The sequence below is a fragment of the uncultured Microscilla sp. genome (assembly GCF_947493425.1).
GTDB lineage: Bacteria > Bacteroidota > Bacteroidia > Cytophagales > Microscillaceae > Microscilla.
Genome location: NZ_CANLRP010000067.1, coordinates 1 through 41,463 on the forward strand (window position 1 = coordinate 1; position 41,463 = coordinate 41,463).

The following is a 41,463-nucleotide window of genomic DNA, read 5'->3' on the forward strand; positions in this document are numbered from 1 at the left end:
TTGTTGCTACGCTCATTGTTCCATTTTAAATGGTTTTATGGCTCTATGGTTTTATGGTTGGGCGAAGCCATTCTACTGCGCTTTGCGAACAATTCAACAACCTCAACAATTCAACAATTTTTTAAAAAACTTAAACAATGACACAAATCAAACAATACAACAAAGAAGAGCTTCGGGCAATGTTGCCCGAAGCCTTTCAACGCTACCGTGATCAGCCTACCTTGCTGGTACTCTCGGACACCAACATTTTTGCCGATGACCCTGGCGGGCGAAGCCTGGCCGTCAAACATTCGCATAAGTTCCACGCCCGCATTTTTCGGTTTCAAAACCCCGAATATGCCGAAGGCCGCCAGGAACAAGCCTTTGGAGTGATAGAAGATGTAGAGGAAGAAGATACTCCCCCCAAGGTAGGCAAACCTTCGGCGAAAGCCACTGCTAAAAAAGTAGTGGAGGGGGATTGGGAAGATAAGGATGATATTTCGGCAAATCTCACAGAGCAGGTAAAAGCAGAGGAAAAGGCAGCGGAGGCTAAAAAAGCGACAACGACGGTACGCAAAAGTGGCACAGCTGGAGTGAAAGCGAAGAAGTAGAATTAGTCCAGAGTTGGGAGCTCTTATGAGGTGCTAGGGATTGGGTGCTGGGCACTGGGTTTTTACACCTTGCTTTACAAGCAACTAACTGAGCGAATAAGGCGTTGATTTTTAAGGTTTTATAAGGTCAATAGATGAAAAGCGGGAGTTTGGTTTTAATAATACTACTTACTAACTATGGTCTCCCGACTCCCGACTCCCGACTACCAACTATTGACTAACCAACTAAAAACTATGAGTAATTTACCAGACGTTTCGATCAATTATCTGGACGGGCAACTCGGTGGGGCGGGCTTTAGCAACGATGGGGTGGCGGCTATGCTGCTTTCGGGCGTTGCCGTGCCCCTTTCCGGGGATGCAGGTTTTGACTTGGGGGCAGTCATTGGTCCCTTTTTCGGAATCAAAGATGTGCAACAAAAAGGCATTACTGCCGAGTATGACACCAGCCATTCGCTGAAAGTATACGCCCACTGTGTAGACTTTTACCGTCAGGCGGGCGAAGGGGCAGAACTCTATTTGATGCTTGCCCCAAAAACGGTGACCATGGCAGAAATGCTGGACACGGCAGGCAATTATGCCCCCAATTTGCTTAACCAAAAGCAGGGCAACATTAAACTGTTGGGGGTGGGCAGGGTGCCCGATGTGGCTTATACGGCAAGTCCCAGCGAAGAGTTAGACCCCGACGTGCTCGCAGCTTTGGCAAACGCCCAAATACTTATCAACGCTCAACAGACATTGCACCAACCTGTGCAGGTCATCATAGAAGGGCGCGACTTTCAGGGCAACGCTTCGGCGGTGAGTAATTTACGCACTCAAACCGCCAATCGGGTCTCAGTGTGTTTGGGTTGGCACGACGACAGCTACGAAGGCAGTTGGCTGGGTTTGGTATTGGGTAAGATAGCCGGGGTACCCGTCCAACGTAACATTGGGCGGGTAAAAGACGGTGATTTGGGCATTCAGCAGGCGTATATTGTCACGGCTGCCACGCCAAAAAAAACGGTAGAAGAATACGGGCAGGGCAACCTCAACTTGTTGCACCAACGTGGTTATATTGTGCCCCGCAGTTTTGCCAACCGAGCGGGTTATTACCTCAACGGTGACCCGGTAGCCATTGCGCTCACCACCGATTACAACAGCATTGGCAGAGGCAGGGTGGCCGATAAGGTGGCACGTATTGCTTATAATGTGTATGTGCAGGAGTTATTGGACGATTTTCAGCTGGAACAAGGCAAGCTACCTGTGGCCAAGGTGAAAGCATTTGAGCAAGACATTAAAAAAGCCCTCGATTTGCAGATGACCAACAACGGGGAGGTGTCTTCGGTCACCCCTTTGATTGACCCCGACCAGGACGTGATTGCCACTGCTGAACTCAAAGTGAAAATTGACATTGAACCTGTGGGTATGGCGCAAAAAATCACCATTGACCTGGGGTTTGTAAATCCTGGGTAAAATATGGTTGGATGGTTTCGCTACGCTCTATGGTTCAATGGTTGGGCAAAGCCGTGTAATGCCAACCTTCCAAAAACGAACAATTTAAAGATTTAAAAAATGGCGAATAACTCCTCACAACTCCCCTTTGAGATAGGTTGGGAAGATGTAACCATCACCCTGTTTGGACGAATTGTAGACGGCTTTAGGGGCTTTAAGTACAAGGTGTCAAAAAGCAAGGCAAACATCCACGGGCGGGGCAAAGACCCTATTGCCCGTGCCAAGGGAAAAAAAGAATACGAGGGCAGCATCAAGTTGTTGTTTCGGGAAGTGATTGCCCTGGAAAAGGCAGCGATCCAGAACGGTGGAGCTGATCTGACCGACCTCGATCCTTTTGATATTACCCTGGTATATGCCGAGAACGGGCTGGTAGTCACCCACATCCTGAATAATGTAGAAGTAACTGAGTATGAACTTACAATGGAACAAGGCGATGACTTTATGGAGGTAGAACTGCCCATTAGTATTGGGAAAATTAGCAGGCAATAACAGGGTTAGATTGTTGCGCTGCTCTGATTGTTAAATTGTTTTATGGTTGGGCGAAGCCATTCTGAGTCGCTTCGCGAACAATTTTAACAATTGAACAATCAGCCGAAAGGCGAAACAATTGTAATAACCCCAGCATTTTTTTTAACAATCTTTTTTTAAAACATGACAAAAATACAAGAAAACGCCACCCCTGAGTTTTTCACCCACGGAGAGCAAAAATACCGTACCACCCCACCCACTGTAGAAGAAGAAGCACAGTGGAAGACCACTTTTGGTGAAGTACTGGTGGCTGATGATGGTGCTGGACATAAGCTTTGGCTGCGCCGCCCCGATTTGCCCATTATGCGGGTGGCCATTGCCCAGTTTCGCAAAGGCAAAACCACCATCGACTTTGAAGACTTGCTCTTTAAGAGCTGTTGGTTGGCGGGCAATGAAGCCTGGCTTGTGAGCGAAGATTTGTATGAGGCTGCCCTGAACGAGTTTGAGCCTTGGGTAGAAATACCCGATGTGGAAACCCGTTTTTTGGCAGACGAAAACCTCTACGAACTTAAGGTGAAAGGCTTTGTGGGTAAGGTGGCAAAACCTAGCCGCAAGCAGCGCAAACAAGCCGAAAAACGCAATACCGCCAACAAACCTTTTGGCACCGAAATGCATTTGCTGGAAATGATTTGGAGGGAAGGTGACTTAAACGAGCTCCGCCAGGACGACTTTGCTTATATGGGTATGCTGGCCGCCATTCAGGAACTCAAAACCCAAAAAATAGTTGAGCTGGTAAAAAAGTAGCCGAGTACCGCATCAAAGGCGACAAAGTGGATATGGAACAATGGGAAGCCATCCACGAAGGCTTTTTGCGGTACTATTTTTCACTGAGCAGCGCCGAGATAGATTCGCTTTCAGACGACGAGTTTGCCCGGCAAATTGCCTTGCTGGAATACATCCGCGACGAAGAACGCAAACAAACGGCGGTGAGTGGGTTAGTCGGGAGTCTATAGTCGGTAGCTTCTAAAGCGTCAAGTCCTTAGATGCCGATGAATATCGGTGCCATTAGCTTTTAGCCATTAGCTTGAGGCTGTGTTATAGGCAACTAACCAATTTTATAGCACCTTGATTTTTAACCATTTATAAAATTGGTGAATAGTAGGCAAGTGTTTCAAGTTTAAGATTACTTGTGACTCGCTGCTTGTTTCTTGAAACTGTAGAGGCTCCCGACTACGGACTCCTAACTCCTGACTAAATGACCTACGACTTAAACCAATTGTACCAAAGAGCCTTCGGGCGTTTTATCGTGTATCCAGGGCTCACCAAACCCGGCAAGTTGTTGGATAGTTATACTCCTTCGACGCTTTTGGGCAAGGGCAAAAAACAAAGCTTGTTGAGCACCCCTATTATGATGCCCCTCAAGCTGGATGACTACGCCTTTCCTCTGGAACCACTCATTGAGGTAAGTATTGCCAAATCTATTGTGATCAACCAAATGGTGAACGCCGAAACCAATGTGCTGGAAGATATGGGGCTAGACAATTTTAAACTGACCATTCGGGGCTTTTTGGTAAGTGAGCAGCCAGGCAGTGCTCCCCTGGACGAGCTGCGTAAATTGATGAAGCTGATAAAAAAACGGAGCAGTCTCAAGGTAAACAATGAACTCCTGAGCGCCTTTGGCATCCGGGAACTTGCCATCCTATCGGCACGCTTTGGCGACCCCGAAGGAGGCATTGAGTTTAAGCCCTACACCTTGGAATGCATTTCAGACGAAGCGGTGGAGTTGAGGCTTAATCAGGACAAAGCGGCTCCTTTTACTGATACCAGTCAGCTTCCCGAAGATTCAAGGTAAACCATACAAACAACTTTTATTTATGAGACACGCCAGTATCTTTAGTGGCATTGGTGGCTTCGATTTGGCCGCCCAAAGAATGGGCTGGACAAATGTTTTCACCGTCGAAAACAACCCCTTTTGTCAAACCATTCTTCGACACTACTGGCCAGACACTATTCACTATGAAGACATCAGACAAACCGACTTTACCCCCCATTATGGACAAATCGACCTCCTTACCGGAGGGTTTCCCTGCCAACCGTTTAGCCAAGCCGGAAAACGCAGAGGAGCTGCTGACGACCGTTACCTCTGGCCGGAAATGCTTCGCGCTATACGAGAAATCAGACCCACTTGGGTGTTGGGTGAAAATGTTAATGGAATCACCTCGATGGTACTCCAGCCACGTGCTGTTAACGTGGAAAATGCAATCCATGCTGAGGGCGAAACAATACACCGAACAATGGAAGCCGAAGCCGTTATCCACCGAATATGTGAAGACTTCGAAGCCATCGGCTATAGCGTCCAACCGATGGTTATTCCGGCTTGTGCCGTCGAAGCGCCCCACCGAAGAGACCGGGTCTGGTTTTTGGCCTACACCCACCGTAGTGCAGTACGATCATCCCGAAAGAGTAGCCCGCCTGAAGGCAATGGGAGCCAAAACCATGACAAGCCGAATGGCAGGCAAGCTACGCCCCAACAGTATACTCGACTATGCCATGTTTCATTCGCTTCTGCCTACCCCCACTACTCAGGAACCAGGCAGCCCTTGCCAGCTCACCCCCAACGGACGGCGCCAAAGCAAAGACGGCAAAAACAACTACAGCCTGAACCTGGGCAGAATGGCGACTATGAAGCTACTGCCCACCCCCACAGTGAGAGACTGGAAGGGCATGCACGGAAGGGAGTACAAAAAACTAAGGGGCGAAAAGGTGAAAACAAACTACGAATCGCTGCCAGGCATTGCCCACAAATTTGCGATGAATCACTCAACCCAAAATGGAGATACACCTACCCCGCCCCAAGGCAAGACTACAGGTTCCGCCCCAATTGGCAAACTCAATCCCCGGTTTGTGGCGGAGATGATGGGTTTTCCGCCAATGTGGACGGAATTACCATTCCTCGCCTCCGAAACGAATCGATCAAAGGCTACGGAAACGCGGTAGTGGTGCCACTGGTAATGGAGATTTTTCGGGGGATTGAGGGGGTGGTATTTAGCTTTGATATGCCTTATATGTGAGTGAAAAACATAGGCATTAAAGCTTGGAGTAAACCAAATTAACTTGTTGTTTATCAGTTGTTTATATATTTAAACTTTCCCCAATGTCTCTACTTTTGTCACTCTAAAGTCCCCCTTGTATATTTGTTTGTCCCCATTATTTCTTTCTATTTTTACCTATGAGTATATCGTGATAGTTTATTGGATAAATATCAAATGAAAGAAATAAGCTGCCCTGTTTTGTCTTTACTAACAAGCACCTTCGACGAAGGTAGTAGAAAAATACAACTACCAATATGGGCAAGATGGCTAAGGCGCTGTTGAAAAAAGCAGAAAAACTGACTTTGCCTACCATTATACAGCAAAAAAGGGTTGAGTAGTTGAAGCCTCGCAAAACAGGTAAATATGACTCGGAGGCTGTGTGCTCTCCTTAACCTCAAAACCTTAAAAATTTATTTGTAGGACACCAATATACACTATATGGGTAGCTTGATTTAGCTTCGATGCACCCTATGATCGGTTGTGAAAACACAAATCAAAGTGAAAAATAATACGAGACTCATTAAAGATAATTTTTTAATATAAACATCATCTAATATTAAGTAAAATGGTTTTATTCAAGAACAAATATCGATGGCTGATTTTAGGAGCCCTTTTGTATTGTTGTAGCTCGTTGTCAGGATTTGCTCAGCATAAGACAATTACTGGAACGGTAGAAAATAGACATAAAAATGCAATAGCCATTGTAAAATATGCGGTAAGTGGCCCAGGAATTACTCCAGAAAATGTAGGAGAGCATACTCTTAAGCTAAAGTGGGGTGCAAAAAGCCAAACTTTCACAGGTGGCACATATAAAGCCGCAGGTGGCTATGGAAACTACCCTTGGGTTGAGTTTAATGACATATACATTCCAATACCTACAACTGTAGGAGGAGAGGTTGTAACTCGAACCTGGGTGAAGCCCCAAGCAACTTCCAGTGCTTACGCTAATTTTGGCATAAAACTGAAGTTTGTAGGTCAATGCCCCAAGCCAATACAGGTAAAATTAACGCCTGAGGGAGCAAATAAACGGGAAACCCGGCATTATTGCTTAAGTTTATACGAGGAGATTTCTCTTAAGCAGGAAAATATCAATGGCAAATGGAGATTTGTGATCGGAAAACGCAATGTGCTAGATGATACATTTGAAGAACTATGTAGTTGTAAAACCACCGATTTGCCTGAAATAAATACCTTAGATCAAGGTAACAACGATTGGTCTTCATTAGAGAACTTTGAGGGAGAAGATTATTTCGGCAATCCACTTTTCTGTTGGTCTAATCAGTCACTTGCTCCCAAAACCAATGTACCCACATTTTATTCTTGCTCTCCTTGTAGAGCCTGGAGACGATTAACGGGAGAACTTGTAGCCCCTGCCTTAATCGTTGGAGCTAACACCTTTGCAACTGGTCTTGAGTGGGGATCGTGGATTAGTGGAGGCTATGCATCATTACTGGCAGGTAGTGGCATAGATATGAAAAGAGAATCAGGCGGTCTTGTAAAACTCGCCAGATTAGCCTCAGCCGCAGGACCAGCAGTTGCCGCTGGGCTAGGGGCTATGAGTGCTCATTTATTCAATGCTGGAGCAGAAAAATTGAAGGAATTCTACTTTGAAGCTTGTGAAGGGATTGATTTTGGTGGGGGGCGTGTCACTCGCCAACCAGTAAAAGGCGCTACCCAAGCTTTGGTGTTAGGTCCCAAAGCTTTGATCTACCCCAACCCCACTACCGGCGCGAGTACTTTGGCCTTACGCCTCACTCAAGCCAACGAACTCAGTGTAGAGGTGTACAATTTACAGGGGCAGGTAGTAAATACCCAGTTGTTGGGCAGTATTGGGGCTGGCGTGCATCGCATTCCGTTGGCTACCGCAGGCCTCAAAGCGGGTAACTACATTGTAAAGATTACTGGAGTCAATGGGCTCAACATTACCCAACGCCTGGTGAGGCAATAGTGCTTTGATGCACCCTCATTTGCTTTGACCCTGGTAGAAATTTATCAGGGTTTTTCTATCACTTGATAAAATATTCTTCTCTACTATGAAATTACTTATCTACACCATCATTGTTTGGTTAACAATAGACATTGTATCTGCCCAAACCATTAAATTTGCCCAAAACAGCCACTCATTTGGCAATATTTCTGAAGAAGGCGGGATGGTACGCGTCGAGTTTAGTTTTACCAACATATCCGACACCACCATTACCGTACAAAGTACCTATGTAAGTTGTGGCTGCACTACACCAGAGGTAACCCTTGCCCCCATTAAACCAGGGGGACAAGGTAGGCTTAAGGTTGCCTACAACCCTCAGGGACGCCCTGGCAAGTTTCATAAAAAAATACAGTTGATAGGCAAAGGCATTGACACCAGTGCCTATGTATACATTAGTGGGCAAGTTGAGCCACACCCTTACCCTGTTCGTCGAGGCAACATTCGCTTACAAACAACTTTGGCCGATTTTGGTAAATTGTGGCACCATCAAACCGATACTGTATGGTTGTCCCTCGCCAATATGGGTAAGTCAGCCATCAACATTATGCAAACACAAGCAAAGCTACCCAAAGGTACTCAATTACTGATACCTTTTGATTCGTTGCTACCCCAAACCAAAGATAGTATAGGCCTTGTGTATAATGCTACTGCCAGTCAAGACTGGGGATTTGTGTATAAGCCCTGGCACCTAATTGTTAGGCAATCCTCAGGCAAAGCAAGCCGTGTCGCAATGCAACTTACTGCCCACATTAGAGAAGATTTTGAGTTTGTGGATGCACCTCCATTTGCCAGGTTTATGACCGATAGTGTAGCGTTAGGGCAAGTAGTGTTGGGTGGAAATATTACGAGAAGTGTGGATTTGACTAACCAAGGGAAAGCGCCCTTATATATTCGTCAGGTAAAAGCCTCCTGCCAATGTCTACGGGTAGTGCCTGAAATTACGGTTTTAACTGCTGACAAAAAAACTTCACTAAAAATGACTTATACCCCTAAAAAAGGACAACAGGGTAAACAACGCTTTTTGGTATTGGTAACTACCAACGACCCCAGGCAGCCTGTAAAGCGACTGCAAATAACTGCTAACGTGACAAAAACTAAATAGCAAAGATTATATCAATTAATACTCCATAGCCTGAACAGGATTTTAGGGGCCAGGTTCTGGTACTTGGTACACCCTCTTCGTAGAGTTCATTACAGCAGGCTGCCCCAATGAGATGAATCGGGATTTAGAAATAGATTCGGTTCATAGATAGTTAATAAATTTATAAACTGTACTTATTTTCAATTAGTTAAAAGACGTATAAGAGTAAGTTTCAAGCGACAAGCTTACTCTGTTCTGAAGGCAACTAATAAACTCATTGCCAAGACATTAGAAGCTACATCATACGCTTAGAAGTCAGTCTTTTGCCTGTGCCATAAAATACCGGTTCTTCATTACTTATAAATTGGTTATTTAGGGACATCCAGTCGATAGGCAACTCACCTAAATACTCTTCTCATTTATTGTTGAACATCCATAGTGCTTACCCAGAGAGTCTTAAGAGCTTGTTTAAAATTAGCCGATGGCAGAGCTCCGAATCAAGTTCGGTTTACAACTTCGGGCTTGTTCTCGGAGGGCTGTGAGCTTTTACGCGACTTTTATGATTATATATTGTCAAATCCGAAAATTCATCCTAAAGCCTCCTGTAAACAAGCTCTAAAAAAGGTAAGGGACTCCAAACATTATTTTTGCAGTTTAAACAGAAATGAATGTCCAGTATTGCTGTAAACGTTAACACAACTATGGTTAATGCCTATTATTTTTACCCTGTACCCAATAGCCTCATAATAAGAGGGGCAAACACGTGAAAATATTTATTTGAAGCCTGTTTCTAAACAACCACCACTCTACTGGTAGAGAAGCTTTTCTGAAGGGATTCGGGAAACAGAGAGAAAAGCAGTGTATTGATAAAACAAAACCTTGAGAGATTGCATAATAATCTCCCAAGGTTTGTATTATTGGATGAAGCTTGAGTAGTTGGTTTATTTGATCAGTTTATATATATCATTTTCTATCTTTAAGAAATAAATTCCTTTGCTAAAAGGAGCAAAGTTGATGGGACCTTGATAACGCAACGTTTTTAGCAGCTGACCTTTTGAACTCAAAATTTGAATTTGTGTTCCTTTCTCTACTCCTTTTAGGTTTAATTGATCATTTACTGGATTAGGATAAATAATTACCTGACTTGACCTGGATGTTTTCGCCTCTACCAATGTTTGTTGGTTTTTACTTGCCTTGGTCGTAGATCGGTAAGAGGCTCCACCCGCAGAACAACCAACGCATTGTGCCCTGATCCAGAAAATATCAAAGGAAATATTTAGCCCACCAACTGGGTCAAGGCGCAAACGGGTGATTTTACCATTCCAGGCAGCATTATTACCCACCGGAAAAGTCAAGGTCTGGTAAGCTCCATTGCCTGTATAGTTTACCGAGACTACCTTGCTTCCCCCATAGCTACCGTCGGTATTGGTAGTAAAAAATAACTGTACCAATGTATTGGTAGAAGCCCTCATGTGTATTTGAATAGTTTTGACTCTATCAGCATTAAAGTTATAAGGGTTGTTTCTGATTTGGGCATCCCCGTTGCCCGAAGACACGCCCTTCATAAAACCTCCTTCTACTCTAAAGTTGCTAATGTTGGAACTACTTGTCCAGCCTTCAAAATTGCCTGGGGTATTGAAGTAAGCTCCCAAATCGCTGGCATCAAAAGGGTGTCGACCTGCATTTAGTTCATCCAAATCAGACATTTCGTCGCCATCAGTATCAATCTTGGACAAAGCAGGGTTTGTAGTCCAGCGAATAGTTACCTGTTCATCAGCCTCTGTACCAATCAACCTGGCTTTTGCTACTACCTTAAGGTATAAGTCAGTGCCATTTTTATAATAACCAGTGCTGGTGGCACTTTGTAGAGCTGCGTAGGTGTTGTACTTCGGTACATTGCCCCCGTTCAATTGAGTAGTAGTAAGACCCAAACCTCCGGCTTTTCCAAAGTCTTTGAAGCGTACCATATAATGATCGTTCTCAAAAGCATCTGCCATTTTCAATATAATCTGTTTCTTGATTGGCGCTGATTCATAACGGTAAGTGTATAAAAAGCCTTCATTGACAATCAAGGGCAACTGGTGGTGCTCTTTGTAAGACCCTGGGGGAATATAATGCACTGAGGCATCTGGTGTGCCACTTTTGGTGCGCGTCACTGTTACATTAGGGTTGCTGTTGGAATGATTGTTATAAGAAAGCGCACAAAAAGCAAAATGATGATTACTTCTATAGGCTTTGCTCCAATTAGAAGGTTGCACTTCGTCGCCCACCAGCATAAAAGGGTGGTTGCTTACTATAGAGGTATTGGCTACCCCACTAATAGTACCGCTGAGATCACGTATTACCATTGACCAGCGTCGAGGCTGACGGTCATCAGAGGCGCTGGGAGCAGGCCTTGGTTTAAGGTCATAATTGGGTAATACAAGGCGAGGTGTCCCTCCGTGGTTCAGGGTATTACCAGCAAAATAATGATTTGGGTGCTTGTTGCCACCTCCTATATTATCAAGCAAATTTGCCAATGCTGAATTCCACCCTACCAGGTGGCAATTATGCAACTGTCCGGCTCCATCGTACACCCGGTAGGCAAAACGTTCGGTATTGGCAGGTAAAAGATTTAGACCTGCCTGAGCAACAATCAATGAGTTGCTGGCAATGCTGTAGCTGGCAAACATGGTAGCTGTTTTGTTTGCCACAAACATATTATTCTCAAAGATGAGATTATTGCTTTTTTTATAGGTTGATCTTTGACGACCGGTACCAGTGTATATCCCCAGGTCGTTGGCATACCACAAACAATTAGTCAGCCAATGTCTGGGAGTATGATCCCAACCCCCATTACCCTGGATAGAATGATCGCTATTGAGTTGGTCAAATATATCAAGCCCATTCATACAACTATGTGCTGTGTTTCGGTCAAACTTAATGAGGGGGGCTTTGTAAGGCTCAAGGGCGCTAAAACGAGGATCAGTGGCTGATTCACCCATAGGTTTTTGAGGGAAAGCAAACCAATACCCGGTGCCTTCGGTACCTGCGGCTATATTTTGCTCAAAAGTATTTTGAGGGTTGGTGATCCAGAAGCTGGCTGGAGTACGGTTTTGAATCACATTAAATTGATTATCTGAAGGAGTCAGTTGCTGCTCGGGAGCAGGGCGTTTGGTCAGTAAAACCACATTCTTACGGATGACATTGAAACGTTCGCTGCCGTTTTCTAAAAAGACGCCGTGTCCAATGTGGTCATAACAAAAATTGTTTTCTACCAAAGTACTTTCTGTCCCATGAATGGTAATGGCTCTGTTGTACGATTGATGCACGCTCGAACTCTTCAAATACTGCCCAGCCCCTACATTGCCTAGCATGTGCCAGTGGTAAGGGTAACGTCCCAGAATAGCTTTTTGCCCCATATTGTAGAGTTCTATGTTTTCTACATAGGCTTTGCTATTGCTCATAATCATGACATGTCCTCCGTAGCCTTGGGCATTGCCTTGAGGGTGCCCTTGAATCTTGATACTGTGGCTAAGCAAACCTACCTCTGGGCGTAAGTCGGCAGACCAGTTTCTTACAGCATGCGACGACCTGCTATAGTTTCTAATGGCTCCCTGGTGGTTATAAGTAAGGTTTTGAGTAAAACGCAATAGTTTTCCTCCGTCTCCTACTGCTGCTATAGTGCGTTTTTCGGCTTGGTTCCAATTATTGGTTTTCGAAGTTATCACTACTTCATCGCCTGCTTGCCAGTTGACGGCTTCAGCAAGTCTGATATGGGCATTTCCCAGGTCGTCTTGTACTTTAGTCCAGCTTTTTTTGCTTATTCCATGTAAATGTAATATGCCTCCCCCCATTACTCCTATAAAATTGTTGCCCATGTGGGGGTGAGCATTACGGGCACTATAGGGGGCATTCAGGGTAATGGTTGTTTTGTGGGGATGGGGTACCCGCTCTTGTCCAAACTCCATGCGGGCATTGCCCCCCATTACCATTATGCTGTTGGTTGTAATGTTGGCATGAGAGCTAACACTTGCTTGCAAGTGTCCGTTTACGGTAATGCTTTTTACTTGAAAATCGCCCACTGGCACCACTGCTGTGCCCGCACTAATGGTCACTGCGTCGTTGGCATTAGGTACTCTGCGAGGCGACCAGGCATTCGCATCACGCCAATCGTACACACGCTGTAGTTTAATGTCATCAACAAAAGCGGTATGATCGCCAGAAATAATATTTACTCCTGTAAATTTGAAGTAGTGCCAGCCTGGGTTTAAATATACAGGCAGGCTATGCATCTGAGTATAGTTACTGCTGGGGATAGTAGCCTCGGAAATTTTTTTTCCACTAATTTCTACCCTTATGGCTTTGGTATTACCTGCGCGAACGGCTGACTTGTAGATAAGGCGGTAGTAGCCCCGGGCAGTAACATTCATGGCACCTTGAACGCTTCCACTGTTTTGTAAAAACAATACCTGGCTACCCTGGGGTGCATTGGGGTTGTTTTTGGTAAACCCGGTATTATTGCCTGATACTCCGGCTCCGTTGGCAAAGGTCATACCTGAGTGTGCTCCATTGATGTACATAAACCCCCGTGAATCGGTGATGTTGATTTGTTCAAACCCTCCTGCAATCAAAGGAGCGGCAGGGTTGGCTACCGAGCTTATTTGTCCATTTACAAAGTGGGAGCAGAGCATTAATAAGCCAAAAACCAAGCTCATGGGTTTAAAAACACTTTTTTGTGAAAGCATTTTTTTTCCAAAAAATGTTTGTTTAAATTTCATAATCAGTTTGTTAGATACATCTCAGATAATTTTTTGAGGTAAGCTTTGGGTATACTAAGTCAAATAGCCTTTGGTGTATGTACACTGGTAAAATATTTACTGCAATACACCTAACTAATTTTCTCTCTGACATATCCCAAGACAACGTTCACTCAAAATAAGTCTATGTCTACCTGTGCTTGTATGTGACAAACAAGCACCACCAAAACACAGCCACTAGAAGTGAGAAGTGTTTTTTGAATAACATTACAAGACATTGTTGCATTTACTGAAATGTGTGTTAAAAAATCATAATTAACCAGTCATTTATTTGGCTACAAAGTAGTAAAGGTGAAACTGACAAGGCAAAAAGCAAGCAGGTGTTTTTGCGGGACGTTAGAAGAGACATTGGACGCCAGCTATTTCTTTATAGCTTGTGCCACAGGCTTTTATCAAACTTTAAAAGGTTTGGTTATTTAGCTTGCCGAAGCTGGGATGGGAGCAGAGAACGGCTTAAAAGGTAACCAGATTGAGAGGTCAGGTAACAAACAGGCTTGGTCAAATGAGTTTGTTTTAGCCTAAGTCCATACCACTATAGCCTTTCTTCTTAGCCACAGGAATGCACCTATCATCTGAAACATAAGAAAAATCAGCCCACACAGGGTATGTTGAAGAGTACACAAATATGTAACCCTCAATTTTGGAAAGAGTTTGCGAGGGGCAAAGCACCTGTTTTGAGGTGGGCAACTTGTTTTAAAGCATTCATAAAACGCTTTTTTTATATGAATAACACCTTTTTTTATATCGGTCTTTGATCGATAAAATATAATATTTGTATATTCAATTTTATGCTTAACAGTGCTTCTCCGCAAACACTACCATTATTAGTTAAAATGTTTTATATGCCAGCACAGAAACCAATTTGCTTTTTATTACACAGGTCAATCTTAAAAAAAATCAATTGGCCGTTTGCAGCTTTTATTAACTACAGCAAGGCATTGCTATATGGCAGAAACGCCACAGAACAGTATTTGGAAAAAGACCAGGCTGAACAGCAGAAAACATGTAGGGTAAAGATAAACAGTGGTTGTATATTGTACAAAAGCATCAAATGTTGGAAAATATGTTGGGCGAACTGAAAGACGTAGCTAAAACCTTGGGCGGAACCTCTTTATATCGCTTGAATGGTTTGATAAGAAAAGTAAAAAAAGAATTATCTAAAAATCAACCTTGATAAAGTTTCGTCTATGCTTTTGAGGTGGCTCGCCTCAACTTTTACAAAAGACTTAAGAAAAAATTTACTGGTCTTAATGGACACGATTTAAAACTATGTGCTTTGCTGTACCTTGGAATCGATTCATGTGAACTTGCCATTATAGTAAGTATTACTCAAAGCAATGTACTTTCATCTACGAAAAACCTAAATCTATCAAACCATCCTCTGATAGATTTTATTCGTAACATTTTACGCATTTGTCCCTGAAATCCGTAAAAAAAAGTGTTATAAAATCCTGATTTTCAAAAGATTTCAATACATATCAATCGCAAAACGTCTACCAGTCTGTCCACTTTAAATCCAGTAATTCTCAAGGGGCTCTATGTTTAGTGTCGTTTAATTTGTGCCAAACCCTCAACCTAACTGCAAAATAAAAGTTATGCTAAAGAAAGTTTTCATTACTTCTGTTATAGTCATTGTCTGTACAAGTTTTTGGGCACATGCCCAAACTCGCTCGCTTGTTATAGACTCTTTAATCATTCAGTTAAAAAAAACAAACAATATCAATACACAAATAGATACCTATAACAAACTTGCAAAGGCTTATGCAAAGCAGAAAGATTCCAGTAATACTGTTCTTTATACTCAAAAAGCCTTACACCTTGCCCACAAACATAAATACGGACAAGGAATCATAGATGCAAACTATTGGCTTGCAAAATTGTATTGGGAGTTATCCCAGGATTCGTTGGCAAAACTGACTTTGTATAAGGCTTTGTTTGTTGCCGAACAAAGTAAAGATATCAATCAACAATCTAACATCTACAATATTTTAGGAAGCACCTATAAAGTACAGGGCAGGTATTCAAATGCCATAAACAGTTACCAGAAAGCTCTTCGCCTTAAGCAACAGCTCGGCGATAGTGTAGGCATGGCAGGCAGCTATAACAACCTGGCTAATATATATAAACGTCAGGGAAGTACAGCTAAAGCACTTGAAAACTATCAAAAAGCATTAAAGATATACAAAGCTAATCAAGAGGAAAAAGATGTAGCCTTGGTATGCAATAATATTGGTTTATTACATACAGAAGAAGAAAATTATACTCAGGCGCTTGCCTATTTTATGAAGGCATTGGAAATAAGAAAGAGACTGAAGCTCAAAAAAGGCCAAGCAAGCATTTATAACCATTTGGGGATGGTTTATAAATACAGTAAGGACTATCCAATTGCCTTAAAGTATTATCAACAATCACTAAAAATATACCAGACGCTTGATAATCAATACGGTATTGCCCGACTACTACACAATCTGGGTTGCTATTATTATGAGCTAAAAGAATACAAAACTGCTCAAGTAAAACTGACAAAAGCCCTCAAAATAAGGCGTACACTAAAAGCCATTAAAAGCATTGCCTCTACTGAAATGATGATAGGCAGGGTATACTATGGGCTGGGAGACTACTCGGCAGCAGTTAGCTACCTTAACAAATCAATGCAGGTTTTTCGGCGAATAGGGCATTTAGATAAATTGCTTGCGAGTACAAGTACCCTCAAAGAAACATACAAAGCCAAAGGTGATTATCAAAAAGCTTATGAAGTATTTGAGATTTATCATCAAGCCTATGACTCGTTGGTGAATAAAGATAAAATACGCAAAATAGCCGCAATAGAAGCCGATTATCGGCTTCAACAACAGGAGGACTCTTTGAAACAGGTACAAAAAAAAGTACTTACTGTTATGGAGACAAAACAAAGAATGACCTATTTGTGGCTATACCTGCTTTTGTTTGGGCTGGGTTTACTATTGTTGGGCATTTGGGTGTCTGTGAACCGTCAAAAAAACAAACGTTTACAAAACACCCATGCCCTGGAATTAAAAGCAGTGCAACAACAGTTGCTGAATGAACAGCTACAACGTAAAGAAATAGAAGAACAGATACTGAAAGAACAGCTCAGGGCAGACCAGGATGAACAACACAGAGTAAGGCAAAATATGGAAGATAAAGACCTGGAGCTGACCAAACAGGCATTGTACCAAATAAAGCAACGACAACGACTTGAACTAAATATGCAGGAGGCAAAAAGGTTGTTGAAAATGACCAATGAAACTGATGTGAGCAGTGGCTTGAAGGAAATGATCAAACATATTAAAAAAGAGTTATCGGAAAGGCAACCCTGGGAAAACTTTACCCATACTTTTGAAATGGCTCACCCTAATTTTTACAAAAGATTGAAAGAGCAGTTTACTGAACTAACAGAGTATGACCTAAAACTATGTGCATTGTTACGACTAGGTTTTGAGTCGAGAGAACTTGCCACTATTCTTAATATTACCCAGGACAGTGTGAAAAAAGCACGTTTTCGCTTGCGTAAAAAACTACATTTATCCGATCAGGATTTGTTAGATTTTATGAGGAATATATAATAAAATTTGTGAATATTTTAAAAAATTTACCTACAACCCAAAAGCCATGACAAAACTTCGCCAGATTTGCGTCATCATTATTATTGTCATTGTCTATCAACAGGTGTTGGCTCAAACTCCTCAAGCAAAGGTAGACTCACTGATTACTCAATTAAAAAAAGTAACCACTGTCAAAGACCAGATAGACCTGTATAATGCAATCGTAAAGGTATACGCCAAACAAAAAGACTCGAGTAATACCACTATTTATGCCCAAATAGCATTAAAACTTGCCAAAAAACATGGTTATAAAAAAGGTTTGGCGAATACTAATTATTGGCTTGCGAGGTTGTACAACGAACTATCGCAAGATTCATTGGCAAAAGTAATTTTGTACAGAGGATTATTTGCTGCCGAACAAAGTAAAGATATCAATCAACAATCCAACATCTACAATATTTTAGGAAGCATCTACAAGGTGCAAGGCATGTATTCAAATGCCATAAACAGTTACCAAAAAGCCCTTCGCCTTAAGCAACAGCTCAGCGATAGTGTAGGCATGGCAGGCAACTATAATAACCTGGCTAATATATATAAACGTCAGGGAAGTACAGCTAAAGCACTTGAAAACTATCAAAAGGCATTAAAGATATATAAAAATGCTGACAATGAGAGATATGTAGCTTTGGTATGCAACAATATTGGTTTATTACATTCCATAGAAGAAAACTATACACAAGCGATTGCCTATTTTATGGAAGCGCTCGAGATAAGAAAGAAGCTTCAGTACAAAAAAGGCATCGCAGGCATATACAATAATTTGGGGATGGTATATAAGGATAATAAAAACTACCTAACTGCCTTAAAATATTATCAGGAATCCCTAAAACTACACCAGATGCTTGATAATCAATATGGTATTGCCCAACTACTACACAACCTGGGCTGCTACTACTATGAGTTGAAACAGTACAAAAATGCCCAGGCAAAGCTAAACAAATCCCTCAGCATTAGGCGTAAGCTAAAAAGTGTTAAAGACATTGCTTCTACCGAAATGATGATAGGCAAAGTACACTATGGTTTGGGCAACTACCCATTGGCAATTGATTACCTCAACAAAGCCCTGCAGGTTTTTCAGAAAATAGGACACCTCGATAAGGTACTTGCCAGTGCCAAAACACTGAAAGAAGTATACAAAGCAAAAGGAAATTACCTACAAGCATACAGAGTATTTGAGGTATACCATCATGTGTATGACTCGTTGGTGAATAAAGATAAAATACGCAAAATAGCCACAATAGAAGCCGATAGTCGGCTTCAACAACAGGAGGACTCTTTGAAACAGGTACAAAAAAAAGTACTTACTGTTATGGAGGCAAAACAAAGAATGACCTATTTGTGGCTATACCTGCTTTTGTTTGGGCTGGGTTTACTATTGTTGGGCATTTGGGTGTCTGTGAACCGTCAAAAAAACAAACGTTTACAAAACACCCATGCCCTGGAATTAAAAGCAGTGCAACAACAGTTGCTGAATGAACAGCTACAACGTAAAGAAATAGAAGAACAGATACTGAAAGAACAGCTCAGGGCAGACCAGGATGAACAACACAGGGTAAGGCAAAATATGGAAGATAAAGACCTGGAGCTGACCAAACAGGCATTGTACCAAATAAAGCAACGACAACAACTTGAACTAAATATGCAGGAGGCAAAAAGGTTGTTGAAAATGACCAATGAAACTGATGTGAGCAACGGCTTAAAGGAAATGATCAAACATATTAAAAAAGAGTTATCGGAAAGGCAACCCTGGGAAAACTTTACCCATACTTTTGAAATGGCTCACCCTAATTTTTACAAAAGATTGAAAGAACAGTTTACCGAACTAACAGAGTATGACCTAAAACTATGTGCATTGTTACGACTAGGTTTTGAGTCGAGAGAACTTGCCACTATTCTTAATATTACCCAGGACAGTGTGAAAAAAGCACGTTTTCGCTTGCGTAAAAAATTACATTTATCCGATCAGGATTTGTTAGATTTTATGAGGAGTATTTAGTTCGCTTCATTTTCAGGTTAATTTCTAAATCTTACACAAATACTATGTAATATACTCACTATCAGTACTTTGTAATTTAATTTATGCTCTTAGTCCCCTTGATTGTCTACCCCTAATCGGGATTGTTTTATTGTATAATTCAATGATGGTTTGTAAGTTTATATCCAAGTGAGGTGAACTGCTACACCATTGCTATATGTCTGACACACCTCATCAGGTACTTAATTAAAATCACATACTCATTCTTAAATTTATCCTTATTATGCTATTTAAATCGTTGCTCGTTCTGGCAAGCCTTATGGTATTTTCATACGCCACATTCTCTCAAAATCAACATGAAGTTGACTCACTAAATAAATTATTGAAAACTCAGCTTGACCCTCAGACCAAGGTGAACACCTACAACTCGCTGGCAAATCAATATCGTTTTAACGATTCAGTAAAAGTGGCTCATTACACCACACAATCTATCAGATTAGCAAAAAGCAAACACTATACTGAAGGCATAGCTGATGCCTACTATAACCTTGGTTGGATTAATTACATCAAAAATCATTATGAGAAAGCACTTGAGCTTTTCAAAAAAGTATTGGCCTTATCAAAAAGTAGTCATTATTTGGAAGGCATTGCCAACGCTTTTAATGGCATAGGTGTAGTACACAAAAATCAAGGAAATTATAACCAGGCGATGGTATATTACGATAAATCGCTAAAAGTAAAAAAGAAATTAAACAAGCCCGAAATACTGTCGCATAGTTATAACAATATAGGCAATGTATATCAGTTGTTGGGTGAGTATGATAAAGCCCTCGAAAACCACCATAAGGCTTTATCTATCAGAAAACAACTCAACAGTTATTTGTTTATGGCAATGAGTCATAACAATATTGGAATTGTGCACGAAAACCAGGGAAACTATTTCAGCGCTTTGAAGCACCACCAAAAATCGCTTGATATAGAGCTTAAGTTGGGTAATAAGAGTGGAATAGCGCGCAGCTATGGTGCACTGGGTAATGTGCATAAGTCGTTGGGTAACTACCACAAAGCCTTGGGTTTGTATGAAAAAGCGCTCAAAATTAACTCTCAGCTTAGCAATTTATACGGTGTAGCTATGGGGTATACTGAAATGGGAGCCTGCTATCAACACCTGAACGACTTGTTTATGGCAAAAAAATCTTACCAAAAAGCGCTTAAGTTAGCGGTTAGTTCTAACGAGAAAAGTAACCAGGCATCTGCCTATCAAGGTTTGGGCGAAGCATATACAAAACAGGGTGAGTATAAAATGGCAGAGTCTTATTTGAATAAGGCGCGTGAAATACGTACCCAAATAAAAGAGCAAGGTTTGTTGTCTGAAACCTTGATGAGCCTGGGCAAGGCAAGTTATGCTCAAAAAAAATATAAGCTGGCATTGAGTTTTACCAATGAAGGAATAACAATGGCTAAAAAACTAGGGCGTATAAAAGATGTAAAAAAAGGGGTGGCAATGAAGGCTGGAATATACGAAGCCCTGAAAGATTATAAAAAAGCCTATTACTATCACCAATCGTTTAAGCAAATAGAAGATAGCCTAATCAATGCCAAAACAATTAGGCAGGCAGTGCGCCTTGAGACAGATTATAAATTTCAAAAATACCAGGACTCGCTTGACCTTGCACAAGTGCAACAAAGCATTCAGGTAGCAGCAAAAATTAAACAGCAAAAATTGGCAAACCAACTACAAACATATATCACGCTTACCTGTATTACATTTGCTGTATTGTTGGTATTAGGTTTTTGGTTGATCCAAAGGCAAAAGCGGAGACATATTTTGCAGGACCTGGTGCTTAAGCAAAGTCAAAAACAACTGTTGGAAGAGCAAATGATACGTAAAGAAATGGAAGAGATAGCATTAAGGGAACAGTTGCATATAGATGAAAAAATCAAAGAAATTTTTCAGATAAACCTCGAAAATAAAGACCATGAACTTACCAAACAAGCATTGTATTTAGTACAAAAACAGCAGTTGATAGAAACCTGGCTACAAGAACTAACGCCGCTCTTAAAACAGACCAAAGGTACAGTAAGAGACAAAATTCAAACACTGAACAAGCAAATGAAAAAAGAGTTGAAGACTACTGAAGCCTGGAACAACTTTACTCAAACCTTTGAGCTGGCACACCCTAGTTTCTACAAAAAGTTAAAAATATCTTTCCCTGAACTCACCACCTATGAGTTGAAACTAAGCGCATTGATTAAGCTTAATTTAGATACTTATGAAGTGGCTGAGTTTATGAATATTTCACCTGAAAGTGCCCGTAAAGCAAAATTACGTTTACGTAAGAAAATGGACTTGCCTTCTACTGATGCATTGAGAGAATACTTTAGGAATATGTAATGTAGTTGATCAGAGAAGCTAATGCTTATCGCAAATAAAGTAACCACAACCATTCTTATAATATCAGACTGGTTGTGGTTTAATTTACTTATCTAGTACACATTGATAGGCAATATTTGCTGACCGTTTACATAAAAACGCTCAATGTATCCATAAGTCATTACCTTTTGCCCATTTACATAGATTTGTTTCCAGTTATTGATCACCGCAACATCAGTTTGACTAATGTTACCAGTAATATAAATGGCATCGTTTCCAGAGCCACCATCCATTCTGCCATCTACTCCATCTACTCCAGCACGGTAATAAATATTATCATCACCATCTTGTCCATATATATTGTCTCTGCCGGCATCTCCATATAGTCGGTCATTGCCTTTTCCTCCGTATAATACATCATTTCCTCCTCCTCCATACATTACATCGTTCCCGGCATATCCATACATGGTGTCTCCACCACTAGTACCATACAAGGTATTGTTACCACTAGTACCTGGGATGACCGCATTTTTAATGTCCGCAGTTACCCCAGCTTGTTTGCTTGGCTCCACTTTCTCTTGGTTTGAACAGCTATAGCCAGTCATTGCTACAATTAACAGTAAAATTAAACTAACCTTTTTCATAATTAAAATTTGTTTAAATGATTAAATAAAACTTACAGCAAACATAAGGGCTTATTTGGTCAATCAACAACTTTTGACCGAGACAGCATGAGGACAGTTTTGGGCTGGCTTGAAGACATCAGCATTGATTGGTTTGATTTAAGTTTTCAGCAGAAAGCTGTGTTAAAAAAAACAGGAAGATACAATTACGTTTTTTGGGTCTAATCACTTGACTAACTGCCTTTGTAAATAATTTAAAATGAAAATTAAGATTCTGTAAATGAAAGAGTTAAGTGTGAAAAAATTCTTGTAAATCTCGATGTCTGTCCTCAACTAGTCACCCCCATAAATTTGCATTTAGTCTTGCCTGTGCCATAAATTTGCTTCTGTAACTAATCGCGATGTTTACACTTGATTTACACTTAATCTTCTAAATATTATCTAACATGAATATACGAAAATACTTCTTTCAGGCATTTGCTATAGTTGCCTTGTTTGTGATGGGCACTGCCACCACCCAGGCTCAGACAACTACTAATTTTATAGAATTAGGAAGCACTAACAGTTCGGGACGAATTGACTTTAAGCGGGATAACTCTGACTACAATGCTCGATTGTGGATCATAAATACCAATCAGTTGAGACTGGATGGTGCAGACTTTATGGCACAGCAACACATTTGGGCAGGACGTGACATATTAATGTATGATGGAACGGTAGCCGGAAGTGTAGATATGTGGCAGTTTCACCACTCTGGTAATAATCAGGGGATTTACATTGGGAGAGACCCAGTAGGGAGTGCTGCTAACCGTTGGGAGTTTTTGATGCAACGAGGAGGGACTTTTCACGCGAAAAACTTAGTGGTTGATGGAGCTGTACCAGGAGTGTTGCCCAGTGGCTACCGCGTAGCTGTAGACGGCAAAGGTTTGTTTGAAGAAATACACCTGCAAAACAGCACCGACTGGCCTGACTATGTGTTTGCCAACGACTACAAACTACGTAGTTTGAAAGACACTGAGGCTTTTATCAAGCAAAACCAACACCTACCTGAGGTACCTTCGGCTAAAGTGGTAGCAAAAGATGGTTATGATGTAGGCGAAATGACTAAAATCTTGTTGAAAAAAGTAGAGGAACTGACCTTGCACACCATTGCCCAGCAAAAAGAGATTGAAGCTTTGAAAGCACAATTGAAAAAATAATTTATCTGTGTAAACGTGGGTGGAGGCGGCAGCATTTGAAAAAATACTGGTTGGCTTCACCCTTTTTTTGTTTTTTAGCAATTTTTTTAAAATCTAAAAATAATGAAACTAAAATATATATATATACTAGGGTTGTTGTGTCTGGTGGGGCTAGGCGATGCTTTGGCGAAAAGTAATTCTTCAGCAGTTTCTTGCCGTTGCCCTAATGGACTTGAACTCTTTGGTGGAACTACAGCTGCAAGTAAGTCTTATGGATGTGTTTATAGCAAAAATAATAGAGAACCAAATTTGTGGACATCTGTTCGTAATGTAGTAGGGAATAATGGGCAAATGACACGTGTCTATAGAGTACATTATTTTGATCAAACAGGTAATGTAGTAACATACACTCGAACTTTCAATAATTTACCACCAGTTCTTGCTCTTAGTGCTGATTGTGGGGCCACTAAAACTCTTGTTGATCTAGGAGAAACAATGACAAATTATGCAAAAATCGCAAGTGGTGATGAATTTGTTTGCGGTCAAAAGGTAACAGGTCAGAATGTTAACGCAAGCACGGCTTCTTGTGTTGGTTGCACGAACAATACCAGAAGAGTATTAAGAGCCACACAATTTGTTGGCAGTGGATTAGAAAATGTAATCAAAACTGTAGGAGCTGTTCTGGTAGTAACAGCAGGAGTGGTAAAATTAGTTAAAACAGGAGGGTTAGCAGCCCCAGCTGTAGCGATTATGTGGAAAAAAGGAACAATTGTTACTACTGCAGTTAGTGCAACTGCAGGTGTTGCCCTTGGTAATCTTGTTAGTACAATGGCTGGTTGGGGACTTGAGGCATGTAATACAGATATCCAACGCAAAACCTCCTTTTACACAAGTACTGACAAGCCAATAGTAGCAGGCATACAGCCTAACCCTGCCAGTACATTGAGCATGCTTAACCTGCGTTTGCCTGAGGTCAATGATCTTACCATTGAGATTTTTGACCAGCAAGGGCGTCACCAAAAAACGGTGGTAATGGGACAGCGCTTTGCCAAAGGAATGAATCAAATTCCTTTGGATGTACAGGGCTTGACTGCCGGAACTTACATTGTAAAAATAACCGGAAATCAAGGCTTAAGCCTTACCCACCGTTTGGTAAAAAAATAACTTGTTCATTTTTAAGAAAAGTGACAAGTGTCACTTTTCTATACCTACTCCTCCCTTATTTTAATCCCTGTTCTATAATGAAAACTTTTCTATATACATTGATTTTTGGCTGTATGCTGGGCAATGGTCATGCCCAAGTCCTCCGTTTCGACCGTACGACCCACCAGTTTGGCAAAATCCAGGAAACGGGCGGGCTGGTAAGTACCCGCTTCACTTTTACAAATATTTCCGATACCATCATCAAGGTAGAAGCTACCTATGTTACTTGTGGCTGTACTGCCCCCAAAATAACTCAAAAACCTTTGCAACCCGGCGAACAAGGTACCTTAGAAGTACAATACGATCCCAATGGACGACCGGGTAAATTCAACAAAAAAATTCGACTGTTGGGCAAAAAACTGACCAACAAAGCCGTAGTCTACATTCAAGGCGAAGTACTTCCCCACCCTTACCCGGTCATTACGGGTAGCCTGCGCTGGAAAACCACCCTCTTCAATTTTGGACAACTGTGGCACAATCAAACCGATACTTTATGGTTGCCTGTAACCAACACCGGAACAACACCCATTACAATTTTGGCAGATCAACTACAGTTGCCTCAAGGACTGCGCTTGCTCACCTATTCTGCTACTTTACAACCTCAGGCAAACGACAGCGTGGGGCTGGTTTGGAATGTACCCGCCAGCGATCAATGGGGATTTTCTTTTGAAACACTCAGCTTGCCTATTCAACTTATATCGGGCAAAAAAGATAGTATTCGGTTACAAGCGACCGCCAATATTAAAGAAGATTTCTCTAAAAACCTGTTTTTGGGTAAAAAGGCGCAGGCAAGCATCACAAAAGACAGTTTGTTACTGCCTGCCATAGTAGCAGGAGAAAGCAATACAGGGAGTTTCCAACTGACCAACACGGGCAACGAGGTGCTATGCATCAGGCAAGTAAAAACCTCAAGCACGTGCTTAAAGGTAATGGCTGAAAGTCGCACCCTGGTGCCAGGGAGTAGCACCCATTTGCGGGTAGACTACACACCTGGCAAGCAGCAGTTTGGCAAGCAACAGTTTGTAGTGATGCTGACGGTCAATGACCCAGCGAAGCCTCAAATTCGCCTCCTGGTACATGCCGAGGTGAAGAAAAAGACCAAGTAGCAACACACCTGCCAGTTATAGGCAGATGTAAATATTAAACTGATGCATAATGAAGCAAAAAATGACAGGCTTCAATCTAATTAAAGTAACCCTAAAAAGTACCTGAGCCATGTTATACAAACAAATAAGCTTGTGGATTTTGCTCCTGCTCTGGAGTGCCTTTGCCCAAGGGCAAGACAGTGTTTATAAGCAACTTCAGACCCAATTGATTAAGGTAACTGATGGGGGCATTATAGAACTACCCACGGGTACTTATTATTTAAAAAAAAGCCTCTCGATGGAAGGTAAAAATAACGTGACTATTCGAGGCAAAGGCATTGGAAAAACCATCTTAAACTTTAAACAACAACAAGCAGGTGCCGAAGGCATCAGGGTAACCAATGGCAACAACATTGTGCTGGAGGACTTTACTGTGCAAGATGCTTTGGGCGATGCCATTAAGATAAGTGAAACAGAAGGAGTCATATTTCGCCGCATCAGAACCGAATGGACAGGAGCACCCAAAGCCACCAACGGAGCCTATGGTTTGTATCCTGTAGTTTGCCATAAGGTACTGGTAGAACATTGCCAGGCACGAGGGGCTACCGAAGCAGGCATATATGTGGGGCAGTCGCAAGATGTGATTGTGCGTTATTGCGAAGTAGACCAAAACGTAGCCGGCATACAGATAGAAAACTCGTTACGGGTAGATGTACATCATAATTTGGTGAATAATAATGCCATGGGTGTGCTGGTGTTTAACCTGCCTGCCATTAGTTTAACCGGGCGAAAAATCAGGGTGTACCAAAACCAACTCTATCGCAATAACTTTCAAAACTTTGCCTCTCAGGGCAATTATGTAGCCAGCATCCCCTCGGGTACAGGCATATTGATCATGGCAGCTCAAGAGGTAGAAATATTTGAAAACACCTTTACCAACAATCAGACAGTAGGTACAGGCATCACGAGCAACCATACTGTACACAAGCGCTACAAAAAATATTACAATGCTTATGCCAGTGGCATTAGTATTCATGACAATACCTACCAACGAGGCTTAAAACCCACGGTGTTTTCCCGCCGTTTTTCCGGGTTAAAACTCAAGCCACAAGCTGTTCCTCACATTATCTTTGATGGGGTAACCAACCCGGCAAAACCCACACAACAAGTGCTGTGTATCAGAGATAATCGGGTGCAAGACAAAGCTCCTTTGTTTGCCGATATAAACATAAGCCAAGGCTTTAAAAACATTCGCTACAATGTTCGAGCATATCGTTGTAGCCTGCCTAAGTTGAAACAGGTATGGGTAAAATAAAGAAACTAATAACGGTGAGCCTCCTTCTGTGAAAAATATTCTTCTACCAGCATTGCATTTTTTTTACACAATTTAACCTTTTATAAAACAATGAAAAAACAAAGAAAAAACGTATGGTTGTTTGCCTTTTTGTTGGTGCTATGGGGGCTTAGTCCTTCAAACGCCCAGCAAACTGGCTTTGAAGGAATGCTGGCTTATGAGGCAAGTGTTGAACCAAGCACCAAAGATACTTCTAAGATTACAAAAAAGGAAGACAATACTTTTGGTGTTTGCACGAATGGGTTTCATGTAAACGTCAATGGACGCGGTTATTGTTCTTTTCCTCCGTCAGGTGAGCCAGTGGCTATTATTAAAAGGTCAAAGAATCCATCACAGGGAACAAGCTACGAAGTGGCACTTCCAAATTCAAACGGCGATTACAACGTAGTGGGCAGTTATGGTAGTCTTCCTGATATACGTGTAGGACCAGAGAGAATTGCTGACCCAATAAATGATTACAAAAATATTTCAGATGGTCCTGGTTTTATTGCAGTACAAGATATAATGCATAATGGTACAGATGATGACCCTGTGTATTGCAATGCTCATGATCCATTAGGTTCAAGCCCTTATTATACTTGTTTTAGTTGCAAACCTGGTGATCTGAGGTTGAAAGACGCAGCTCAGGATGTAGCACAAGCAACAGCCATTGGAGCAGCACTTTATGGAGCCTGGGGGCTCATATTTACACCAGCTGCTTTTATCTTTCTTCCAGCCGCTGCTGCACTTACTGCTGTCTCTGCCATTGCTGCTGGCGTAGCTCATGTGAAAGGCAAAACATGTGGTAACGGTGCACCTAAATTTCGTAAAGCCAAAAGCATACAAGGGATTCTTGACCCCAAAAGAGTAGAGTTACACATATACCCTAACCCGGTAGCCAACCAGGGAATACTCAATATTAGGGTGCCTCAAGCCGATCAGCTCACGGTAGAAGTAATGAATCTGGAAGGTAAACACCAACAGACCTTATTGATGGGTGAACAAATCAATGGTGGATTGAATAAGATTCCACTCAGTTTTAATCAATTAAATCCTGGTCAATACATAGTAAAGATTACCAGCGTAGTAAATAATATTAAAATCACCCGAAAAATTGTAAAAAAATAATTCTTCAATCAATAAAGAAGCGATTTCAATCGCTTCTTTATTCAATTTTCCCACACTATGAAAACCATCATTACATTGTTGTTAGGCTGGGTTGCTTTGCTGATTACACCAGGGTATGGACAACAATTGATACCCAATACTGGCAAAAAAGTTATGCCCTCTTTACGTTTTGAGAGAAATGAACATGTTTTTGGTAAAATTCAGGAAGTTGACGGAACGGTGAGCACCACTTTTAAATTCACCAATCAGTCTGATACCATCCTGCATATTGCTGGCACCTGGGTAGGGTGTGGTTGCACTGTTCCCAAAATTGAACGTAAGGCATTGCCTCCTGGTGCCAGTAGCCATCTAACGGTAAAGTATGACCCTACCGGGCGCGCAGGCAAGTTTCGGAAAAAAATCAGGGTGTTAGGCAAAAATATTAAAGGCAAATCTGAAGTATACATTACTGGCGAGGTAATGCCCCACCCTTACCCTATTATAGCAGGCGGCTTACGCTGGAAAACCACCCTATTTGACTTTGGGCTACTCAACCATACCCAAAGCGATACTACCTGGCTCCCCATCATCAATATAAACCAAAAACCCATTCAGGTGGATAAAAAAAATATTCAACTTTCTCAGGGGGCAACATTGCTGGTACCATTTGACTCACTGGCACCGAAAACACCAGCACGTATAGGCTTGGTATGGAATGCCCCACTAGCTGATCAATGGGGGTTTATTTACCACAAATTTACTTTACCTATTATTCAAGGAAAAAGCAAAAAAGACAGCGTTTACTTGGTTATGACTGCTCATGTCAAAGAAGATTTTACAAAGGCTTTGCTATCAGGTAAAAGGGCGCAAGTTGCACTACAGCAAGACAGCATAACACTAGGAAAAGTGATGGCAGGCAAAATTAAGGTCAGCCGTTTTCAACTTACCAATACAGGCAACGATGTGCTGCACCTTAGACAAGTAAAAACTTCATGCAAATGCTTGAAAGCAATTCCTGAAAGCCATACGTTGATGCCTGGTAGCAGCACCCACTTGCGGGTAGAGTACCAACCCTTACCTCAGCAAACAGGCAAGCAAACAATGGTAGTCATGCTTACTGTAAACGACCCTGATAGACCTCAGGTAAGGTTAGAGGTAGGAGCCAATGTGAAGACAAAAACTAAATAAATTGGGGCAATGAAACAGTTATTGATAGGTGTGCTGTGTCTGATTACTTATTGGCAAGCTGATGCCCAAGCCAATTTTCATAAAAAATGGCAGACCCAGTTTATTCTGGCTCAAAACGGCGACACTCTTACCTTACCTGCGGGCACTTTTTACCTCAAAAAAAGCCTTTCGCTGGAAGGTAAAAAAAATGTAACCATTCGGGGGGCAGGTATGGGCAAAACCGTGCTCAATTTTAAAAATCAAGTGGATGGAGCAGAGGGTATTTATATCAGCAATGGTGTCAATATTATAGTAGAAGACCTTACAATACAAGAAGCCAAAGGCGATGCCATCAAAGCCATTCGGGTCAAGGGGATTACTTTGCGAAGGGTAGAAACCGAGTGGGTGGGTAAACGCCAAGGCATTCAAGGTGCCTATGGTTTGTATCCGGTGCTGTGTCAGCAAGTATTGATAGAGCATTGCCAGGCGCGGGGAGCATGCGACGCAGGCATTTATGTAGGGCAATCTCGTGACATTGTTGTACGCTATTGCGAAGTAGAATACAATACTTCGGGTATCAATGTAGAAAACTCAGTCAGAGCCGATGTGTACCATAACCTTAGCATGCACAATGCAGTAGGTATTTTGGTGTGCAGTGTCCCCCTGCTAATGAATAATGGTGGTCACGCTCGGGTTTTTTCTAATAAAGTGTATTACAACAACCATAAAAATTTTGGCCCCTGGGGAGAAATTGTTACCAAAATGCCCTCAGGTACAGGCATTATGGTGGTGTCTAATCCACAAGTAGAGATTTTCAATAATGAGATTGTGGGCAACCGTACCATGGGCACTGGGGTCATGAGTTTTTCTACCGTTGATTCTTCAAAATTTGATGCTGCCTACTTTGATCAATACCCCCATAGGGTGAGCATTCATCATAATGTTTACCAAGGCTCCGTTCTTGGCACCATGTTTAGCAAAAACCTGGCAAGCCTGAATTTTGGCAAGATGCAAGCCCCCCACATCCTTTTTGACGGAGTAGTCGACCCAACAAAACCAATGCAGCAAACCCTCTGCATTCGTGGCAATCAAGTACAGGATCAATACCCTTTGTTTGCCAATATTAATGCAGCCCAAGGCTTTAAAAATATTCGATACAATATTGATGCATACAACTGTAGCTTGCCCAAATTAGAGCAGGCAGGGGTGGGTTTCAAATAGAAATAAATTATCAGAGATGAGGCATCTGCTGTGAAAAATATTCTTCAATCAGTATTACATTTTTTTTACACAATTTAACCTTTTATAAAACAATGAAACAACAAACAACAAACCTGTGGCTACTCGCCTTTGCATTAATATTAGGCGGACTTTCACCATCATTTGCGCAGCAAGAGCACAAACCATCGCTGCTTGCTTTGGCCAAGATTGCCCCTAAACCAAGCATTGACAAATTGTATGCGTCAAAAAAAGATACCAATCGAGTAAAGCATTCTTTTGGCTGTGTGGGTAATTTTCACTTAAGCTTTAATAATGGAAGCGTGGGTTGTTCTTTTCCTAATGTACCCTCAAGCGCTAATCCTGATACCCCTGTTCCAGTAGCTCGAATAGAATGGACGCCTGGTATACAAGGGGGCAGTAAGCCTTACGAAGCAATCGCAATTGGCAGCAGTGGTCAGCCTGTAAGTCGGGGAACCTTTGAGGAAGCACCTGAGGTAAACTATGAAAAAGTAAGCGATAGTGGCGTGCCTGATGGATACAAAGACATTCCAGTGGCTGAGATATTAGGGGACTTGCCTAAGGCAGTACAACCCCAAAGCCCTGGCGAAAAATTTGACTGTGACGTTTATGGCAACTCGGCGGGCAACAAGATGAATGTAAACTGTAAAAGGTGCAACCCAAGCGGCGCAGCACTGGTATTGGCAGCTGTTGGGACAGGCGCAGTAGTAGTAGGAATAGCTACAGTAGTAGCGGGCCCCGTAGTACCTACCGCTTTGGGGGTAGCCACTCAACTGACTACTGCGGGTGCTTTTTTTGCCTTAGGGACAGCAAGTTTTACTACATCAATTTTAGCAACGCTGGAGGATTGTAATCTTGTGCGAAAAACTAAGTATTATCAGGGAATTAGTCAGCCAGCTGTAGTAGGTTTAAAGCTATACCCTAACCCAGTAAAAGAGGTAACTACTTTGCGTATTCATTTGCCACAAAGTGAGTCTCTGACTGTAGAGGTGTTTGATACTCACGGAAAGTTACAAAAAACTGTATTTGTAGGCAAACAATTTACTGCAGGTGAAAACCGCATTCCAATGCAATTGGGAGAGCTTACCGCAGGCAAATACCTGGTAAAAGTAACCAGTGCCACTGGTAGCATTAAACTAACCCAAGCATTGGTTAAGCTATAAAACCCGACCTGAAAAGCTTTTAGAGCCTTTCAGGTTTTTTCTTCTTTTCTATTCACCTGCAAAATGAGATATTTATTCTTCATCACCTTGGTGGTACTGGGCAATGTTATGACTAATGGGGCGTTTGCACAACCCCACATATACCAACGATTGCAAAGCCAACTGATTACAGTAGCAAACGGTGACACTGTTTATTTACCTAAAGGTACCTTCTTTATGGAGAAGAGCCTTTCGCTGGAAGGTAAAAAAAACATCACTATTCGAGGAGCGGGAATGGGCAAAACTGTATTCAACTTTAGGAACCAAAAATCTGGGGCGGAGGGCATCAAAATCGCCAATAGTTACCACATCACTATTGAGGGTTTGACTGTACAAGAAGCCAAAGGAGACGCTATCAAAGCTATCAATGTAACAGGCATGATCTTTAGACATGTCGAAACCGAGTGGGCAGGCAATCACCAAAACTCTTATGGCGCTTATGGTTTATACCCGGTGTTGTGCAAGCAAGTGCTCATTGAACATTGTCAGGCACGAGGGGCTTGTGATGCAGGCATTTATGTAGGGCAGTCCAGCGATATAGTTGTGCGTTATTGCGAGGTAGAAAAAAATGTAACAGGTATTAACCTGGAAAACTCCGCCAGAGTAGATGTGTACAACAACCTGTCAATGAACAATGCTTGTGGCATATTAGTCATGGATGTGCCCACTGTAATGGTGACTAATGGAGGACAGGTGAGGTTGTTTAAAAATAAAATTTTCAGAAACAACCACCGAAACTTTGCCCCAAAAATGGCTATGGTGGCAGGGGTTCCTTCTGGTTCTGGTATTATGGTAGTAGCCACTTCTCAGGTAGAGGTTTTTGCCAATGAAATAATCGATCATCAGACCATTGGAACTGGAGTGTTTCATTACGATTTGATTGGCATCGAAACTACTTATGAAAAATACAACCCTTATCCCAGCAATATTTCTATTTATGACAATGTATATCGGCGTTCAAGGCTTGTTCCTAAGTTTCACCGAAAACTGAAAAACATTCCATTCAAGCCCTTTCAAGCCCCTCATATCATTTATGATGGAGTAATCGACCCGGCAAAAAAAGGCAAAAATACATTATGCATTCGCAACAATCAAGTGCAAGACCAATATCCCTTGTTTGCCAATATCAATGCAGCTCAGGGATTCAAAAATATTCGATACAATGCTAAAAAGTATGACTGTTCTTTGCCTCGTCTGAATAAGGTGTGGGTAGGGTTTGAGTAGTTGTTTTCCACCCAATTATTTTTTTCACTTTAAAATAAATTATCAATTATGCGAAGGTTAAATCTACTGTTTTAATTACCCTATTATTTATAAGCTATGCTTGTGCCAACAAAAAACAAACTCTCCCAACACCTCAACAATACACAAGAGAAGGCATAACCAACGCCGTTTTTCGAGGCAATCATAATGACAATATTCTAACAGGCTCCAATGGCAATGACCTAATAAAGGGCGGTGAAGGAGATAATGTGTTATATGGGGGCAATGGTCATGACATTCTTACGGGAGGAAGTGGCAAGAATATTTTGTATGGAAGGGCTGGCAATGACAAACTTTTTATCGCAGAAGTAGGTGGGGAAATTCGAGATGGTAACGATGTTTTTCACATCAAACCTCAATCATCTGGTGACAAACAAACGAACGTTTTTGGCGGAAATGGCACTTATAACCGCATTCAGATATATGTAAATTCTACAGAGGTTGTGTTAGTTCCTTATGCTTTTCGCCCCGACAATAATAGCTATTCTGGGGTCTATTATATCAAAGAAGGGGGGAGGCTCCGTCAACTTTGAAGACATCCATGCCATTATTTTCAATGATCGGACAGAGGATTTTTAATTCTATATAAAGCAAAAAGATACATCCAAACAATTACGGCTTATCTTATTATTTTACTCAACTTTTTTTATAAAACAATGAAAACAACAAATACAACAATAGTACTATTCATAATTCTGTTTGTACTATGTGGCTTTACCTCAACTACTGCTCAACGCTCTCAACTAGCTTTAGCTAAAGTAGAATCTACCCCTGCAATAATGGGTACCTCCAGGCAGGTTTCCAGTGAAGATAAAAACTTCGGGTGCCTCAATGGGTTTCACATAAAAATCAACGGAGGCTCAGTGAAATGCTCAAAACCCAATGGAGGAGATAAACCTATGCTTAAACTGAAAATTTCAGGCTCTTCAGGATATGAGTTGTTTACAGTGGGCACCTTTGGGCTCAGTAAAATTGGTGAGTATGACTCGCCTCCTAAAGTAGAATATGAAAAAGTAGATGGTTCAGGGAATAGTTCAGGTTACCAAGAAATTGACCTGAATGATTTACTGGGGGACTTTCCTAATGCCCAGACTCAACCTGACGATAATTATACTTGTGACTTTTATGCCAACAGTAATAGGGTAGGTGTAAACTGCAAAAGATGCTCTTTTGCGGGTACCACAGTGGCTAAACAACTCAAGTTTGAAGGAACGCTCAAATACGTTATTGGAGGTGTAGTGGCTACTGGTGGGCTTTTAACTGGAAATGGCTGGGCAATCGTCATAGGGGCTGGTTTTTTTATAGCAGGTACCACTGATTTTATCCGAGCACAAACACTGGAATCTATAGATTGTAACAGTTTCCGTCAAACCAATTATTACCAGAGCATTACTCAATCCGAAGTTGTAGGGCTGAATGTTTACCCCAATCCGGTTATACAAAAAACCACTTTACAGATACATTTACCCCAAGCAGAAGACCTCACTGTAGAGGTGTTTGACCTGAATGGGGTCGCTCAGAAGACTTTACTTATTGGTAAGCGTTTTCCAGCAGGCAATAATCAAATTCCGCTAAGTTTAGGTTTGCTTGCTCCAGGAAAGTACCTCATCAAAGTTACCAGTTCTTTGAGTAATATTAAAATTACCCAACCCATCATCAAGCAATAGTTACTATCAATTAGTCCTCAACTCATCATCAGTTGGGGCTTTTCATTGCTCACCTTTTCTAAAACTATTTTACAAGCCTTCAGCCAACTTGTGAACAGTTATTTTATGATCATTATCTCACTCAATTTTTTATCTAAAAAACCAAATCCAAATGAAAAAGTACTGTCATTTCATCATTCTATTTATCCTGCTTTTATGTAGTCAAAGTGCCACAGCAGGGTACATTCGCTGGGCAACGGCGCCCAATACATATAATGACCATGCCAACGTAAATAACCATAGCTCTATTGGTCATTTACTTAGTATTTCTCAACCTGGAGACGAAGTGTATATAGGGCACTCTGGCAACTACCGCATCACAACCCCTTTAGTAATGAAAGAAGGGGTTACTCTTAAAGCAATGGTAAGCGGGGTAAATGTGTTTTTTGGAGTTTCTCAATTGGCACACAAAGACCAAATAATGGTAAATATACAAGGTAACTTTATTACTATCGACCGAATTACTTTTGATGGCGAGCACCGAGCCAAAAACATTGTGTACAATAACCCTGACCTTGTATATCATCACTTGACCCTTAAAAACTGTATTTTTAAAAGTACTCGTCCAGGCAGGGCAGACGGAGATGTGTTGATGCTACAAAAGGTGAATAATTTACACATAGAAAACTGTGGCATCTATGACGCTTCAAACCCTACTGCTTTTGGCATCAAGGTAGTCCATTCTAACGATGTGCTCATCAAAAACTCTATCATAGCCGATACAGGGTTACATGGCATTTACTTGCCAGGGGCTCACCGGGTAAGAATTGAGGGCTGCGAGATAACCCGAACTGGCATGGACGGTATCACTGGTTACCACTCAAGTGACCATTGGAACCGACGTGATTTTGTAATTGTAAACAATCATATTCATCATACCGCCTGGCATGGCATACATGTCTCTGGCGAAGGCATCTACATCCGTAATAATGATATTCATGATGTGGTGCTTACGTCTATTTATGTGGGAGATCAACGTGAAGATGACTATTACCAGGAAGATAGCCGGGAAGTGACCATTTGGGACAACCGCATACAAAAAGGGCACGTAAATATTGCCCACTTTAAACCCGACCCTGACACTAAAAGTTGGATGCCTGCGGTTGAGGTAAACTTCTGGAACAACGGCAACTCTTACACTTTTGGAGCCTGGGACTCTTCCAAAGATCTCATTGTGGGGCTCAATACTTATTATTATTCAGGTGCTCCGTGTCATCTAGTCAATTCATCTGGAACCGTTGAAAAGGACATACATATTAATATTAATAATCCTCGCCCTGGTGCTACTTCAAGAGTGGCCAGTGCAATGAAGCCAGACAAAGAAATGTCAAGCATAGAGCGTGATTTGTTATCAATAAACCTCATCTATCCTAATCCGGTGGTTGCCTCTGCCAACATTGAGTTTACGCTTGCTAAAGCAAGCATCGTGAAGGTATACATTCTTGACCAAACAGGGCGACTTGTAAAAAAACTAATTGATCAACAAAAACTCCACAGTGGGCAACATACAGTTCGCTGGAATACTACTAATGAGTCAGGTGTACCAGTCAGTAATGGACATTATTTTTATTTTATTCAGGCAGGTGCACAAACCAAAGTCAAGCGGTTAATTATAAGTAGATAAGACGACTTTTGATATGAGTGTAAGCAGGCAAAACTGAATATCTGCCTGCTTTTTTCTCCGTTTTTTGACTCTAGCCAGCACCTTCTGATGATGCTGAAAAGCAGCCATTCCAAGTACACTTTCCAAGGGTTTGCCAAGCTTGCTATGACAGGTAATATTGTCTATTAAAAGTTAAAACACTTTGGTAATCTTTTACAAAAAGGTCTGTTCTGTAATTTGTTTCATCTTTTCCTTTTTTCGTTTTAGTTATAATCCTCTTTATTGCCATACTTTTGCAGAAGTTTTTGATAGCAATAATTAAAAATAAAACAACTATGGAAACACAAGTTTTTACAGTGGCTTCATTAGAAGCCAAAGAAGGAAAGTTTGAGGAGTTAAAACAAATTGTAGCTGACTTAGGGAAAGGAACCCGTGAAGAAAAAGGAAATATTGAGTATCTAATTATCGAGGACCCTACAAAGCCCAACACCCTTTTTTCTATTGAAAAATGGGAAAGCAAAGAGGAAGAAGCAAAACATTGGGAAACAACCCATTTAAAAAATGCACTATCTAAACTGGAAACATTGTTGGCAAAAGATGTAGCCATTTATTTAAACAAAGGAGTTCAGGTTTTTTAAAAAGATAAAACAATGAGTAAAACAATTCTAATCACAGGTGCAGGTTCAGGCTTGGGTAAAGGCACTGCTTTAGGGCTTGCCAAAAATGGTCATCAAGTAATTGCAACGGTTGAAAACTGGCCGCAAGTATCGCAACTAAAAGAAGATGCTAAAAAGGCAGGTGTTCAACTGATTATTGAAAAGATGGAATATACAAACGAAAACGATCAAAACACTGTTTTACACAAATATGGTGAGCAAGTGGATGTTTTTGTAGCAAATGCTGCGATAGGAGAAACAGGTCCTGCGGCAGAAATACCACTTGAGCGTTATCGTCAGGTCTTTGAGATCAATGTATTTAGAACACTTGAGCTTTCTCAGAAATTTGCGGCACTTTTTGCAAAGCAGGGTTCAGGCAAAATTGTAGTGGTGTCTTCTACAGCTGGTTTAAGGCCTTACCCTTTCTTGGCACCATATACTGCGTCTAAGCATGCTATAGAAGCAATTTTCCAGTTAATGCAATTAGAGCTTAAGCCGCTTGGTGTGCAGGTAGCTATTATTAACCCTGGTCCCTACAACACTGGCTTTAACGACCGTATGTATGACACCGTAGACCAGTGGTTTGAACCAGGCAAAAACTTTACTCCTGAAAAACCACTTCGAGACATGCAGGCAATGTTTGCAGACCCTAACTTCCAATTTCCTCCACAAGGCATGATTGATGTCATGGTGGATGTAATTCCTCAAGATACACATAACTTCCGTACTGTGTTCCCGGCAGAGTTTGGTGAGGATGCAAAAAAATATCAGGAAGATCTTTGGGATTTAACTGTAACTTCAGAACTTGTTTAAAGCTTGTCTTTTGAGTTAAAAATGATGCGTTTTTTGTGCTGGCAAAGTACATTTTTAAGCCAATAGCCGTAGCTCAGAATATGATTTTTAGACAAGCCTTCAAAGAGAAGCGATTAAAAAATAGACTACTAATGTGGATATAAGCAAAATAGTGATGCACCTGATACTACAATAACCTTTAAATAAGGGAGCAAACAAGAAATAACCTACCCATTTTGTAGCTGCTCTTTTGCCCCGAGACTTTGTTACTTTTTGCAGCCATAGCTCTGCTATGACTTTAAAAAGTGCCGCGTCTCAGAATAAAATAGCTATCAAAGAACGGGGATCTTATTTTTTAATTACTCCCTAAAGACTATGCTTGTAATTTAGTGAAAAAACGGGTCGTAAAATAATTACATTTTACGACCTGTTTGTTATAAAAGTAACTATGATGCATTTTACAAAAATAAAAGAATATAACGCTTACGTTGGATATGGCGCTCCCAAAAAAGACTTAATTGATGTGGTGAGGTATAATGATTTTAAAGACCTTCGCTTGTCTTGTTCCGGGCTGTCAACAGATTTTTATATGATGGCGTTTAAACGCAATATGACAGATTTAGAATGGTTTGGCAATACCAAATATGATACAAAATCTGGTTTTTTATATTTAATACAGCCTCATCAAGTGTATAAATGGAACACTGATGAAGCTTGGGAAGGCTATCATATGATGGTTTCGCCAGTTCTATTGCAAGAATACAATATTTATTTTAATTATTTTCAATACGAAATTTCAGAAGCCTTGTTTTTAACAGTAGATGAGCAAACTCAAATTGAAATATTGTATGCTCAAATCTTAACCGAATATCAAAAAGATAATTACGAATTGGACTTACTGATCGCCTATAGTAACCTGATTTTTACGTATGTTGGTAAATGTTATAAACGCCAGTTTGAGACGAGACAACCTTTGTATAACAAGGTGGTGGTTGAATTTAAGAAGCTTCTAAAAACCTATTATAGTAATGATCCAGAGGTGTTACCTTCGGTGAATTATTTTGCCGAACAGTTAAACTTATCTACCAATTATTTTGGAGACTTAATTAAATACAATACTGGGAAAACTGCCTCTGAAATTATTCAGGAGAAAATCATTACTGAAGCCAAACATCAATTAAAATCAAGTAATAAAACAATCGCAGAAATTGGGCATAATTTGGGATTTGAATATCCAACTTATTTTGGTCGTTTGTTCAAAAAACATACAGGGTTAACACCTTCACAGTTCAGAAAATAAAGCAGGAAAAGCCAGCAGATAACAACGCCTGTAGCTTCTCTAGAAAGCAAGCCCAACCTTACCAGATTTACCTTCAGTAAAGCTGGGCTTCATTCAGAGTGTAAGGTCTTAAACCTTAGTTTTAAAGTAAAAAACTAAAAATCTGTTAATTTCAGTTTACCTTCCAGTACTTTATCTACCAAATTCTCAAACTGTAGAATCAATTTCTCAAAACTGCCAATAGTCATAGGCTTCCCGTCAAACCCGTTAAAAGTAGCTTGCTGTAGCTCCACCAGCTCATTGTCTTCATCTATGGCATTCCAAAAAATATCCCGATTTAAATTCCAATAATCTATTTCTTGTTGAGTAGTAGGAGCCTGTGGAATGAGCATAATAGAGTGTACCAACGTGCTTTTTTCGTCAATAGGAAAGTTGAATATGACCATGGCATGGTCAGGCTGTACTAATATAACTGTGTTAGGAAAAATATTGACCAGAATATTGGCATGTTCCCGAAGTTGCCAGCTTTCCCTGGGGGTATTTTTGATACGAGTAATAGATTTTTTAGGAAATATAATTGAGCTGTGCAACTTGTTGTGGTAATTGACTCCAGCATTGTCTACAAAGTACGACCCAATCGTTTTGGCGTGTGCAATCTTGAAATGATAAGCTTCCAGACCACTGTCTATAACCAGTTTCCAATTTCCTGCAACTGTCCTGGTTTCAGACTTGTAGGGCACGTGCGTATCCAAGCCAAAAGTTTGGTAGACATTATATACTTCTTTCAGAAAGTTATCCCAATTGAACTTTCCCTTCAATCCGGGGTTGGGTACCACAAACACCAACCCAAAATGCACACTGCAATCCAACGAAATCAGACTGTGGTTAGTTTCGTTTACCCCTTCAAAACCTTTATTATGCAAAATACCTTTTAAGCAACCTGCCGTATCATACGACCAGGCGTGATAAGGGCAAACAATGTTTTTTTTGAGGTGACCTTTTTCTTCTCTTAACAAACGTACTCCTCTATGGCGGCACATATTGATAAAGGCACGTACCTCCCCATCCTTTCCTTTGAGTACTACAATGGGCACTCCTGTAAGGTCATGCAAAAAATAATTGCCATTTTTTTCCAATTGAGCTACCACCCCCACTGCGATGGGAAAGTCTTGAAATATTTTTTTACGTTCTTTATTTAGTTGCGCCTGAGAGGTGTAACGTTGTGTGTCTATTTTATGGGTAACTCCATCAGGGGCTTCAGGGGTTTCGAGGTGTTTGAAAACGTCGTCCATTAAGGCCAATTGTTGGGTATGTTTCATATTGATATTGCTTAGGTTTGTATTTTTGATAAGACCAAGACAGGTAATTGAAGCATCAGATTATCTTCTTGTTCAAGTACAAAACTAAGGCGTGAAATAGAGGAAGGGCTTGATCTATATCAAGAATTTGAGTTACTTCTGATCCGACTCAAGGTTTCTGGGGTAATCTTAAGCATAGAAGCAATGTGTTTTAAAGGTACTTGATTAAAAAGCTCTTTGTGCGATCGGTACAAAAAGGTGTAACGTTCTTCTGCTGTCATTGACAGCAAAGCATATACTCTTTTTTCCAGAGAAGTTAACAATTTTACCAAAAACAGTTTTTCCGAGGACTCCCAAACAGGGGCTAGTTCTTTAATTTTGAGATAGTTTTGTTGAGATATGGCATATACTTTACAATCAGTCAATGCTTGTAAATGCCATTTGGCAGGCATACTCAGAAAAAAACTGGAAGAGTCAGTCACCAAATGCCCTGCCCAATAAATCCAGTAGGTAATTTCTTTGTCATCATTTTGAAAGTGACACCGCAAATAACCACTTTCAATAAAAATCATTTGCTTACAAAATCCTCCTTTACGAACCAAATAATCTTTTTTTCTTAAGGTTTTCTCCCGGAATAAAGAAGCCACACTTGAGGCATAATGTGAGGGTATTTGCAAGGTGTTTTTAATATAGTGTTCAAGCATTTTATGAAGAGTCCAGGTATGTGTCAATTTTGTGCAAGACAGATGCACCTTGGTGACTTAAATTACGCAGTATACGAAAAAGTAAACTACATAGGCTTTTGTCCGCGAAGCAGTAAATCTATTGAACCATTAAAATATGCATGCCCCAAGGAAACTGTGTAACATCAATGAGTTATTTTTTTAGGAGAGTGAAGGTTTTGTCCCCTATTTAAATTTAATGGGCAATTATAAGGTAACCACGCAGCAATCGACCAAAGCTGGTTTTATTGACTATTTTATCTTATTACCCCTTCAAATTGAACAACATAAGGTGTTTACAATATACCAAGGACTTAAACTCGTGATGGGAGGGGTATTTTTTTCATCTAAAAGTTCATACAATTTGTTAGAACATCAGCAATATACAAAGCAATGATCATTGTTGTGATTGACCTCTGATATTTTAATGTGACACTATAAGTAGTTGTATTACAATAGTCCGTACAGTTTTAACAAAAATGCAAAAGGGTCGTAAAAGTTAATTGCGAAAAAAACCAAACGACCCATGC

32 protein-coding genes are annotated in these 41,463 nt (G+C 41.0%); 28 read left to right on the forward strand and 4 right to left on the reverse strand.

All coding sequences use genetic code 11. The features are described 5' to 3' along the window. The first annotated feature begins 137 nt into the window (after nt 1-137). The 9 genes from Q0954_RS17280 (at nt 138) to Q0954_RS17320 (ending at nt 8,727) form a co-directional block, all read left to right on the forward strand. Nucleotides 138-590 (forward strand): hypothetical protein, encoded by a 453-nt coding sequence (locus Q0954_RS17280; RefSeq protein ID WP_299458750.1) that lies wholly within the window; start codon nt 138-140, stop codon nt 588-590. Between the two features lie 234 nt (nt 591-824). Continuing rightward, a complete protein-coding gene (locus tag Q0954_RS17285; protein ID WP_299458751.1) occupies nt 825-2,039 on the forward strand; it encodes a DUF2586 family protein in 1,215 nt (404 codons plus the stop codon). 99 nt (nt 2,040-2,138) lie between these two features. Then, complete coding sequence (locus Q0954_RS17290; RefSeq protein WP_002694114.1) at nt 2,139-2,567, forward strand: hypothetical protein; 429 nt, start codon at nt 2,139-2,141, stop codon at nt 2,565-2,567. A 162-nt stretch (nt 2,568-2,729) separates the two neighbouring features. After that, nucleotides 2,730-3,350 carry a hypothetical protein gene (locus tag Q0954_RS17295; RefSeq protein ID WP_299458752.1) on the forward strand — a complete coding sequence of 207 codons (621 nt, stop codon included), beginning with the start codon at nt 2,730-2,732 and terminating at the stop codon, nt 3,348-3,350. 32 nt (nt 3,351-3,382) lie between these two features. Beyond that, nucleotides 3,383-3,559: a hypothetical protein gene (locus Q0954_RS17300; protein ID WP_002704288.1), complete on the forward strand. Its 177-nt coding sequence runs from the start codon at nt 3,383-3,385 to the stop codon at nt 3,557-3,559. Between the two features lie 242 nt (nt 3,560-3,801). Next, on the forward strand, nt 3,802-4,398 hold the full coding sequence (locus Q0954_RS17305) for a DUF6046 domain-containing protein (RefSeq protein ID WP_299458753.1): 597 nt from the start codon (nt 3,802-3,804) through the stop codon (nt 4,396-4,398). Between the two features lie 22 nt (nt 4,399-4,420). Then, nucleotides 4,421-5,617, forward strand: a complete 1,197-nt coding sequence (dcm, locus tag Q0954_RS17310; protein WP_299458754.1) for a DNA cytosine methyltransferase — start codon at nt 4,421-4,423, stop codon at nt 5,615-5,617. Between the two features lie 586 nt (nt 5,618-6,203). Next, on the forward strand, nt 6,204-7,586 hold the full coding sequence (locus tag Q0954_RS17315; protein ID WP_299458755.1) for a T9SS type A sorting domain-containing protein: 1,383 nt from the start codon (nt 6,204-6,206) through the stop codon (nt 7,584-7,586). Nucleotides 7,587-7,671: 85 nt separating this feature from the next. After that, complete coding sequence (locus tag Q0954_RS17320; RefSeq protein WP_299458756.1) at nt 7,672-8,727, forward strand: DUF1573 domain-containing protein; 1,056 nt, start codon at nt 7,672-7,674, stop codon at nt 8,725-8,727. 920 nt (nt 8,728-9,647) lie between these two features. On the opposite strand, the gene Q0954_RS17325 is transcribed toward Q0954_RS17320, so the two are convergent. Beyond that, entirely contained in the window at nt 9,648-13,403 is a 3,756-nt protein-coding gene (locus Q0954_RS17325; protein ID WP_299458757.1) for a G8 domain-containing protein, read from the reverse strand. 1,129 nt (nt 13,404-14,532) lie between these two features. Here Q0954_RS17325 and Q0954_RS17330 point away from each other — a divergent pair. From Q0954_RS17330 to Q0954_RS17345, 4 genes are all read left to right on the forward strand, one after another. After that, a complete protein-coding gene (locus tag Q0954_RS17330; RefSeq protein ID WP_299458758.1) occupies nt 14,533-14,679 on the forward strand; it encodes a hypothetical protein in 147 nt (48 codons plus the stop codon). Between the two features lie 421 nt (nt 14,680-15,100). Then, nucleotides 15,101-17,089 carry a tetratricopeptide repeat protein gene (locus Q0954_RS17335; protein WP_299458759.1) on the forward strand — a complete coding sequence of 663 codons (1,989 nt, stop codon included), beginning with the start codon at nt 15,101-15,103 and terminating at the stop codon, nt 17,087-17,089. A gap of 46 nt (nt 17,090-17,135) precedes the next feature. After that, nucleotides 17,136-19,124, forward strand: coding sequence for a tetratricopeptide repeat protein (locus Q0954_RS17340; protein WP_299458760.1), 1,989 nt, complete (start codon nt 17,136-17,138; stop codon nt 19,122-19,124). 361 nt (nt 19,125-19,485) lie between these two features. Beyond that, nucleotides 19,486-21,498, forward strand: coding sequence for a tetratricopeptide repeat protein (locus Q0954_RS17345; protein ID WP_299458761.1), 2,013 nt, complete (start codon nt 19,486-19,488; stop codon nt 21,496-21,498). Nucleotides 21,499-21,590: 92 nt separating this feature from the next. Here Q0954_RS17345 and Q0954_RS17350 read toward each other — a convergent pair whose 3' ends face one another. Continuing rightward, a complete protein-coding gene (locus Q0954_RS17350; protein ID WP_299458762.1) occupies nt 21,591-22,121 on the reverse strand; it encodes a hypothetical protein in 531 nt (176 codons plus the stop codon). Nucleotides 22,122-22,546: 425 nt separating this feature from the next. Here Q0954_RS17350 and Q0954_RS17355 point away from each other — a divergent pair, with 425 nt between their 5' ends. The 15 genes from Q0954_RS17355 (at nt 22,547) to Q0954_RS17425 (ending at nt 38,934) form a co-directional block, all read left to right on the forward strand. Continuing rightward, nucleotides 22,547-23,299 carry a hypothetical protein gene (locus Q0954_RS17355; RefSeq protein ID WP_299458763.1) on the forward strand — a complete coding sequence of 251 codons (753 nt, stop codon included), beginning with the start codon at nt 22,547-22,549 and terminating at the stop codon, nt 23,297-23,299. A 102-nt stretch (nt 23,300-23,401) separates the two neighbouring features. Then, on the forward strand, nt 23,402-24,442 hold the full coding sequence (locus Q0954_RS17360) for a T9SS type A sorting domain-containing protein (RefSeq protein WP_299458764.1): 1,041 nt from the start codon (nt 23,402-23,404) through the stop codon (nt 24,440-24,442). A 77-nt stretch (nt 24,443-24,519) separates the two neighbouring features. Next, entirely contained in the window at nt 24,520-25,587 is a 1,068-nt protein-coding gene (locus tag Q0954_RS17365) for a DUF1573 domain-containing protein (protein WP_299458765.1), read from the forward strand. A 109-nt stretch (nt 25,588-25,696) separates the two neighbouring features. Then, nucleotides 25,697-26,881, forward strand: a complete 1,185-nt coding sequence (locus tag Q0954_RS17370) for a parallel beta-helix domain-containing protein (RefSeq protein WP_299458766.1) — start codon at nt 25,697-25,699, stop codon at nt 26,879-26,881. A gap of 90 nt (nt 26,882-26,971) precedes the next feature. Further along, nucleotides 26,972-28,027, forward strand: a complete 1,056-nt coding sequence (locus Q0954_RS17375) for a T9SS type A sorting domain-containing protein (protein ID WP_299458767.1) — start codon at nt 26,972-26,974, stop codon at nt 28,025-28,027. Nucleotides 28,028-28,084: 57 nt separating this feature from the next. Beyond that, the gene (locus Q0954_RS17380) at nt 28,085-29,194 is read left to right on the forward strand and encodes a DUF1573 domain-containing protein (protein WP_299458768.1); all 1,110 of its coding nucleotides are present in this window, start codon (nt 28,085-28,087) and stop codon (nt 29,192-29,194) included. Between the two features lie 9 nt (nt 29,195-29,203). Next, nucleotides 29,204-30,394: a parallel beta-helix domain-containing protein gene (locus tag Q0954_RS17385; RefSeq protein ID WP_299458769.1), complete on the forward strand. Its 1,191-nt coding sequence runs from the start codon at nt 29,204-29,206 to the stop codon at nt 30,392-30,394. Nucleotides 30,395-30,486: 92 nt separating this feature from the next. Then, nucleotides 30,487-31,575: a T9SS type A sorting domain-containing protein gene (locus Q0954_RS17390; RefSeq protein ID WP_299458770.1), complete on the forward strand. Its 1,089-nt coding sequence runs from the start codon at nt 30,487-30,489 to the stop codon at nt 31,573-31,575. A gap of 63 nt (nt 31,576-31,638) precedes the next feature. After that, on the forward strand, nt 31,639-32,838 hold the full coding sequence (locus tag Q0954_RS17395) for a parallel beta-helix domain-containing protein (RefSeq protein ID WP_299458771.1): 1,200 nt from the start codon (nt 31,639-31,641) through the stop codon (nt 32,836-32,838). Between the two features lie 194 nt (nt 32,839-33,032). Further along, a complete protein-coding gene (locus Q0954_RS17400; RefSeq protein ID WP_299458779.1) occupies nt 33,033-33,410 on the forward strand; it encodes a hypothetical protein in 378 nt (125 codons plus the stop codon). 123 nt (nt 33,411-33,533) lie between these two features. Further along, nucleotides 33,534-34,544, forward strand: coding sequence for a T9SS type A sorting domain-containing protein (locus Q0954_RS17405; RefSeq protein WP_299458772.1), 1,011 nt, complete (start codon nt 33,534-33,536; stop codon nt 34,542-34,544). 151 nt (nt 34,545-34,695) lie between these two features. Next, a complete protein-coding gene (locus tag Q0954_RS17410) occupies nt 34,696-36,207 on the forward strand; it encodes a right-handed parallel beta-helix repeat-containing protein (protein ID WP_299458773.1) in 1,512 nt (503 codons plus the stop codon). Between the two features lie 314 nt (nt 36,208-36,521). Continuing rightward, nucleotides 36,522-36,824: a putative quinol monooxygenase gene (locus Q0954_RS17415; protein ID WP_299458774.1), complete on the forward strand. Its 303-nt coding sequence runs from the start codon at nt 36,522-36,524 to the stop codon at nt 36,822-36,824. 12 nt (nt 36,825-36,836) lie between these two features. Further along, nucleotides 36,837-37,655, forward strand: a complete 819-nt coding sequence (locus Q0954_RS17420; RefSeq protein ID WP_299458775.1) for an SDR family oxidoreductase — start codon at nt 36,837-36,839, stop codon at nt 37,653-37,655. 427 nt (nt 37,656-38,082) lie between these two features. Continuing rightward, the gene (locus Q0954_RS17425) at nt 38,083-38,934 is read left to right on the forward strand and encodes an AraC family transcriptional regulator (protein ID WP_299458776.1); all 852 of its coding nucleotides are present in this window, start codon (nt 38,083-38,085) and stop codon (nt 38,932-38,934) included. A gap of 134 nt (nt 38,935-39,068) precedes the next feature. Here Q0954_RS17425 and Q0954_RS17430 read toward each other — a convergent pair whose 3' ends face one another. Beyond that, nucleotides 39,069-40,232 carry an SRPBCC family protein gene (locus Q0954_RS17430; protein ID WP_299458777.1) on the reverse strand — a complete coding sequence of 388 codons (1,164 nt, stop codon included), beginning with the start codon at nt 40,230-40,232 and terminating at the stop codon, nt 39,069-39,071. A 119-nt stretch (nt 40,233-40,351) separates the two neighbouring features. After that, nucleotides 40,352-40,915, reverse strand: a complete 564-nt coding sequence (locus tag Q0954_RS17435) for a Crp/Fnr family transcriptional regulator (RefSeq protein ID WP_299458778.1) — start codon at nt 40,913-40,915, stop codon at nt 40,352-40,354. Nucleotides 40,916-41,463 lie beyond the last annotated feature (548 nt).

Coding starts and splice junctions, on each gene's coding strand:
- Q0954_RS17320 (WP_299458756.1), top strand. CDS start 7,672: ATGAAATTACTTATCTACACCATCATTGTTTGGTTAACAATAGACATT.
- dcm (WP_299458754.1), top strand. CDS start 4,421: ATGAGACACGCCAGTATCTTTAGTGGCATTGGTGGCTTCGATTTGGCC.
- Q0954_RS17385 (WP_299458769.1), top strand. CDS start 29,204: ATGAAACAGTTATTGATAGGTGTGCTGTGTCTGATTACTTATTGGCAA.
- Q0954_RS17340 (WP_299458760.1), top strand. CDS start 17,136: ATGACAAAACTTCGCCAGATTTGCGTCATCATTATTATTGTCATTGTC.
- Q0954_RS17280 (WP_299458750.1), top strand. CDS start 138: ATGACACAAATCAAACAATACAACAAAGAAGAGCTTCGGGCAATGTTG.
- Q0954_RS17410 (WP_299458773.1), top strand. CDS start 34,696: ATGAAAAAGTACTGTCATTTCATCATTCTATTTATCCTGCTTTTATGT.
- Q0954_RS17350 (WP_299458762.1), bottom strand. CDS start 22,121: ATGAAAAAGGTTAGTTTAATTTTACTGTTAATTGTAGCAATGACTGGC.
- Q0954_RS17380 (WP_299458768.1), top strand. CDS start 28,085: ATGAAAACCATCATTACATTGTTGTTAGGCTGGGTTGCTTTGCTGATT.
- Q0954_RS17415 (WP_299458774.1), top strand. CDS start 36,522: ATGGAAACACAAGTTTTTACAGTGGCTTCATTAGAAGCCAAAGAAGGA.
- Q0954_RS17305 (WP_299458753.1), top strand. CDS start 3,802: ATGACCTACGACTTAAACCAATTGTACCAAAGAGCCTTCGGGCGTTTT.
- Q0954_RS17325 (WP_299458757.1), bottom strand. CDS start 13,403: ATGAGCTTGGTTTTTGGCTTATTAATGCTCTGCTCCCACTTTGTAAAT.
- Q0954_RS17365 (WP_299458765.1), top strand. CDS start 24,520: ATGAAAACTTTTCTATATACATTGATTTTTGGCTGTATGCTGGGCAAT.
- Q0954_RS17375 (WP_299458767.1), top strand. CDS start 26,972: ATGAAAAAACAAAGAAAAAACGTATGGTTGTTTGCCTTTTTGTTGGTG.
- Q0954_RS17430 (WP_299458777.1), bottom strand. CDS start 40,232: ATGAAACATACCCAACAATTGGCCTTAATGGACGACGTTTTCAAACAC.
- Q0954_RS17295 (WP_299458752.1), top strand. CDS start 2,730: ATGACAAAAATACAAGAAAACGCCACCCCTGAGTTTTTCACCCACGGA.
- Q0954_RS17420 (WP_299458775.1), top strand. CDS start 36,837: ATGAGTAAAACAATTCTAATCACAGGTGCAGGTTCAGGCTTGGGTAAA.
- Q0954_RS17360 (WP_299458764.1), top strand. CDS start 23,402: ATGAAACTAAAATATATATATATACTAGGGTTGTTGTGTCTGGTGGGG.
- Q0954_RS17390 (WP_299458770.1), top strand. CDS start 30,487: ATGAAACAACAAACAACAAACCTGTGGCTACTCGCCTTTGCATTAATA.
- Q0954_RS17435 (WP_299458778.1), bottom strand. CDS start 40,915: ATGCTTGAACACTATATTAAAAACACCTTGCAAATACCCTCACATTAT.
- Q0954_RS17425 (WP_299458776.1), top strand. CDS start 38,083: ATGATGCATTTTACAAAAATAAAAGAATATAACGCTTACGTTGGATAT.
- Q0954_RS17285 (WP_299458751.1), top strand. CDS start 825: ATGAGTAATTTACCAGACGTTTCGATCAATTATCTGGACGGGCAACTC.
- Q0954_RS17300 (WP_002704288.1), top strand. CDS start 3,383: ATGGAACAATGGGAAGCCATCCACGAAGGCTTTTTGCGGTACTATTTT.
- Q0954_RS17335 (WP_299458759.1), top strand. CDS start 15,101: ATGCTAAAGAAAGTTTTCATTACTTCTGTTATAGTCATTGTCTGTACA.
- Q0954_RS17355 (WP_299458763.1), top strand. CDS start 22,547: ATGAATATACGAAAATACTTCTTTCAGGCATTTGCTATAGTTGCCTTG.
- Q0954_RS17370 (WP_299458766.1), top strand. CDS start 25,697: ATGTTATACAAACAAATAAGCTTGTGGATTTTGCTCCTGCTCTGGAGT.
- Q0954_RS17315 (WP_299458755.1), top strand. CDS start 6,204: ATGGTTTTATTCAAGAACAAATATCGATGGCTGATTTTAGGAGCCCTT.
- Q0954_RS17395 (WP_299458771.1), top strand. CDS start 31,639: ATGAGATATTTATTCTTCATCACCTTGGTGGTACTGGGCAATGTTATG.
- Q0954_RS17290 (WP_002694114.1), top strand. CDS start 2,139: ATGGCGAATAACTCCTCACAACTCCCCTTTGAGATAGGTTGGGAAGAT.
- Q0954_RS17405 (WP_299458772.1), top strand. CDS start 33,534: ATGAAAACAACAAATACAACAATAGTACTATTCATAATTCTGTTTGTA.